General features: G+C 65.1%; 55 protein-coding genes and 2 tRNA genes (2 of these 57 running past the window's edge). 31 read left to right on the forward strand and 26 right to left on the reverse strand.

Features of this window, described 5'->3' with window-relative positions; translation table 11 throughout:
* On the reverse strand, positions 1-1717 hold the 5' portion of the coding sequence (locus HGK27_RS02905) for an ATP-dependent helicase (RefSeq protein ID WP_206242754.1). The gene continues 569 nt to the left of window position 1, outside the view; the window shows 1717 of its 2286 coding nt (coding positions 1-1717); its start codon is at positions 1715-1717; its stop codon lies beyond the left edge, outside the window.
* A 165-nt stretch (positions 1718-1882) separates the two neighbouring features.
* On the opposite strand from HGK27_RS02905, the gene HGK27_RS02910 reads away from it, so the two are divergent.
* Positions 1883-2188, forward strand: a complete 306-nt coding sequence (locus tag HGK27_RS02910) for a hypothetical protein (RefSeq protein WP_206238601.1) — start codon at positions 1883-1885, stop codon at positions 2186-2188.
* 91 nt (positions 2189-2279) lie between these two features.
* Positions 2280-3578 (forward strand): MFS transporter, encoded by a 1299-nt coding sequence (locus tag HGK27_RS02915; protein WP_206238603.1) that lies wholly within the window; start codon positions 2280-2282, stop codon positions 3576-3578.
* On the opposite strand, the gene rsmD is transcribed toward HGK27_RS02915, so the two are convergent.
* Both rsmD and HGK27_RS02925 read right to left on the reverse strand, forming a co-directional pair.
* A complete protein-coding gene (gene rsmD / locus HGK27_RS02920; RefSeq protein WP_206238604.1) occupies positions 3575-4153 on the reverse strand; it encodes a 16S rRNA (guanine(966)-N(2))-methyltransferase RsmD in 579 nt (192 codons plus the stop codon). The genes HGK27_RS02915 and rsmD overlap by 4 nt on opposite strands.
* Positions 4153-5754 (reverse strand): pseudouridine synthase, encoded by a 1602-nt coding sequence (locus tag HGK27_RS02925; protein ID WP_206238606.1) that lies wholly within the window; start codon positions 5752-5754, stop codon positions 4153-4155. Before HGK27_RS02925 ends, rsmD begins: the two co-directional genes overlap by 1 nt.
* Before the next feature lie 129 nt (positions 5755-5883).
* On the opposite strand from HGK27_RS02925, the gene HGK27_RS02930 reads away from it, so the two are divergent.
* A complete protein-coding gene (locus HGK27_RS02930; RefSeq protein ID WP_241126812.1) occupies positions 5884-7569 on the forward strand; it encodes an AmpG family muropeptide MFS transporter in 1686 nt (561 codons plus the stop codon).
* Here HGK27_RS02930 and HGK27_RS02935 read toward each other — a convergent pair.
* Genes HGK27_RS02935 through trpB form a run of 5 tightly spaced genes read right to left on the reverse strand, consistent with a single transcriptional unit; the run spans position 7566 to position 12111 of the window.
* Positions 7566-8885 carry a bifunctional folylpolyglutamate synthase/dihydrofolate synthase gene (locus HGK27_RS02935; protein ID WP_206238608.1) on the reverse strand — a complete coding sequence of 440 codons (1320 nt, stop codon included), beginning with the start codon at positions 8883-8885 and terminating at the stop codon, positions 7566-7568. The two genes, HGK27_RS02930 and HGK27_RS02935, sit on opposite strands and share 4 nt — an antisense overlap.
* 27 nt (positions 8886-8912) lie before the next feature.
* A complete protein-coding gene (accD, locus tag HGK27_RS02940; RefSeq protein WP_206238609.1) occupies positions 8913-9764 on the reverse strand; it encodes an acetyl-CoA carboxylase, carboxyltransferase subunit beta in 852 nt (283 codons plus the stop codon).
* Between the two features lie 27 nt (positions 9765-9791).
* Positions 9792-10598, reverse strand: coding sequence for a tryptophan synthase subunit alpha (trpA, locus tag HGK27_RS02945; protein WP_206238611.1), 807 nt, complete (start codon positions 10596-10598; stop codon positions 9792-9794).
* Entirely contained in the window at positions 10595-10894 is a 300-nt protein-coding gene (locus HGK27_RS02950) for a hypothetical protein (protein ID WP_206238613.1), read from the reverse strand. Before HGK27_RS02950 ends, trpA begins: the two co-directional genes overlap by 4 nt.
* On the reverse strand, positions 10894-12111 hold the full coding sequence (gene trpB / locus HGK27_RS02955; protein WP_206238614.1) for a tryptophan synthase subunit beta: 1218 nt from the start codon (positions 12109-12111) through the stop codon (positions 10894-10896). The genes HGK27_RS02950 and trpB overlap by 1 nt, the downstream gene beginning before the upstream one ends.
* A gap of 269 nt (positions 12112-12380) precedes the next feature.
* Between trpB and HGK27_RS02960 the strand changes: the two genes are divergently transcribed.
* Complete coding sequence (locus HGK27_RS02960) at positions 12381-12854, forward strand: hypothetical protein (RefSeq protein ID WP_206238616.1); 474 nt, start codon at positions 12381-12383, stop codon at positions 12852-12854.
* 84 nt (positions 12855-12938) lie between these two features.
* Here the strand turns inward: HGK27_RS02960 and HGK27_RS02965 are convergent, their stop codons facing one another.
* From HGK27_RS02965 to radC, 6 genes are all read right to left on the reverse strand, one after another.
* Positions 12939-13580, reverse strand: a complete 642-nt coding sequence (locus HGK27_RS02965) for a phosphoribosylanthranilate isomerase (RefSeq protein WP_206238618.1) — start codon at positions 13578-13580, stop codon at positions 12939-12941.
* A 9-nt stretch (positions 13581-13589) separates the two neighbouring features.
* Positions 13590-14111: a GNAT family N-acetyltransferase gene (locus tag HGK27_RS02970; protein WP_206238620.1), complete on the reverse strand. Its 522-nt coding sequence runs from the start codon at positions 14109-14111 to the stop codon at positions 13590-13592.
* The gene (pyrF, locus tag HGK27_RS02975) at positions 14108-14785 is read right to left on the reverse strand and encodes an orotidine-5'-phosphate decarboxylase (protein ID WP_206238622.1); all 678 of its coding nucleotides are present in this window, start codon (positions 14783-14785) and stop codon (positions 14108-14110) included. Before pyrF ends, HGK27_RS02970 begins: the two co-directional genes overlap by 4 nt.
* A gap of 22 nt (positions 14786-14807) precedes the next feature.
* Complete coding sequence (locus tag HGK27_RS02980; RefSeq protein ID WP_206238624.1) at positions 14808-15125, reverse strand: lipopolysaccharide assembly protein LapA domain-containing protein; 318 nt, start codon at positions 15123-15125, stop codon at positions 14808-14810.
* Positions 15126-15261: 136 nt separating this feature from the next.
* A complete protein-coding gene (purB, locus tag HGK27_RS02985) occupies positions 15262-16575 on the reverse strand; it encodes an adenylosuccinate lyase (RefSeq protein WP_068091821.1) in 1314 nt (437 codons plus the stop codon).
* A 765-nt stretch (positions 16576-17340) separates the two neighbouring features.
* Positions 17341-18135: a RadC family protein gene (gene radC / locus HGK27_RS02990; RefSeq protein WP_206238626.1), complete on the reverse strand. Its 795-nt coding sequence runs from the start codon at positions 18133-18135 to the stop codon at positions 17341-17343.
* A 79-nt stretch (positions 18136-18214) separates the two neighbouring features.
* Between radC and HGK27_RS02995 the strand changes: the two genes are divergently transcribed.
* The 8 genes from HGK27_RS02995 to HGK27_RS03030 all read left to right on the forward strand — a co-directional run bounded on the left by HGK27_RS02995 (position 18215) and on the right by HGK27_RS03030 (position 25154).
* Entirely contained in the window at positions 18215-21457 is a 3243-nt protein-coding gene (locus HGK27_RS02995; protein WP_206238628.1) for a YdbH domain-containing protein, read from the forward strand.
* Positions 21454-21702, forward strand: a complete 249-nt coding sequence (locus tag HGK27_RS31000; RefSeq protein WP_241126813.1) for a YnbE family lipoprotein — start codon at positions 21454-21456, stop codon at positions 21700-21702. Before HGK27_RS02995 ends, HGK27_RS31000 begins: the two co-directional genes overlap by 4 nt.
* Complete coding sequence (locus tag HGK27_RS03005; RefSeq protein WP_241126814.1) at positions 21702-22082, forward strand: YdbL family protein; 381 nt, start codon at positions 21702-21704, stop codon at positions 22080-22082. The genes HGK27_RS31000 and HGK27_RS03005 overlap by 1 nt, the downstream gene beginning before the upstream one ends.
* Before the next feature lie 485 nt (positions 22083-22567).
* A complete protein-coding gene (locus HGK27_RS03010) occupies positions 22568-22843 on the forward strand; it encodes an AtpZ/AtpI family protein (protein ID WP_322099012.1) in 276 nt (91 codons plus the stop codon).
* A gap of 102 nt (positions 22844-22945) precedes the next feature.
* Positions 22946-23731 carry a F0F1 ATP synthase subunit A gene (locus HGK27_RS03015; RefSeq protein WP_206238632.1) on the forward strand — a complete coding sequence of 262 codons (786 nt, stop codon included), beginning with the start codon at positions 22946-22948 and terminating at the stop codon, positions 23729-23731.
* Between the two features lie 46 nt (positions 23732-23777).
* Positions 23778-24005 (forward strand): F0F1 ATP synthase subunit C, encoded by a 228-nt coding sequence (locus HGK27_RS03020; RefSeq protein ID WP_068091796.1) that lies wholly within the window; start codon positions 23778-23780, stop codon positions 24003-24005.
* A 131-nt stretch (positions 24006-24136) separates the two neighbouring features.
* Positions 24137-24628 carry a F0F1 ATP synthase subunit B family protein gene (locus tag HGK27_RS03025; protein ID WP_206238633.1) on the forward strand — a complete coding sequence of 164 codons (492 nt, stop codon included), beginning with the start codon at positions 24137-24139 and terminating at the stop codon, positions 24626-24628.
* The gene (locus HGK27_RS03030; RefSeq protein ID WP_206238635.1) at positions 24621-25154 is read left to right on the forward strand and encodes a F0F1 ATP synthase subunit B family protein; all 534 of its coding nucleotides are present in this window, start codon (positions 24621-24623) and stop codon (positions 25152-25154) included. The genes HGK27_RS03025 and HGK27_RS03030 overlap by 8 nt, the downstream gene beginning before the upstream one ends.
* Positions 25155-25488: 334 nt before the next feature.
* On the opposite strand, the gene gloB is transcribed toward HGK27_RS03030, so the two are convergent.
* The 3 genes from gloB to rpsA form a co-directional block, all read right to left on the reverse strand.
* Positions 25489-26256, reverse strand: a complete 768-nt coding sequence (gene gloB, locus HGK27_RS03035) for a hydroxyacylglutathione hydrolase (RefSeq protein ID WP_206238636.1) — start codon at positions 26254-26256, stop codon at positions 25489-25491.
* The gene (locus tag HGK27_RS03040; protein ID WP_206238638.1) at positions 26253-26654 is read right to left on the reverse strand and encodes a GFA family protein; all 402 of its coding nucleotides are present in this window, start codon (positions 26652-26654) and stop codon (positions 26253-26255) included. Before HGK27_RS03040 ends, gloB begins: the two co-directional genes overlap by 4 nt.
* 107 nt (positions 26655-26761) lie before the next feature.
* Positions 26762-28462, reverse strand: coding sequence for a 30S ribosomal protein S1 (rpsA, locus tag HGK27_RS03045; RefSeq protein WP_068091877.1), 1701 nt, complete (start codon positions 28460-28462; stop codon positions 26762-26764).
* Between the two features lie 388 nt (positions 28463-28850).
* Between rpsA and HGK27_RS03050 the strand changes: the two genes are divergently transcribed.
* Positions 28851-29294 carry a hypothetical protein gene (locus tag HGK27_RS03050; protein ID WP_206238640.1) on the forward strand — a complete coding sequence of 148 codons (444 nt, stop codon included), beginning with the start codon at positions 28851-28853 and terminating at the stop codon, positions 29292-29294.
* Between the two features lie 75 nt (positions 29295-29369).
* Here HGK27_RS03050 and HGK27_RS03055 read toward each other — a convergent pair whose 3' ends face one another.
* The gene (locus HGK27_RS03055; protein ID WP_206238642.1) at positions 29370-29990 is read right to left on the reverse strand and encodes a (d)CMP kinase; all 621 of its coding nucleotides are present in this window, start codon (positions 29988-29990) and stop codon (positions 29370-29372) included.
* Between the two features lie 79 nt (positions 29991-30069).
* Positions 30070-31410, reverse strand: a complete 1341-nt coding sequence (aroA, locus tag HGK27_RS03060; protein WP_206238644.1) for a 3-phosphoshikimate 1-carboxyvinyltransferase — start codon at positions 31408-31410, stop codon at positions 30070-30072.
* A 231-nt stretch (positions 31411-31641) separates the two neighbouring features.
* On the opposite strand from aroA, the gene HGK27_RS03065 reads away from it, so the two are divergent.
* The 12 genes from HGK27_RS03065 to HGK27_RS03120 all read left to right on the forward strand — a co-directional run bounded on the left by HGK27_RS03065 (position 31642) and on the right by HGK27_RS03120 (position 40312).
* The gene (locus HGK27_RS03065) at positions 31642-31959 is read left to right on the forward strand and encodes a TIGR02300 family protein (RefSeq protein ID WP_068091772.1); all 318 of its coding nucleotides are present in this window, start codon (positions 31642-31644) and stop codon (positions 31957-31959) included.
* 144 nt (positions 31960-32103) lie between these two features.
* Positions 32104-32179: transfer RNA gene (locus HGK27_RS03070), tRNA-Ala, on the forward strand.
* A 29-nt stretch (positions 32180-32208) separates the two neighbouring features.
* A tRNA-Ala gene (locus HGK27_RS03075) sits at positions 32209-32284 on the forward strand.
* A 175-nt stretch (positions 32285-32459) separates the two neighbouring features.
* Positions 32460-33944 (forward strand): signal recognition particle protein, encoded by a 1485-nt coding sequence (ffh, locus tag HGK27_RS03080; RefSeq protein ID WP_206238646.1) that lies wholly within the window; start codon positions 32460-32462, stop codon positions 33942-33944.
* A 43-nt stretch (positions 33945-33987) separates the two neighbouring features.
* Positions 33988-34404 carry a 30S ribosomal protein S16 gene (rpsP, locus tag HGK27_RS03085; RefSeq protein WP_206238647.1) on the forward strand — a complete coding sequence of 139 codons (417 nt, stop codon included), beginning with the start codon at positions 33988-33990 and terminating at the stop codon, positions 34402-34404.
* A gap of 7 nt (positions 34405-34411) precedes the next feature.
* Positions 34412-34918 carry a ribosome maturation factor RimM gene (gene rimM / locus HGK27_RS03090; protein ID WP_206238649.1) on the forward strand — a complete coding sequence of 169 codons (507 nt, stop codon included), beginning with the start codon at positions 34412-34414 and terminating at the stop codon, positions 34916-34918.
* A 3-nt stretch (positions 34919-34921) separates the two neighbouring features.
* On the forward strand, positions 34922-35245 hold the full coding sequence (locus tag HGK27_RS03095) for a hypothetical protein (protein ID WP_206238651.1): 324 nt from the start codon (positions 34922-34924) through the stop codon (positions 35243-35245).
* A gap of 5 nt (positions 35246-35250) precedes the next feature.
* Positions 35251-35559, forward strand: a complete 309-nt coding sequence (locus tag HGK27_RS03100; RefSeq protein ID WP_206238653.1) for a hypothetical protein — start codon at positions 35251-35253, stop codon at positions 35557-35559.
* Entirely contained in the window at positions 35556-36305 is a 750-nt protein-coding gene (gene trmD / locus HGK27_RS03105) for a tRNA (guanosine(37)-N1)-methyltransferase TrmD (RefSeq protein ID WP_206238655.1), read from the forward strand. Before HGK27_RS03100 ends, trmD begins: the two co-directional genes overlap by 4 nt.
* Entirely contained in the window at positions 36302-36670 is a 369-nt protein-coding gene (gene rplS, locus HGK27_RS03110; protein WP_206238658.1) for a 50S ribosomal protein L19, read from the forward strand. Before trmD ends, rplS begins: the two co-directional genes overlap by 4 nt.
* Positions 36671-36789: 119 nt before the next feature.
* Positions 36790-39066 carry a S9 family peptidase gene (locus tag HGK27_RS03115; protein WP_206238660.1) on the forward strand — a complete coding sequence of 759 codons (2277 nt, stop codon included), beginning with the start codon at positions 36790-36792 and terminating at the stop codon, positions 39064-39066.
* Positions 39067-39286: 220 nt separating this feature from the next.
* Positions 39287-40312 (forward strand): aspartate-semialdehyde dehydrogenase, encoded by a 1026-nt coding sequence (locus HGK27_RS03120; protein ID WP_206238662.1) that lies wholly within the window; start codon positions 39287-39289, stop codon positions 40310-40312.
* A gap of 143 nt (positions 40313-40455) precedes the next feature.
* On the opposite strand, the gene HGK27_RS03125 is transcribed toward HGK27_RS03120, so the two are convergent.
* Entirely contained in the window at positions 40456-41115 is a 660-nt protein-coding gene (locus tag HGK27_RS03125) for a hypothetical protein (protein ID WP_206238664.1), read from the reverse strand.
* A 151-nt stretch (positions 41116-41266) separates the two neighbouring features.
* Between HGK27_RS03125 and HGK27_RS03130 the strand changes: the two genes are divergently transcribed.
* Positions 41267-42028 carry an alpha/beta fold hydrolase gene (locus tag HGK27_RS03130; protein WP_206238666.1) on the forward strand — a complete coding sequence of 254 codons (762 nt, stop codon included), beginning with the start codon at positions 41267-41269 and terminating at the stop codon, positions 42026-42028.
* 243 nt (positions 42029-42271) lie between these two features.
* Here HGK27_RS03130 and HGK27_RS03135 read toward each other — a convergent pair whose 3' ends face one another.
* The 5 genes from HGK27_RS03135 to HGK27_RS03155 all read right to left on the reverse strand — a co-directional run bounded on the left by HGK27_RS03135 (position 42272) and on the right by HGK27_RS03155 (position 47136).
* Positions 42272-43702, reverse strand: a complete 1431-nt coding sequence (locus HGK27_RS03135) for an AMP nucleosidase (protein ID WP_206238668.1) — start codon at positions 43700-43702, stop codon at positions 42272-42274.
* A gap of 362 nt (positions 43703-44064) precedes the next feature.
* On the reverse strand, positions 44065-44664 hold the full coding sequence (rplI, locus tag HGK27_RS03140) for a 50S ribosomal protein L9 (RefSeq protein WP_206238669.1): 600 nt from the start codon (positions 44662-44664) through the stop codon (positions 44065-44067).
* Positions 44665-44676: 12 nt separating this feature from the next.
* Positions 44677-44901 (reverse strand): 30S ribosomal protein S18, encoded by a 225-nt coding sequence (rpsR, locus tag HGK27_RS03145; RefSeq protein ID WP_068094520.1) that lies wholly within the window; start codon positions 44899-44901, stop codon positions 44677-44679.
* Positions 44902-44904: 3 nt separating this feature from the next.
* Positions 44905-45267, reverse strand: coding sequence for a 30S ribosomal protein S6 (gene rpsF / locus HGK27_RS03150; protein ID WP_206238671.1), 363 nt, complete (start codon positions 45265-45267; stop codon positions 44905-44907).
* Between the two features lie 426 nt (positions 45268-45693).
* On the reverse strand, positions 45694-47136 hold the full coding sequence (locus HGK27_RS03155; protein ID WP_206238673.1) for a glutamate ligase domain-containing protein: 1443 nt from the start codon (positions 47134-47136) through the stop codon (positions 45694-45696).
* Between the two features lie 78 nt (positions 47137-47214).
* Between HGK27_RS03155 and HGK27_RS03160 the strand changes: the two genes are divergently transcribed.
* The 4 genes from HGK27_RS03160 to dnaN all read left to right on the forward strand — a co-directional run bounded on the left by HGK27_RS03160 (position 47215) and on the right by dnaN (position 51604).
* Positions 47215-48039: an LD-carboxypeptidase gene (locus HGK27_RS03160; RefSeq protein WP_206238675.1), complete on the forward strand. Its 825-nt coding sequence runs from the start codon at positions 47215-47217 to the stop codon at positions 48037-48039.
* A gap of 288 nt (positions 48040-48327) precedes the next feature.
* Positions 48328-49266: an ACP S-malonyltransferase gene (gene fabD, locus HGK27_RS03165; RefSeq protein WP_068094202.1), complete on the forward strand. Its 939-nt coding sequence runs from the start codon at positions 48328-48330 to the stop codon at positions 49264-49266.
* Positions 49266-50006: a 3-oxoacyl-[acyl-carrier-protein] reductase gene (fabG, locus tag HGK27_RS03170; protein ID WP_206242763.1), complete on the forward strand. Its 741-nt coding sequence runs from the start codon at positions 49266-49268 to the stop codon at positions 50004-50006. Before fabD ends, fabG begins: the two co-directional genes overlap by 1 nt.
* A 479-nt stretch (positions 50007-50485) precedes the next feature.
* Entirely contained in the window at positions 50486-51604 is a 1119-nt protein-coding gene (dnaN, locus tag HGK27_RS03175) for a DNA polymerase III subunit beta (protein ID WP_206238677.1), read from the forward strand.
* 97 nt (positions 51605-51701) lie between these two features.
* Here dnaN and HGK27_RS03180 read toward each other — a convergent pair whose 3' ends face one another.
* A complete protein-coding gene (locus tag HGK27_RS03180) occupies positions 51702-52415 on the reverse strand; it encodes a hypothetical protein (RefSeq protein ID WP_206238680.1) in 714 nt (237 codons plus the stop codon).
* A gap of 288 nt (positions 52416-52703) precedes the next feature.
* Between HGK27_RS03180 and HGK27_RS03185 the strand changes: the two genes are divergently transcribed.
* Positions 52704-54737 carry the 5' portion of a ribonuclease R family protein gene (locus HGK27_RS03185; RefSeq protein WP_206242765.1) on the forward strand. 237 nt of this gene lie beyond the right edge of the window, so only the first 2034 of its 2271 coding nucleotides appear in the window; it begins with the start codon at positions 52704-52706; its stop codon lies off the right edge, out of view.

Genomic DNA, 54737 nt, shown 5'->3' on the forward strand with positions numbered 1-54737 from the left:
AGCCGGGCAGGAAAACGTGGTCGAATTCCAGACCCTTGGCGGCGTGGATGGTCATGATGGTGACCTTTTCCGCATCCTCATTGGCGTCATTGTCCATCACCAGCGAGACGTGTTCGAGGAAGGCGCCAAGGTCCTCGTAATCCTCCATGGCGCGCACCAGTTCGGAGAGGTTTTCCAGACGCCCGGCAGCCTCGGCGCTTTTTTCGGCCTGAAGCGCGCCGGTGTAGCCCGATTCGTCGAGCATCATGCGCGCCAGATTGGCCGGGCTGTTGACCTTCTCCTCATCGCGCCAGCGGGCGAAATTGCGCATCAGTGCCAGAATGGTGCCGCGCGCGCGGGCGGGGATTTCGTCGGTGTCGCAGATCTGGATCGCAGCGAGGGCCAACGGAATGTTGGCGGCGCGGGCGAAGCGGTGCAGCTTCTCCAGCGTCTTGTCGCCAAGGCCGCGCTTGGGGGTGTTGTAGATGCGCTCGAAGGCCAGATCGTCATTGGGCTGGGCGATCAGGCGCAGATAGGCCAGCGCATCGCGGATTTCGGCACGCTCATAGAAGCGGAAGCCGCCGACGATGCGATAGGGCAGGCCGATGGAGATGAAGCGGTCTTCGAACTCGCGCGTCTGGAACTGGGCGCGCACGAGGATGGCCACCTTGGTGAGGGGCAGGCCCTCGCGCTGCAGGCGCTCGATTTCCTCGCCCACACGGCGCGCTTCCTCGGGCGCGTCCCACACGCCGATCACGCGCAGCTTGTCGCCGCCGGTGGCCTCGGTCCACAGCGTCTTGCCCAGACGCTCGCTGTTCTCGCGGATCAGGCCCGAGGCGGCGGCGAGGATATGCGGCGTGGAGCGATAGTTCTGCTCCAGCTTGATGACCTTGGCGCCGGGGAAATCCTGCTCGAACTTCAGAATGTTGGCCACTTCGGCGCCGCGCCACGAATAGATCGACTGGTCGTCGTCACCCACCACGCAGATGTTGTGCCGCGCCATGGCCAGCAGGCGCAGCCAGAGATACTGCACCGAGTTGGTGTCCTGATACTCGTCCACCATGATGTATTTGAAGCGGCGCTGATACTCCTCCAGCACGTCGCGGTGCTGGCGGAAGATGGTCAGCATATGCAGCAGCAGATCGCCGAAATCGCAGGTGTTGAGCGCCAGCAACCGCGCCTGATAGAGCCGGTAGAAATGCTGGCCCTTGCCATTGGCATAGGCCTCGCTCTCGAAGGCATCGACATCGGCGGGGGCCAGCCCCTTGTTCTTCCAGCGGTCGATGCAGCCGGCCAGCAGCTTGGCGGGCCAGCGCTTGTCATCCACGCCCTCGGCCTGAATCAGCTGTTTCAAGAGCCGCAGCTGATCGTCCGTATCCAGAATCGTGAAGTTGCTTTGCAGCCCCACCAGCTCGGCATGGCGGCGCAGCATCTTGGCGGCAATCGCGTGGAAGGTGCCCAGCCATGGCATGCCCTCCACCGCCGGGCCGATCAGATGGCCGACACGCTCGCGCATTTCCCGCGCGGCCTTGTTGGTGAAGGTGACGCAGAGGATTTCGCTCGGCCAGGCCAGCTTCAAGGCCACCAGATTGGCCAGACGTGCCGTCAGCGCCGCCGTCTTGCCGGTGCCCGCGCCCGCCAGCATCAGCACGGGGCCTTCGGTGGTCAGCACCGCCTCACGCTGGGGCGGATTGAGGCGGGCGAGCCAGTCGGGCTCGGTGGCGTAGGGGGAGGGCATGATATCAGTCACAGGGGAACGCCTAGGGAACAGGGGCGAGTCTGGCAACCGATAACGCCCGATGAACGGTGCATTCAGGGCCGGATCATGGCGGCTCTGCGACAAAAGCGCTTCGGGACCGCCGAAGGGAATCGAGTCGCACAGATTTGAGATGGAGAAACCCCGATGCGTATGATGTCTTATGCAGCCCTGCCTTTGCTGCTGATGGGTTCGGCCCTGTCCGGCGCGGCCCACGCCCAGGGCACCGTTCAGGTTCAGGCCAATCCGCGCGGCGACGAGCCTGTGGCGGCCAGCGCAGACCCTGCCGCCGCCAATGACCCTGTGCCCGCCACCCAGCCCAGCGATCCGGGCTATCACGCCGGGCCTTACGCGGGCGCTTTGAGTGCCCCTCCGGCAGATGCCATGAACAAGAGCTATCCGGTCTGCTCGGCGCATGTGCAGGATGCTTGCCGCAATCCTGGCGGTCGATAAGCACTGCAATCGGTAACAAATGAAAAGGGCATCGCGCTTGCGGTGCCCTTTTCGCATTGACAAAGATGCGCCGCCGTTCGAGCGAGGGCGGATGCATACCCCCCTCAGCCATCAGCCGCATCCTTTGCGCCAGAACGCCCGCATTCTGCTTGCCGCCCTTGTCGGCACATCGGTGGAATTTTACGACTATTACGTCTTCGCCACGGCGACGGCGCTGGTCTTCGGGCCGATGTTCTTCCCCAAGGTTGCGCCCTCGGTGCAGCAGATTGCCGCCTTTATGGTGTTCGGCGGGGCCTTTATCGCGCGGCCCGTGGGTGCCATCGCCTTCGGCCATTTTGGCGACAGGATCGGGCGCAAATCCACGCTGGTGGCCTCGCTGATGCTGATGGGCGCCTCGACGGTCGCGGTGGCGTTCCTGCCGTCCTATGAACAGGCCGGGCTGCTGGCGCCGGTGCTGCTGTGCATCTGCCGCTTCGGTCAGGGCTTCGGCCTTGGCGGCGAGTGGGGCGGGGCGGCCTTGCTGGCGGTGGAATATGCCCCGCCGGGCTGGAAGGCGCGCTTTGGCTGCGCACCTCAGTTGGGGGCGCCTGTGGGCTTCCTGTGCGCCAATGGCCTGTTCCTGATCCTTGGCCTCACCATGAGCGATGCCGATTTCAAGGCATGGGGCTGGCGCGTGCCCTTCCTGCTCTCGGCGCTGCTGGTGGCCATCGGCCTCTGGGTGCGCCTGAAGATCGCCGAGACGCCCGAGTTTCAGGAAGCGCTCAAGCATGAAGCCCCGCCCGCCGTGCCGCTGGGCGTGCTGCTGAGCCAGCACTGGCGCGGACTGCTCGCGGGCAGTGCTGGCGTGGTGGCCTGTTTTGCGCTGTTCTATCTCTCCACCGCCTTTGCGCTGGCGCAGGGCGCCGGGCCGCTGGGCTATGGGCGTCAGAATTTCCTCGCGGTGCAGCTGGCTGCCAATCTGTTCCTGACCGCCGGGATCATCGCCGCCGCCATCTGGTCGGACCGTTATTCCGAGGGCAAGGTTCTGGCATGGGGCGCGGGGCTTGGCGCAGTGATCGGGCTGTTCTTCTGGATGGGGCTGTCCTCGGGCAGTCTCGCCATCGCCTTTGCCACCTTGTCGGTGACGCTGTTCGTGATGGGCATGTCCTATGGCCCGCTGACGGGCTGGCTGACCGAGCTGTTCCCGGTTTCGGTGCGCTATTCGGGGATTTCGATGGCGTTCAATGCCGGTGGCATCATCGGCGGCGCCTTCACGCCCGGTCTGGCCCAGAGTCTGGTGGACCGCCATATGGGCAACTTTATCGGCCTGCTGCCCGCCTTGGCCGGTGTGGTCACGCTGATCGGCATCGGCTGGGCGCGCGGTCAGCGCGCCCGCCTTGCGGTGGCTTAAGCCTCCGGAGCCGCTTCGGTCTTCGGCTCACTGGGTTCCGGGCGCATCAGCGTAAGGCAGGCCTTGCCCACCACGCGCTCGGCCATCACCTCGAAGCTGCGCACGCGGGGTGCCTCACGCGCTTCGGTCTCGATGCAGACCCAGGTGCCGTCATGCATCCAGCCCAGACGGCGCAGCTTGTCGATGGCGACGACACCCGCGCTGGTCTTGTAGGGCGGATCGAGCAGGATCAGATCGTAAGGCTGCTTGGCCACGCCCAGCGCCATCACCGAACCGACGCGTACGTCGGTTTCCTTCTGCGCATGCAGATTGGCGATGTTGCCGCGAATCGCGCGGATCGCCTTGGGATCCTGCTCGGCAAACATGGCATGCGCCGCCCCGCGCGACAGAGCCTCCAGCCCCAGCGCGCCGGAACCGGCAAACAGATCCGCCACGCGCAGCCCTTCAAAGCTGCCGAGGCGCGAGGTCAGCATGGAGAACAGCGTCTCGCGCGTGCGGTCGGCGGTGGGGCGGGTGGTATCGCCCTCGGGCGCGAGCAGCTTGCGCCCGCGCCATTGCCCGGCAACGATCCGCATCAGCCCTTGAGCCCCTTGCGGAACTGCTCGACCACATTCTGAGGCAGCGCCACAGCCGCGCCGCGCGGCAGATCGCCCAGCAGGAAGGGGCCGTAAGCGATGCGCAGCAGGCGGCTGACCTGCAGCCCCAGATGCTCCAGCACGCGGCGGACTTCGCGGTTCTTGCCTTCGGTCAGCGTGACTTCGATCCACTGGTTGCGCCCCGTTCGGCGCTCCATATTGGCGTTGATCGGGCCATACTGGAAACCGTCGATCTCGATGCCCTGCATCAGCTCTTCGAGCTGCGGCTGGGTGATGTCACCGAAGGTGCGGGCGCGATAGGTGCGCGGCACGCCGCTCGACGGCAGCTCCATGGCGCGCTTCAGCTCGCCATCGTTGGTGAGCAGCAGCAACCCTTCCGTGTTCATATCGAGTCGGCCCACCGGCATCAGGCGCGGCGTGCCGGGCGGCAGCGCGTTGCGCAGCGCGTTGTAGATGGTCGGGCGACCGGCGGGGTCACGCTCGGCGGTGATCAGCCCATCGGGCTTGTGGAAGGCCCAGAGGCGGCCCACTTCGGGCTCATCGACCGGCTTGCCGTCGACCGTCAGGCCCTTCAGCGAGGTCAGGATGGTGACGGGCGTCAGCACCAGTTCGCCATCGAGCGCCACGCGCCCGTCGACGATCATGCGCTCCACCTCGCGGCGGCTGGCGATGCCGGCGCGGGCCAGCAGCTTGGCGATGCGCTCACCCTCGGGATCGATGGCGAAATCCTGAAGGCTGGCGATGCGCTGATAGGGCGTGGGTTCTTCGCGCGGCGCGGCGCGATCGCCACGGCCACGGTCCGAACGGACACGATCACCGAAGCCGCCACGGGGGCGCTCATCGCGACGCTCAAAACCGCCCGAACGCTCGCCGCCGAAGCCGCCGCGCGGGGTGCTGAAGCTGCGCTCGCCGCGCTCTTCGCGCTGATCGGCGCGGCGGGCGCGTGCCTTGTCTCCGAAGGAGCCCTTGGGCTTGTCGCCAAACGCGCCACGGCGGTCATCGCCTCCGAAGTTGCCACGCGGCTTGTCACCGAAATTGCCACGGGGACGGTCGCCGAAATCGCCCCGGGGCTTGTCCCCGAAACCACCGCGCGGCTTGTCACCGAAATTGCCGCGAGGACGGTCGCCGAAATCGCCCCGGGGCTTGTCCCCGAAGCCACCACGCGACTTGTCGCCAAACCCGCCGCGCGAGCGTTCGCCACTGGCGCGCTCATCGCGACCGCCGAAGCCGCCGCCCGAACGTCCACGGCCCTCGCCGCGCTGGGCATCATGGCGCTCACGGGTGCGGTCGCCCCAGGCGGCCTTCTTCTGGCCACCACGGTCGCCGCCGCGCTCATCGCGTCCGCCGCGACCCCGACGATCGTCGAGGCGGGTTTCGGGCGTGGTGTCCGGGCTCCAGCCTTCGCCCTTGGCGACGGGCTTCAACGTGCCGCGCTGGCGCTTTTCGGGGTCTGCGCCTTCACGCGCGCGGTCATCACGAGGACGGGGGGCGCCATAGCGCTGGGCGCCGCTTTTACCAGCGGGGCGGGCAGGACGAGACGGGCGGCCTGGGCCGCGAGGGGGTTTGGGGTTAAATGCCATGAGGCGCCCCTTACGCCGCTTAAGCCCGAAGGTCAAAACCATGCACACCTTTGCGTGTGCCATGATGGCATCACCTCTGGCCTTGCGGGCGCCGCTTGCCTAGTCTGGCGCTTCAATCAGGGACAATTCATGGCCAGCACTGCCTCCGATACCGTTCAAAAGCCTGCCCGCCCGAAGGGACTGGCGCTGCTGCGCGCGGCGCTTGCCACCCGCAAGTCGGCCTGCATGCTGGGTCTGGGCTTCGCCAGTGGCCTGCCTTTTGCGTTGCTGATCGGCACGCTGAACGCATGGCTGGGCGAGGTGGGGGTGAAGCTGACCACCATTGGCGTGCTGTCATGGATTGGCCTGTGCTATTCCTTCACCTTCCTCTGGGCGCCGGTGGTCGACCGGGTGCGCTTGCCCGGCCTGCACAGGCTGGGGCGGCGCAAGGGCTGGATTCTGCCGTGTCAGGTGGTGCTGGTGGCGGGGATTTTCACCCTGTCGCTGATGAATCCGGCGGCGGCGATCGGGCCTTTTGCTCTGGTGGCCTTTGTCTGCGCCTTTGCCTCGGCCACGCAGGACATCGCCATCAACGGCTGGCGGATTGAGGCGGCGGATGAGGACACCTCGCTTGAACTGCTGACGGCGCTCTATCAGTTTGGCCATCGCACCTCCTCCATCGTGGGCGGCGCCTTTGCGCTGTTTATGGCGGCGCGAATGAGCTGGCCTCAGGTCTTTATGGTGATGGCTGGCGTGCTGGCGGTGGTCTCGGCCCTGTGCAGCGTCGCGCCGGACAGTGCCGAGCGCCCCGAGGGCGCGGTGGCCGCCGATATTGCGGGCGATGGCTGGCTGGCGCCGAAACTGCGCACAGCGCTGCTGGGCGTGGTGCTGCTGTGCTGGGGCTGGGCGGTGGTGACCATCGTCAGCTTTATGGTGAAGATGCTTTCTCCGCTGGCGCCCGGGGCCAAGCCGCTCTCCGTGGGTGATTTCACCCGCACGCAGGGCCCGCTGATCGTGGCGGCGACGGTGGTGATGCCGATGATCGTGGCCGCTCTGGCGCATCGGCTGCGGCGACAAGGAGTCTCGGCGCCGGTCGCGGGCGGCGGGCTGTTGCGCGCGGTGGGTGATCATGCCTTTTCCGCGCTGATTTCTCCGCTGGAGGAACTGGTGTCCCGGCGCGGCTGGTGGGTGCTCAGCCTGCTCGGTTTCATCCTGACCTATGCGCTGTGCTACAACATCTGGGCCAGCTTCGCGTATCCCTTCTATCTGGAGCAGATGCATTACACCAAGGATCAGGTGGCCTTTGCCTCCAAGATCTTCGGCATCATCATGACGATGACGGGCATTTCGCTGGGCGGCTATCTCTTCACCAGGGTTGGCCGCTTCCCGACGGTGTTTCTGGGCGCGATCCTGCCGCCGCTGGGCAATCTGCTCTATGCCGATCTGGCCGATGGCGCGCGCGGGCTCGATGCCTTTGCGCATGCCACGCGTCTGGATGTGTTTGCCGCTTCCATGGGGGCTGACGCGCCTATGCTGCGGCTGCTGATCGCCATCTGCTATGAAAACATCAGCACCGGCATGGCGCTGACGGCTTTCGTGGCCTATCTCTCCTCGCAGGTGGACCGGCGTTATACGGCGATCCAGTATGCGCTGCTGTCATCGATGGTGTCGCTGGTGGGCACGCTGGGGCGCGGCGTGGCGGGCGAGGCCTTCGACCATTACGGTTATGGCCCGGTGTTCCGCATCACCGCGCTGACGGGCGTGATCACCACCGTCTTCGTGCTGACCGAATGGGCCCATGCGGCGCGCAAGGAGCGCGCCGCCAAACAGCTTTAATCAGGAAACTCGCGGTTGAGGCGCAGCACCTCGCCCGCCAGATAGAGCGAGCCCGCGATCAGCACATCGCCCTCGGGCGGCAGAGCGGCAATCGCCTGCGCCACATCGGGAAAGGATGCGACGGGTAGGGCGGTATGGCCCGCGAAGTCCTCGGGCCGATGCGCGTCATGGCCGGGTGCTGGCACCACCGAGACGCTGATCAGGCAGTCTGACAGCGGTTTCAGCAGCGCGGCAGGGTCCTTGTTGGCCAGCATGCCCAGCACCAGATGCACCGGCGCGTGATGCGCGAAATGCCGCGCAATGGCGAGGCCTGCGTCCGGATTGTGCCCGCCATCGAGCCAGATTTCCCGACGACCCGCCAGTTCGGTCAGGGGGCCTTTGCCAAGGCGCTGCAGGCGCGCGGGCCATTTGGCGCGGCGGATGCCCTTGGCCATGGCCTCCGGGCTGACCTCGACCTCGTTCTGATGGCGCAGCATGGCGACGGCCAGAGCGGCATTCTCCGCCTGATGCAGCCCGACCAGCGTGGGCAGGGGCAAGGTTAAATCCCCATGCTCATCGCGGTAGGCGATGGTGTCGCCGATGGCAGCATCCCAGCCCTCGCCGCGCATAAAGAGCGGGGCGCCTGTGGTCTCGGCGATGCGGCGCACTTCCGCGGCGGCGCGATAGGGGTAGGGCTGGGTGACCAGCGGCGCATCCTTGCGCGCGATTCCCGCCTTTTCGAAGGCGATGCGGGTGAGGGGGTCTTCGGGCGCGCCTTCCTCGGGGCGCAGCAGGAAGGCCTCATGATCGATGCCCAGCGTGGCGATGCCGCAGACGGCGGGCTTCGTGAAGACATTGGTGGCATCCAGCCGACCGCCCAGACCCACCTCGATCACGCAGGCATCGGCGGGGTTTTCGGCAAAGGCCAGCAGCAGGGCGGCGGTGGTCACCTCGAAGAAGCTGGGAGAGAGGTCCTCGCCCAGTGTTTCGGTGGCATCCAGCACGCGCTCCAGCAGGCCGGCGAGCGCTTCGTCGGAAATCAGCTCGCCCGCGATACGGATGCGTTCGTTGTAGCGCACCAGATGCGGCTTGGTGGCGCTGTGGACGCGCAGGCCCTGCGCTTCCAGCATGGCGCGCAGATAGGCGCAGGTGCTGCCCTTGCCGTTGGTGCCCGCGACATGGAAGACCGGGGGCAGGCGATGCTGAGGATCGCCCAGAGCGGCCAGCAGGCCGTGAATCACCTCAAGCCCAAGCCGCCCTTGCGGCAGGCTCAAGGCGCCCAGCCGGGCCAGCTGCGCGGCCACGCCGGGATGATCGGAGGTGGCGAAATCGCGCATCTGGTCAGGCTTTCAGCAGGATGCGGATCAAGCCGCCTTGTTGCACATATAGGAGAGCAGCATGGCCAGCGTGGCCTTCAGCTCGGGGCGTCGCACCACCATATCGACCATGCCATGGGCGTGGAGATATTCGGCGCGCTGGAAGCCTTCGGGCAGCTTTTCGCGGATCGTGTCCTGGATCACGCGCTGGCCCGCAAAGCCGATCAGACAGCCCGGCTCGGCGATATGGATGTCGCCCAGCATGGCGTAGCTTGCCGTCACGCCGCCGGTGGTGGGATCGGTCAGCACCACGATATAGGGCAGGCCCGCCGCGCGCAGACGGCGCAGGGCCACCGTGGCCTTCGGCATCTGCATCAGGCTGAGGATGCCTTCCTGCATGCGCGCGCCACCGGCGGCGGTGCAGATGATGTAGGGTGCGCGTTCCTTGATCGCGCGCTCCACGCCCGAGACGAAGGCGGCGCCCACGGCCACGCCCATCGATCCGGCCATGAAGAAGAAGTCCTGCACGCCGACGACAGCGCGATGGCCGTCGATGGTGCCCAGCGCGTTGGTCAGCGCATCATGATGCGGATTGGCGGCGCGGGCGGCCTTGAGGCGATCGGTGTACTTCTTCGAATCGCGGAACTTCAGCGGATCGTCCTTGACGCGCGGGCTGGGCAGCACCTCGAAACCGGCGTCGAGGATCTGCGACAGGCGTGCGTCGGTGCCGATGCGACCGTGATGGTCGCAACGCGGGCAGACGGACAAATTGGCCTCGTAATCCTTGGTGAACAGCATCTCCCCGCAATTGGGGCACTTGATCCAGAGATTATCGGGGATCTGCTCCTTCGCCGCGCCGAGCGAGGAGAGCGAATTGCGAACACGATTGAGCCAGCTCATGGGCGCCCCCTAGAGGATTTTTTTGAGTCAGGCCAGATTGGAAATGGTGCGGGCGCCATGCACCGCCGCGGCGAGGCTGGAGACCAGCTCGCGCACCGGTCCGGCGGCATCGGCGCCATGCTGGGCGATCAGATCGACAATGGCCGAACCGACCACCACGCCATCGCCATGCTGAGCAATATCAGCAGCTTGCGCGGGGGTCCGCACGCCAAAGCCGACCACGACTGGCAGATCGGTGCCTGACTTGAGATGCGCCACGGCCTGCTCGATGCTGGCCAGCTGGGCCTGCTGCTTGCCGGTGATCCCGGCGACCGAGACGTAATAGAGGAACCCGCTCGACCCTTCCAGCACGGCGGGCAGGCGGGCGGCATCGGTGGTCGGAGTCGCCAGGCGGATGAAGGAGACGCCCTTGGCGCGCAGGGCCGGGCCCAGTTCGGCATCTTCCTCAGCGGGAATGTCGACGCAGATGATGCCGTCCACGCCAGCTTCGGCGCAGGCGTTGGCGAACCAGTCCGCACCGCGCGCCACCATGGGGTTGGCATAGCCCATCAGCACCAGCGGGGTTTCGGGATGGCGCTGGCGGAAGCCCCTGGCGATGGCGAAAATGTCTGCCGTGCGCGTGCCCGCGCCCAGTGCGCGCAGATTGGCGGCCTGAATCGCCGGGCCATCAGCCATGGGATCGGTGAAGGGCATGCCCAGCTCGATCACATCGGCGCCGCCTTCGACCAGCGCATCCAGAATGGCGCCGGTGGCGTCCGGCGTGGGATCGCCGCCGGTGATGAAGGTGACGAGCGCGGGGCGCCCCTTGGCAAAGGCAGCAGAGAGGCGGGTCATTTCACATGTTTCCATAATGCGGTCAGGGCAAAGCCCAGCCCCAGAACCAGCGAGGCGATGCTGATCGCATCAAGCATCGCGGTGTTGTGGGACAGGGTGCAGATGGTGGTGCAGATCGTCGGTATGCGATCGGCCACTGCAGCCCTGACCGAAGGCGCGGAAGGGTCCGGTACAGCCGAGATGGCGGCCAGCGCCGCCGCATGCGCGTCGAGCGCGCGCTGGTCGAGCAGACGCGCGACCAGCGAGACAGCCAGGCACAGAGCCGCCAGAACGGCCAGAGTGCGCTGGCTGAGCATCAGATCGCGGTGCCCAGCTTGTCGGCGACGGTGAAGATGTCCTTGTCGCCACGGCCCGAGACATTGACCAGAATGATCTGGTCCTTGCCAAACTGCTTGGCCACTTTGGGCAGCGCCGCCAGCGCATGGGCGCTTTCCAGCGCGGGGATGATGCCTTCGAGGCGGCAGCAGTCCTGAAAGGCCTGCATCGCTTCATCATCGTTGATCGGCAGATACTTCACCCGGCCGATGTCATGCAGCCAGCTGTGCTCCGGCCCGATGCCGGGATAGTCGAGGCCCGCGCTGATCGAATGGGCCTCGGTGATCTGGCCGTCTTCGTCCTGCAGCAGATAGGTCTTGTTGCCATGCAGGATACCGGGGACGCCGCCGGTGAGGGATGCCGCATGCTGGTCGGTGTCCACGCCGTGGCCGCCCGCCTCCACGCCGATCATCTGCACGGAGGCATCATCGAGGAAGGGGTGGAACAGGCCGATGGCGTTCGAACCGCCGCCCACCGCCGCGATCAGCAGATCGGGCAGTCTGCCGGTGCGCTTGAGCATCTGGGCGCGGGCTTCCTTGCCGATCACGCTCTGGAAATCGCGCACCAGCTCGGGGTACGGGTGCGGGCCCGCTGCCGTGCCGATGATGTAGAAGGTGTCGTGAACATTGGCGACCCAGTCGCGCAGCGCCTCATTCATCGCATCCTTCAGGGTGCGGGCGCCCGATTCGACCGGGACCACTTCGGCGCCCAGCAGCTTCATACGGAAGACATTGGGCTTCTGACGTTCCACGTCCAGCGCGCCCATGTAGATCACGCAAGGAATGCCGAAACGCGCGCAGACGGTGGCCGTGGCCACGCCATGCTGGCCCGCACCGGTTTCCGCGATGATGCGCGTCTTGCCCATGCGGATCGCCAGCAGGATCTGGCCGATGCAATTGTTGATCTTGTGAGCGCCGGTGTGGTTCAGCTCTTCACGCTTGAACCAGATCTGGGCGCCACCCAACTCTTCCGTCAGTCGGGGCGCGAAATACAGCGGGCTGGGGCGGCCGACATAATGTTCGAGCAGATCCTCGAACTCGGCCTGGAAAGCCGGATCGGCCTTGGCGCGCTTGTATTCGGCCTCCAGGTCCAGAATCAGCGGCATCAGCGTTTCGGCGACGTATCGGCCACCGAACTGACCGAAATGGCCGCGCTCATCGGGCTGATTGCGAAAGGAGTTGGGCGTGGTGGCGTTCATAGTGGGTCCAGCGCCTGCCATGCGCGCGCGAGTCTGTCCAGCCGCCAAAGACCTGTTGCACCTGCGCAACGGTAAAATCGTGTCGAACCATCTGAACAGATTGCGACATTTAGGGCAGCGCCTGCCTCAATGGCGGAATTGCAGGCCTTTGATGCTGCAATGCGACAATTATGACTGGAATATGAAAATGGCATTCAGCGGTATGACAGTCAGGGTATCGCAAACGGTTGCTCGGCACTAAATGCCTAGATTATCAGGGAGTTACTACTATGCGTCAGGTTCTCATCGCAGCAGCGGCAGCGCTCTCCGTGGGTGCCTTCGTTGCCCCCGCCATGGCTGGCGATAAGGGCGACGTCCGCGCTGAAATCCGTTCCGGCGTTGACTGGCAGGATGGTCAGGCAGCCAAGGGCACCATCGGTGGCGCCATCGGCTATGACTACAATCTGCCGGGCGGCGCGTTCATCGGTGTCGAGCAGGCCATCGACAAGACCCTCGTCAGCCGCGACAATGCCGTGGGCTCGACCAGCGCGCGCTTCGGTATCCATGCCACGCCCAAGGACAAGCTCTATGTCATCAGCGGCTACAGCTATGGCAGCAGCTACCAGGACGGCGCCCATCTGGGCGGCGGCGTGGAGCACAGCTTCGGCCCCTATTACGGCAAGGTGGAATATCGCCACATCTTCAACGGCAATGACAGCAACCAGAACAACCAGGTGCTGATCGGCGCCGGTATCAAGTTCTGATTTAACTTGCCGTTAGCCCCCCGCGCTGGTCGCGGGCGGGTCGCAAGGGAGGCGGTCGGTTTCATCCGGCCGCCTCTTGCCGTTTCAGGCCAGAGCAGCGTGGCAGAAGGCGGCGATTTTCGCGTGATCCTTCACCCCCGGCGCGCTTTCCACGCCCGAGGAAACGTCAACGCCTGTGGCGCCCGTGATGCTCATGGCCTCGGCGACATTGGCCGGATCGAGCCCCCCTGCCAGCAGCCACGGCAGCGGATGGCGCCAGCCCTGCATCAGCCCCCAATCGATGCGCAGCCCCGTGCCACCGGGCAGCAGCGAGCCTTCTGGCGGCTTGGCATCATAAAGAATGCTGTCTGCCGCGCCGACATAGGGCTGGGCCGCTGCCAGATCCTCGGTCTTGCGCACGCCGATGGCTTTCCAGACGTCCAGTCCATGCGCAGCGCGGATCTGTGCAACGCGGGCAGGGGCCTCCTTGCCATGCAGTTGCAGGATATCGAGCGGAACGCTGGCCCGCACGCTGGCAAGCAGCTCATCCTCGGGATCGACGAAAAGCCCCACCACCTTCGCCTGCCCGCGCGCATGCAGGGCCAGAGCGGCGGCCTGCTCGATGGAGACATTGCGCGGGCTCTTGGGGAAGAACACCAGCCCGATATGGGTGGCCTGTGCGGCCAGCGCGGCATCGATGCTTTCGGTGGTGGAAAGGCCGCAGATCTTGATCAGGGGAGCGTTCATGCCGCTCCCTTAACCGAGAGGCTTTTCCAGCACCACCATGGAAAGATGCGTGATGTCGGGGATTGGGAAGGGGGTGGTGCGCCCCGTATCGACATAACCGCGACGGATGTACCAGGCGATCAGCTCGGCGCGTGAGGAGATCACCGTCATCCGCATGGTGTGGGCGGAGAACTCGCGCAGGGCCCAGTCTTCGGCCGCCGCGATCATGCGCCGCCCGATGCCGCCCGCCTGAAGTGCGGGATCGACAGCGAACATGCCGAGATAGGCCACGCCTTCGCCCAGATCGGTGATGCTGATGGTGGCGGGCAGGGTGGTGTCCTCACCGGGCAGCACCAGCACGCGCATCGCCGGATTGGCAAGCTGTGCGGCCAGATCATCAGCGGTGATCCGCTCGCCTTCGAGCAGGTCGGCCTCGTGAGTCCAGCCGCCGCGCGCCGCATCGCCGCGATAGGCGCTTTCCACCAGCGCCTTCAGCGCGGGCAGATCGGCATCAGTGGCGAGGCGGACGTCTTGCACGGCGTCGCTGCTCATAGCGTGCCTTCAATGGCGCGGGCTGCGGCCAGCGGGTCTTCCGCGCGGGAAATGGGGCGGCCCACCACCAGCACGCTGGCCCCGGCATCGCGCGCGGCGCGCGGCGTGACCGAGCGCTTCTGGTCGCCCAGCACGCCATCGGCGGGGCGCAGGCCGGGCACCACCAGGAAGCCGTCCTTCCAGCGCTGCTTCACCGCACCAACCTCATGGCCCGAGCAGACGATGCCGTCGATGCCAGCGCTCTGCGCCAGATCGGCCAGACGCAGCGCCTGATCATGGGCATTGCTGTTGACGCCGATGTTGCTCAGATCGCCATCGTCCAGGCTGGTCAGCACGGTGACGGCGACCACCTTGGTATGCTCGCCAGCGGCGGCCTTGGCGTCTTCCATCATGGCGCGGCCACCGGCGGCATGGATCGTCACGATGCTGGGCTGCAGCACATGGATCGCCTGCATCGCGCCCGCCACCGTGTTGGGAATGTCATGCAGCTTCAGGTCGAGGAAGATCGGCAGGCCGATCTTGGCCAGCTCATGCACGCCGTGATGGCCATGGGCACAGAAGAACTCCAGCCCCAGCTTGATCCCGCCGATATGCGCCTTCACCTTGCGCGCCAAGGCTTCGGCGGCATCGAGGCGGGGCAGATCGAGAGCGAGATAGAGCGGGTTGCTGTGCATGATGGTGATCCGATGTTGAAGCTTATTGGCCGTTGTCGGCAGCAGGGACGGGTTCGGGAGCGGGGGCTGGAACAGAAGGCGTGATCACCGTCTGGCTGGCGGCCAGCACGGCGTTTTCCAGCGTCTGGATGCGGCGCTTCAAACGCCAGCGCCCGGCCTTGGAAATCAGCCACATCGGCACCAGACCCAGCAGGAAGGACACCACCACCACGGCGGGCAGCTTGGTATCCAGCACCAGCGTATCCCAGATCCGCACCTCGACAGGCTTCCAGTTGTTGACCGAAAAGATCAGCAGGACGATCCCGGCGATGACCGCCAGTGCGGTGCGGATGAACTGCATCGGTGATCCCTTCCAAAAACCAGGCAGCCACAGGTGAGACCCATGGCGGTTGGCGCCCCTAGAGCGGATGCTAGGCGCGATTGCCTGTAAAGAAAAGGGCAGGGTGGCACACGGCCAGACCCCGCCCTGTTTCAGCTTACTTGCCGAAGACGCGATCGAAGATCACGTCCACCGCCTTGAAGTGGTAATCGAGGTTGAAGCGCTCTTCCAGCTCCGCGTCGGTCATCTTGGCCGAGACTTCGGGGTCGGCCTTGAGCAGTTCGAGCAGCGAGAGCTGGCCATCGCTCTCCCACACCTTCATCGCATTGCGCTGCACGAGGCGGTAGGAAGCATCGCGCTCCAGACCGGCCTGAGTCAGCGCCAGCAGCACGCGCTGCGAGTGAACCAGACCACCCATGCGGTCGAGGTTCTTCTGCATACGCTCGGGGTACACGACCAGCTTGTCGACCACCGAGGTCAGACGGGCCAGCGCGAAGTCCAGCGTGATCGTGGCATCGGGGCCGATGAAACGCTCGACCGAGGAGTGCGAGATGTCGCGCTCATGCCACAGCGCCACATTCTCCAGCGCCGGGGTGACGGCGCCGCGCACCACGCGGGCCAGACCGGTCAGGTTCTCGGTTAGCACCGGGTTGCGCTTGTGAGGCATGGCGCTCGAACCCTTCTGGCCGGGCGAGAAATATTCCTCGGCTTCCAGAACTTCGGTGCGCTGCAGATGGCGGATTTCCACGGCCAGACGCTCGATGCTGCTGGCGACCACGCCCAGCGTGGCGAAGAACATCGCATGGCGGTCACGCGGGATCACCTGCGTCGAGACGGGCTCGACCGACAGGCCCATCTGCTCGGCCACATAGACTTCCACGCTGGGATCGATGTTGGCGAAGGTGCCCACAGCGCCCGAAATCGCGCAGGTGGCGATGTCCTCACGCGCGGCGACCAGGCGGGCGCGGTTGCGGGTGAATTCGGCATAGGCCTCGGCCAGCTTCTTGCCGAAGGTGGTGGGCTCGGCATGGATGCCGTGGCTGCGGCCGATGGTGGGCGTGTACTTGTGCTCGAAAGCGCGGCGCTTGATCGCCTCCAGCAGCAGATCGACGTCCGCGATCAGAATGTCGGCGGCGCGGGCCAGTTGCACGGCCAGCGTGGTGTCCAGCACGTCCGAGCTGGTCATGCCCTGATGCATGAAGCGCGCCTCGGGGCCGACCTGCTCGGCCACCCAGTCGAGGAAAGCGATCACGTCATGCTTGAGGATGGCTTCCTTCGCGTCGATCGCGGCCACGTCGATGGAGGGGTTGGTCGCCCACCAGTCCCACAGGGCCTTGGGGCCGCTGGCGGGCACCACGCCCAGCTCGCCCAGCTTCTGCGTGGCATGCGCCTCGATCTCGAACCAGATCTTGTAGCGGGCTTCTGCTTCCCAGATGGCGGTCATCTGGGGCCGGGCATAACGAGGGACCATGGGCGCTCTCTTTTCAAGGGATGGAGTTGGGTCGGGCGCTAGGGGGAGTGGGCGCGAAAGGCAAGGTTGGAGTCTGGGTTTGAGGGTTTATGCCTCCGGCGGGCAAAGGGCCATCGCCCTTTGCGATCCCTTTATTGTGGGCGTTTGCGCTTGGGGTTCGGTGCAGGGTGCAGGGCGCTATGTGGCTGTTATTATAAGCCGCTGCGCGGGAGGGGATGTGCGCAAAGTTTGGGTTAGCGGGCAGGCGCTGGCGTGGCATCCGCATACCCTGTCACCTTCGTCTGGCCATCCTGAACCGTAAGTGGGAATTGGCCTATTGATGCCAACGTAGCCGAAACATCAGTTTGAAACGCAAGCCATTCGATAGCGCGAAGCTCCACAGGGCCGAACTCGATCGAGTCCATATAGGCGCGGGGACAAGATAGGGCTGGTGGAAAACGCATGAGGCATGGCTCATCCACATCGATAAATTTGACGACCATTTGGTGGAGTTGAGGATGTCCGTGATGGACAGCCTCAAACAGCTTCCTCCATTTCGTGTCCGACATGAACGCGCTGGCAAAGCGCTGTCGAGCGAGGCGCCCTTCACGGTGAGGATCATGGACTGTCATTAATGCCTCTTGCTCAGTTATAATCGCGCCGCAGGCAGCCACCTTACTCCAACACTGCAACCCCAGCGCCTTGGCCGAACCCGATACACCACGCTGACAACGAAAGGGAGCGCGAGGGCGATGGCCCTCGCATCATCTCTTCCTTCCTAAACCCCTAAATCAAACCCTTCGCCCGCAACGAAACATGCCCCTCACGCCCGATGATGATGTGGTCATGCACCGTGATCGACAGCAGCCGCCCGGCTTCGGCGATACGGTTGGTCATCTGGATATCGGCGCGGCTGGGCTCAGGATTGCCCGAGGGGTGGTTGTGGACGAGGATCAGCGCCGCAGCGCCCAGATCCAAAGCCCGGCGGATCACCTCGCGCGGGTGGATGGCGGCTTCGTCGATGCTGCCGTCGGCGACATGCTCGTCGCGGATCAGGCGGTTTTTCAGATCGAGATACAGCACCCGCACCCGCTCCACCGAGAGATGCGCCATATCGATGGTGAGATACTCGATCAGCTTGCTCCACGTATCGAGCAGCGGCTTTTCGGAGGCCTGAGTGCGGGCGAGGCGCCGCGTGGCCAGCGAGACGATCCGCACCGCTGCGGCGCTGGTCTCGCCCATGCCGGGGTGGCCCATCAGCGCGCCGGGGTCGGCGTTGAACACACCGGCCAGTGAACCAAAGCGCGCGATCAGCGCCTTGGCCAAGGGCTTCGTATCGCGGCGAGGGATGGCGGTGGCGAGCAGATATTCGAGGATCTCGTAATCGGCCAAAGCCTCCGCGCCGCCCTCCAGCAAGCGCTTGCGCAGGCGGCCGCGATGGCCCTCGGCGGTGGAGGGCTCCTTGGGTTTTTCCGCTTTGATTGCGGGGGTTTCGGGCCTTGGCGCCCCTATCGCCGCGAAGGCATCCTCGAACAATTCGGGATGGGGTCTTGCATCGCGCAATCTGTCCGCTTCATCCATCGCCGCTGCCGCCCGCCCCATAGCTATGCCGGAAGGACAAGCATTGCCTTTCGGCGGCCTCTCGCGCAAGAGGGCGAGAATGATCGATCTCGGGGGCAATACCCAGACTGATGAACAGGATAACATGGCGGGCGAGCCCGACGTGCCTGTTCGCGCGCGCTCACGCTGGAGGCGCCGCGCTCTGGTCGGCGCGGGCGGGGTGAGCGCCGTTGTGGTGCTCACGCTGGGCGCGGGCTGGATCTGGCGCGATGCCATCGCCAAAAAACTGATCGATCACCAGCTTGAGGCGTGGAAGCTGCCCGCGCGCTATCGCGTGGCCGAGGTGGGCGCGACTCATATCGATCTGGCCGATGTCAGCGTGGGCGATCCTGCTCATCCCGATTTCACCGCAGGGCGGCTGGCTATCGAGGTCTCGATCGGCAGCGACATCAAGGGCTTTGGCCGCGTCACGCTGGAGCATGTGCGGCTGGCCGGGCGCTGGCAGAACGGCAAGCTGACTTTGGGTGAACTGGACCGGCTGCTGTCCTCCTCTTCGGGGCCTTCGGGCTTGCCCAATGCAGAGCTGGTGCTGCGCGATGCTCAGGCCCGTTTCGAAACGCCTGCGGGTGTCGCCTCGCTGACGGCAGCAGGCGCCGGTCATCTGCGCAATGGCTTTGCCGGAACGCTGGCCCTGCGCGCGCCGCATCTGGCCGGGCAGGGCTGTGAGGGCGGTGCCAGTCTCGACGGGCGGCTGTCCGTGGCGCAGGGCAAGCCCCGGCTGACCGGCCCGCTCGACCTGACCGGGCTGCATTGCAATCTCAAGGGTCTGCATCTGGACCCTGCGCGTGTCGCCATCGACGCCAAGGGCGATGCCGATCTTGCGGGCGGCGAGGTGCTGCTCGATCTGGCGCCGGTCCATCTGGCCACCAGCACGGGCGCGGCCCGGGCGCTGGGCGGCCATGCCCAGCTGACCATGCGCCATGGCCGCATCGCGGCGGGCTGGGAGCTGGCGGGGCAAGGCGTCAATCTGCCGGGCATTGCCGCGCGGCGGATCGGCGTCGACGGGCGGATCAGCGGCGATGCCGATTTCGACCATCTCACTGCCGAGGGCGGCTTCACCGGTGAGGGCGTCACGCCCGATTCGCAGGTGATGGCCACGCTGGCCGGCTGGCGGCAATCGACGCAGGGCACGCTGGTGGCGCCGTTGCTGGCGCGCCTCTCGGCAGGGCTGATGCATGAGGGGCAGAGCAGCAAGCTGAAAGGCAGCTGGACCATGCGCCGCGGCGATCGCGGCTTCAGCCTGGTGATCCCCACGGCGCGCTGGTCAGGCCCGCGCGCGCATCTTGAGGGCTCGCGCCTGATGGTGAACGGTGGAGGCCTGACGGGCAATCTGGCGCTGACCGGCGGCGATCTGCCGACCGTCAATCTCCGCGTCGCGCCGGTGCGCGGTGGTGGGCAAAGCGCTCAGCTGGCGATTGCGCCATGGGCTGCCGATGGCGCGGCGATCACCGTGCCCGCGCTGCATATCGAAGAGCGTGGCGGGCGTGTGGCGATGGCCGGGCAGGTGCTGGTCTCGGGCGCGGTGCCGGGCGGTTCGGTGCGCGAACTGGGCCTGCCGATCGCGGGCGACTGGACGGCGCGCGATGGTCTGGTGCTGGGCCGCACCTGTGCGCCGGTGCATTACGCCGGGGCCACTTTCGATTCACTCGATCTTTCGGCGGGCAGCTTCGATCTGTGCCCGGGCGAGGGCGCGCCGCATGCCGTGCTGGCCGTTGGCCGCAGTGCGCTGCATTGGGGCGCCAGCGTGCCCAACCTGTCGCTGGCGGGCACGCTCTCGGGCGAGGCGCTGCATGTGGCCAGCGGTGCGCTCACACTGGGCGAGCGCCATGCCGAAGTGCAGGATATCGTCCTCACGCTGGGCACCGGCGGGGACACCACCCGCGCGCATATCGACAAGCTGACCGCCGAACTGCGCGATCCGGCAGGCATTCATGGCACGGCGGAGGGCGGCTCGCTGGCTCTGGCCGCGCTGACGATGGACATCGGCGCCTTCAACAGCCCGTGGCGCTGGGCCGATGGCGCGCTGGTGATGGATGGCGCTTCGCTGGCCGTCACCGACCGTTTGCCCCCGGTTCGCCCCGGCGCCACGCCGCCCGATGCGCGCTTCCAGCCGCTGGTGGCGCGCGATGTCGCGGCGAAGCTGGTGAAGGGCGTCTTTTCGGCGCAGGGTGAGGTGCGCGCTGCCGCCAGCGACCGCGTGCTGGCGCAGGTCAGCCTGATGCATGATCTCTCCGCCTCGCGCGGCACGCTGGACGCCAAGGCGCCCGCGCTGCGCTTCGACAAGGGGCTGCAGCCGCAGGACATCAGCAAGCTGAGCACCGGCATGATTGCTGACGCTTCGGGCGTGCTGAGTGCCGACGCGCATATCGCCTGGAGCAATGGGCGCATCCGCTCCAGCGGCCATGTTTCCAGCGAGGGCTTCGATTTCGCCAGCGCGGCAGGCCCGGTGCGCGGCGTGAAGGGCACGGTGACCTTCACCGATCTGCTCAACATGGTGACCGCGCCCAACCAGCATGTCACCGTCGCCGCGATCAACCCCGGCATCGAGGCCGACAATGGCGATGTGATCTTCGCGCTGGAGCCCAACCGGCAGCTGCGCGTCAGCCGCGCCGAATGGCCCTTCCTCAATGGCCGCATGTGGATGGAGCCCTTCGTGCTGCGCTTCGGCGAGGTGGAGGCGCGCAAGTTCTCGCTCGATGTCGAGGGCATCGATGCGGCGGAATTCCTCGCCCATATGGACATGTCGAATCTGAACGCGACGGGCCTGTTCGACGGCCATCTGCCGCTGGTCTTCGACGACAAGGGCGGCCATGTGGTGGCCGGCTATCTCACGGCGCGTCCGCCGGGCGGCACGGTGGCCTATATCGGCGCGCTGACTTACAAGAACCTCTCGCCCACGGCCAATTTCGCCTTCCGCACGCTGCGTGATCTCAAATATCAGCAGATGCGCATCGATATGAACGGCGATCTGGCGGGCGAACTGGTCAGCCGGGTCGAGCTGCGCGGGCTGACGCAGGGCAAGAAGGCCTCGCGCAATTTCCTGACCAGGCAGATCGGCAAGCTGCCGATCCAGTTCAACGTCAATCTGCGCGCGCCCTTCTACAGCCTGATCGGCTCGGTGCGCAGCCTGTATGACGCCAAGGCCGTGGCCGATCCGCGCAGCGTGGGTCTGGTGGGCAGCGATGGCAAGCCTGTCGCGACACCTTCTCAGCCTGCCGCAAATCCGGCACAATCCCCTCAATCCACCGGCATTCAGCCTCCAGTCAGCGAGCATCGTCCATGAAGAGCATCAGCTTCGCCACGCGCGACGCGACCCGTCGGGCCATCAGGAACCCCGCTCTCGGGCGACGCGCTTGCGCACTGGCGGCTGTGATGGCAGGCTCGGTGATGACGGCGGGGTGCATCACGCTCAACGCGCCCGACAAGGCGATCGTCATCGAGCTGAACATCAAGATTGAACAGGATGTGGTCTACAAGCTGGCGCCCGATGTCCAGCAGACGGTGGACAAGAACAAGGATATCTTCTGATGGCCAAGGGTTTCATGATCGCTGCCGCTCTGGCGGCTGTTGCCCTGAGTGCGCCCGCCTATGCGCAGGACCGCGATCCGGCCTATGCCGCCGCGCGCTCGGCGGGGCAGGTGGGTGAGCTGCCCACCGGCTATCTCGGCACGGTGGGCGCGGCGCCCGCGCCGGTGGTCCGCATGGTCGAGGACCTCAACATCAAGCGCAAGTCGGTCTACGCCCAGCACGCCAAGGAGCAGGGCGTGACGATCGAGGCCTATGCCTTCACCACCGGCTGTAACCTGATCGAGAAGACGGCCCCCGGTGAGAAGTATATGGGCACCGATGGCCAGTGGCACACGCGCGGCGGTGACAAGCCTTCGCGGGATGCGCGCTGCCCGGGATAATCGTCAGCCTTTGTAAAGATACGCATCGCCCGGTTGCCCGCATCAACGGCAATCGGGCGATTCGCGTATGGGGCTGTGAGCAAAGCCATCATAGACAGGCGAGGCTGGTGACAGGCTTTTCTGCGGCAGGCCGTGTCATGGCTTTGCCGCGAAATTGTCATCAGCTGTGCAAAGCGTTTACAAGTCGTTGCGCGCGGCTTTCCCTTGCGCAAACCACGCGAAGGGCCGGGAATCAGTCAGTTTCCGGGATTTTTTTCACGCTCGGCCACGCCGTACCCCTTGCATCCGCCGCCCCGCATCCCACTTTCGACCCCTCACCGACCGCCACGGGCGGTTGACTTGGATGCACCCCCCGCTTAAGGGCCACAGCGCCCCGGGCGGGCGAGCGTTGCCCATGTGTTAGACGCCTCAGGGCCTTAGTGGCCGGGACGAAAGACATGGAAGACGATACAAACGCACGGAACCCTGTTGGCCAGGACCAGCGCATGGAAGCGCTCGACGAACGGATCAAAGCCGTCCGCGAGCGCGAGGAAGCGCGGACCAAGCCGACGGCGGGCGCGGAGGCCGATGCGAATTACCGCATGGGAAGCCGTGTTCTGGCCGAGCTGATCGGGGGGATCGGCGGCGGAGCTTTCATTGGCTGGGTCATTGACCAGGCCATTGGGAGAAAGTCGCACTGGGGTCTGCTGGTGGTGATGGCGCTTGGCGCTTTTGTCGCTTTCAGAAACATCTTCCGGATTTCCGGCTCTTCCCAGGGCTGATCCCGCGCAACGCAGCGTGTGATTGGCGGCAGGACAATGTCTCGCAAGCGGCATTTTCAGCCACCCTCGGGCAGGGCCCACATAGGTATGAGGGCGTAAAACGTGGCGGAACACGGTCGTGTCGATCCCATGGCGCAGTTCAAGATCGAGCCGCTTTTCGGCACCGATCATTGGGCCATCGCCGGTCACAACATTGCCTTCACCAATTCCGCGCTGTGGATGGCCATCACCACCATCGCGCTGTGGGTTTTCGTGCAAGGCGGCATGAAGCGTGCGCTGGTGCCCGGTCGCTGGCAGATGGCGGTCGAAACCATGACCGGCTTCATCGATGGCCTGCTGGCCGCCAACATCGGCCCCAACGGCAAGAAGTATGTGCCTTACATCTTCTCGCTGTTCATGTTCATCCTGTTCGCCAACATCTTGGGCCTGCTTCCGCTGAGCCTGGTTGGCGTGCATCCCTTCACCTTCACCAGCCACTTCTCGGTCACGGGCGTGCTGGCGATCCTGTCTTTCTCGATCGTGCTGATCGTCGGCTTCGCCAAGCACAAGCTGCATTTCTTCAGCCTCTTCGTGCCGCATGGCACGCCTGTGTGGCTGCTGTGGCTGATCCCGATCATCGAGCTGATCTCGTTCCTCGTGCGTCCTTTCTCTCTCGCGCTGCGTCTTTTCGTCGCGATGATGGCGGGCCACGTTCTGCTTGAGGTGCTCTCCAGCTTCGTCATCAGCTCGGCCAATTCGGGCCTGCTGTGGGGCGGCGTGGTGGGTCTGCCCAGCTTCCTTCTGATGATTGCCATCTGCGCCCTGGAAATCCTGGTCGCCGGCATTCAGGCCTATGTTTTCGCGCTGTTGACCTCGCTGTATCTCAATGACGCCGAGAATCTTCACTAAGTTACTGTTCAACCTGCAAGAATTTACGAAACAAGGAGTTACTGAAATGGACGCAACTGCCGCCAAGCTCGTCGGTGCCGGTCTGGCCGCCATCGGTGCCGGTATCGCCGCCATCGGCGTGGGTAACGTCTTCGGTTCGTTCCTGGAAAGCGCTCTGCGCAACCCCGGCGCTGCCGACGGCCAGCAGGGCCGCCTGTTCATCGGCTTCGCCGCCGCCGAACTTCTGGGTCTGCTGTCGTTCGTCGTCGCGATGATCCTGATCTTCGTCGCCTAAGCAGGTTCGAAAAGGGCCGGGGCTTGCGGGTTTTCCCTGCACGCCCCGGCTCCTTTCTATCCAGCTTCCCCGGCTTACGCCTGCGCTGACGTCCCCAAAGGATCAGGCGCCTACGACACCGGACACTGACGATGCCCCAGATATCCCAGCTCGCCGAAACCTATGCCAGCCAGATCTTCTGGGTGCTGATTTTCTTCGGCTTCGTGTTTTTCGTCATCGGCAAGGGCATGGTGCCCAAGGTGATGGAAACCATGGCCGCCCGTGACAGCCAGATCGCCGCCGATCTCGCTCACGCCGAGGCTGCCCGCCGCGCCGCCGAAGGTGCCGATGCCGGTTGGCAGGCCACCGCCGCCCAGCAGCGCGCCCAGGCCCATGCCCTGATTGCCGCCGCCAAGCACGATGCCGCTCAGGCCTCCGAAGCCCGCCTGCACGCCGCCGCCAGCGTCATCGACGCCCGTGTTGCGGAAGCAGAAGCGCGCATCGGCAACGCCGTGACCAGCGCCATGGCCGAAATCGAAACCGTGGCCGCTCAGGCCGCTGGCGACATCGCCCAGCGTCTGGCCGGTATCACCGTGGGCGAAGACACCGCCCGCGCCGCTGTGAAGGAAGCTCTCCATGGCTGACCTGAGCCTGATCGTTCTGGCCGAAGCCGCCAGCGAAGCCGCTGAACCCACCGCGCTGGGCCTGACCCCGCCGATGTGGGTGGCGCTCTCGATGGCTGTGCTGATCGTCGTCATGCTGGTGCTCAAGGTGCCCGGCCTGCTGACCAAGGGCCTCGACAATTCGATTGCCGAGATCCGTAAGCAGCTCGACGAAGCCAAGGCGCTGCGCGCCGACGCCGAGGCGCTGAAGGCCGAATACGCCACGCGCATCGCCAACGCCGAGAAGGACGCGGCCGCCATGCTCGCTCACGCCAAGGCCGAGGCGGAAGCCATCGTCGCCAAGGCGGAAAGCGACACCACCGAGGTGATCGCCCGCCGCGAGAAGATGGCCTCCGACAAGATCGAGGCCGCCGAGCGCGGTGCCGTTGCCCAGCTGCGCGTCAAGGCCGCCGAGGCCGCGACCAGCGCCGCACGCGGTCTGATCGCTGGTGGTTATTCCGCTGCCAACGACAAGGCTCAGGTGGATAGCGCGATCGCTTCGATCTGATCTGTCGCCCGGTTTGCGAACGTGAAAAGCCCTCGCCGTTTGGCGGGGGTTTTTTCGTTTCGGGGTTCAGGAAGTTACGAAGAAGGGCACATGCGAGGGTGTTACACCCTCGCGCTCCCGGGTTTGTCTACGTCGCGCATCGGGTTCGGCCTTGCGCAAAGCTTGCTGCGCCGCAGGCAGGAAACGATGGGGCTGCGCTATGGGCTTTCATGCCTGCGGCGCCCTAGGTAGCGCCGGTGGAGAGACGGGGCGCTCGGATCGGGAACCGCCGCCGCTTCGTCGGAAGACGTCATGGGAGCGCGAGGGGGTAACCCCCTCGCATCTTCCTTCCTTCTTAAAACGAGTTCTTAGCCTCTCTGAGCGCAGCGAACACCGCCACCGCATCACCGCCGCCCCAACGCTCTGCCAGAGCGCCGTCGTCGGCTCTGAGGAACGGATTGGTCTCCAGCTCGCGCTCCAGCACGAAGGGCACCGTGGGCCGGCCTGCCGCGCGTGCCGCATCCACCGCCGCAGCATAATCCGCCAGAGCGCCATTCTCCGGATCGGCATGAACCGCGAAACGTGCGTTCGACTGCGTGTATTCATGCGCGCAATAGAGCTGCGTCTCTGCGGGCAGAGCCTTCAAGCGCGAGAGGCTGTCCCAGAACTGCTGAGGCGTGCCCTCAAACATCCGCCCGCAGCCTAGCGCGAACAGCGAATCGCCCACGAAGGCGATTCCCGCCTCGGGCAGGTGGTAAGCGATATGGCCCAGCGTATGGCCGCCTACATTGATAACCTGCGCCTGATAAGCCCCCAGCGACACCGTATCGCCCTGATCGACAGTGCGATCCACGCCCTCGATCTTGGCGGCGTCTCCAGCGGGGGCGGTGATGGCGGCACCGGTGGCCTGCTTGATGGTCAGGTTCCCGCCGGCGTGGTCCTTGTGCCAGTGGGTGTTCCAGATCTGGGTGATGCGCCAGCCCTTGGCCTCGGCCTGGCGCAGATATTCATCGCCATCGGGGGTGTCGATGGCGACGGTTTCGCCGCTGGCCTCATCGTGGATCAGGAAGCCGTAATTGTCGGAGAGGCAGGGGAACTGGTGGACTGTCAGGGGTGGGGTCATGACGCGCGTCCTTTGAGGTAATGGGGGATGTCGGCGGGCATGGCGACCCATGGGTGCATGCTCTGCTCCCAGACCGAGCGGACGGGGGCGAAGGCGGTCTTGTCCCCGATGGCGCCCACGGGAATGCCGATCATGCCCGGCTTGAGATCGATGGTGCACCACAGGGTCGTGCCGCAGGTTGGGCAGAAGTAGGTGGCGAAGCTGCCCCCGCTGTCCGCAATCCTCACATAGGAGGAGGGCTCTCCGCTCAGCGTGATCTGATCCGCCGGATAATAGGCCACCACGCCGAAGGGCGATCCGCTGCGCCTCTGGCAGGCGTGGCAGTGGCAGGCGACGATCTGGTCACTGGAACCGGGGATTGTGGCGCTCAGGGCGCCGCATTGGCAGCTGGCTTGCATGGCCGCCAATATAAGCATGCGTTGGTCAAAGAAAAACCCGCCCGGATCGCTCCGGGCGGGTCTTCTTTCTCAGGCTGCTGCCTGAAGGTGCCGGTAAGCCTTTAAGCTTACTTGGCGCCCTTCAGAGCGGCGCCCAGGATGTCGCCCAGCGAGGCGCCGGCATCCGAGGAACCGTACTGTTCCACGGCTTCCTTTTCCTCGTGCAGCTGGCGAGCCTTGATCGAGAAGCTGGGCTTCTTCGAACGGTCGAAACCGGTGACCATGGCGTCGATCTTCTGACCAGCCTGGAAACGGTCGGGGCGCTGCTCGTCGCGGTCGCGACCCAGGTCCGAACGCTTGATGAAGCCGGTGGCACCATCTTCGCCAGCCTGAACTTCCAGACCGCCGTCGCGCACTTCCAGAACCGTCACGGTGACGACTTCGTTGCGCTTCAGGTTCGAGCCCGAAGCAGCCACGCCGCCGGCAGCCGGAGCGCCCTTTTCGAGCTGCTTCATGCCGAGCGAGATGCGCTCCTTCTCGACGTCGACGTCCAGAACCACGGCCGAAACCTGCTCACCCTTGCGGTGCAGGGCCAGCGCGTCTTCACCCGAGATGCCCCAGGCGATGTCCGACATGTGGACCATGCCGTCCACGTCGCCATCCAGGCCGATGAACAGACCGAATTCGGTCGCGTTCTTGACTTCGCCCTCGACGGTCGAACCAACGGGGTGACGCTCGGCGAAAGCTTCCCAGGGGTTCTGCTGGGCCTGCTTGAGGCCGAGCGAGATGCGGCGCTTGTCCGAATCGACTTCCAGCACCAGCACGTCGACTTCCTGCGAGGTCGAGACGATCTTGCCGGGGTGGACGTTCTTCTTGGTCCAGGACATTTCCGAAACGTGAACCAGGCCTTCGATGCCGGGCTCCAGCTCCACGAAGGCGCCGTATTCGGTGATGTTGGTGACAGTGCCGCGCAGCTTGGCGCCGACGGGGTACTTGGCGGCCACGCCATCCCACGGATCCGACTCAAGCTGCTTCATGCCGAGGCTGATGCGCTGCGTGTCGTGGTTGATGCGGACGATCTGCACGCGCACGGTGTCGCCGATGGCGATCACTTCGCTCGGGTGGTTGACGCGCTTGTAGCTCATGTCGGTGACATGCAGCAGGCCGTCGATGCCGCCCAGATCCACGAACGCACCGTAATCGGTGATGTTCTTGACGACGCCATCGATGATCTGGCCTTCGGCCAGGTTCTGGATCAGGCCCGAACGCTGCTCGGCGCGGGTCTCTTCCAGCACGGCGCGACGCGACACGACGATGTTGCCGCGGCGACGGTCCATCTTCAGGATCTGGAAGGGCTGCGGCACGTCCATCAGCGGGGTGACGTCGCGCACGGGGCGGATGTCGACCTGCGAGCCGGGCAGGAAGGCCACGGCGCCGTCGAGATCGACGGTGAAGCCACCCTTCACGCGGCCGAAGATCACGCCTTCAACGCGCTTGCCTTCGCCGAACTCGTTCTCGAGCTTGTCCCAGGCGGCTTCGCGGCGCGCACGGTCGCGCGACAGCATGGCTTCGCCTTCGGCGTTCTCGACGCGGTCAACGTAAACTTCGACTTCGTCGCCGACCTTCAGGCCATGCGGCTGGCCGGGGGCGGCGAATTCGCGCAGGGCAACGCGGCCCTCGCTCTTCAGGCCCACGTCGATGACGGCCTTGTCGTTTTCGATGGCGGTGATGGTGCCCTTGACCACGCGGCCTTCAAAGCCGCCGGCGGCGGCGCCGCCCAGGGTTTCATCAAGAAGCGCGGCAAAATCGTCGCGCGAGGGGGTGCTCATAAAAGAGTCCTTGGTGTCGATGTTTCCGGCCAGGCGGTTTTTTCCGCCGGTCTTTCCTCCAGCTGCCACACCATGCGGCAGATGGGCCAAAAAGGGCCGAACCACCCATGGGGCCGTATGCCGTCATGGGTATTCGCACAGGCCTCTTTGAAAGGGGCCGGTACGAACGGGCGGCGCACTAAGCCAATCCTGCAGGAAATGCAAGGAAATTGGCGGGTTTTGGGGGCTGTCTGGCGATTCTCGATGATTCGCACCCCGAAAATCTCGGTTCATCTGTGTAACGGGGCATCTGATCCCGCGTTTTGGCATCTGTTCATCTTTGGCACAGGCTGGCGGGTGCCATCCTTGCGACGGTTCGCGACATTCTGTCACAAGAGGATACGACCTTATGAAGGCACATTTTGGCAAGTTCGCGTTGATCGTGGTGACCAGTTCGCTGGCTCTGGCCGGTTGCGCGACCACGGGTTCGGTGAAGCGGGCGCAGGCACGCGCCGATCAGGCTTTCGTTGAAGGCCAGAAGGGCCAGGCCGATGCGGCCCGCGCCCAGGGCAGCGCCGATGCGGCGGGCGCCGCGGCGCAGCGCGCGCAGGGCACGGCCGATGCGGCGGGCAGCGCGGCGCAGGGCGCTGGTGCTGCGGCTCAGGCGGCCCAGACCACGGCCAATGCCGCTCAGGCCAATGGCGAGCAGATCACGGCGCTCAGCGCACGTCTGCACAAGCTGGAAGCGGCCGAGTGGCGCCGTCACCATCCCAAGAAGGCCAAGCATCGCCATCACCCCAAGAAGCCCCCGGTGCAGACCGCTGGCGAGGGGCAGGCTCGCTTCCATCAGTAAGATGGCTGTCCCCGAGATGGTTCGGGGTTGAGAGATCGACGCAGGAATGGCGGGGTGAAAGCCCCGCCATTTCTTTCAGGCGAAGGCTTTTTCCACCAGAGCGATGGCCGCCGCGATGGCGGCGTCCTTGCCCAGATCGGAGGTGTCCAGCGTGACGGCATCCTCCGCCGCGCGCAGCGGGGCCTCAGTGCGTTCCCGGTCGCGGCGATCGCGGGCTTCCAGATCGGCGGCGATCTCTTCCAGCGTGATGGCGCGGCCCTGAGCCTGCATTTCGAGGAACCGGCGCTGGGCGCGGGCCTCCACGCTGGCGATGATGAACAGCTTGGCCGGGGCCTCCGGCGCGATCACTGTGCCGATGTCGCGCCCGTCCAGCACCGCGCCGCCCGTCTGCGTGGCAAAGGCGCGCTGGCGATCATAAAGCGCCTGACGCACGGCCGGATGCACCGAGACGCGACTCGCCAGACCGCCGCTGGCCTCGCTGCGCAATTCGGGGTCTTCCAGCAGCGAATCGGGGAAGGCGCAGGCGGCCAGCGCATCGCTTGCATCGTCCGGATTGCCGCCAGCCAGCGCCACCTGCCGCCCGACCGCGCGATACAGCAGGCCCGTATCGAGATGCGGCAGGTTGAAATGCGCGGCCAGAGCCTTGGCAATCGTGCCCTTGCCCGAGGCCGTGGGGCCATCGACGGCGATGATCATCACTCAATCCTTATTTTTGGGGCGAGACTCGCCCATATGCTTGTCCGCACCGGCGCCCCATGCGGGGCGCCGCGCATTCTCAAGCCGCGACCAACCCGGCCATCAGCGGCATGAAATTGGGGAAGCTGGTGGCGATGGGGCTGACGTCGTCGATCGCCACGCCGCCCGTGCTGGCCAGACCTGCCACGGCCATGCTCATGGCGATGCGGTGGTCGAGATGAGTGGCGACAGGGGCATTGTTGCCGCCGCGCAAGGGCGTGCCGGCGGTGCCGTCGATCACCATGCCGTCCTCGGTTTCATGCAACGTGGCGCCGGCCAGTTGCAGGGCCTCGCGCATCACGGTGATGCGGTCCGATTCCTTGACGCGCAGCTCTTCGAGCCCGGTGCAGACCGTGCGGCCTTCGGCCAGAGCGGCAGCCACGAACAGCACGGGGAACTCATCGACCATGCTGGGGACCACCGCCGGATCGACTTCGATGCCCTCCAGCGCGGAATGGCGCACGCGCAGATCGGCGACGGGCTCGCCACCGACGATGCGGGGGTTCACCTCCTCGATGCTGCCGCCCATCTGGCGCAGCACGGTGACGATTCCCGCGCGGGTGGGGTTGAGGCCGACGTTCTCGATCAGCACATCGCTGCCCGGCACGATCAGCGCGGCCACAATGAAGAAAGCGGCGGAGGAGGGGTCACCGGGGACTTCTATGGTCTGGCCCTTCAACTCGGCCTCGCCGCGCAGGCGAATCACGCGGGCGCCATCCGCATCCACCTCGACCGTCAGATTGGCGCCGAAGCCTTTCAACATGCGCTCGGAATGGTCCCGGGTGGGCACGGGCTCGATCACCGTGGTGATGCCCGGCGTGTTCAGCCCGGCCAGCAGAATCGCGCTCTTAACCTGAGCGCTGGCCACCGGCAGGCGATAGGTGATCGGCACGGCGGGCTGGGCGCCCTCCATGGTCAGCGGCAGGCGGCCTCCCGGCGAGGACATGAACTGCGCGCCCATGGTGGAGAGCGGATCGATCACCCGACCCATCGGGCGCTTGGAGAGGCTGGCGTCGCCCACAAAGGTGGCCGTGATGGCATGGCTGGAAACCAGACCCATCAGCAGGCGGGTCGAGGTGCCCGAATTGCCCATGTCCAGCGCGGTGTCGGGCTGCAGCAAGCCGCCCACGCCCACGCCGTTGATCACCCATTCGCCGTCGGGCTGCTTTTCGATGGTCGCGCCCATGGCGCGCATCGCGGCGGCGGTGGACATCACATCCTCGCCCTCCAGCAGGCCCGTCACGCGGGTTTCGCCGATGGCCAGCGCGCCCAGCATGATCGAGCGGTGGCTGATCGACTTGTCGCCGGGCACGCGGATCGTGCCTTTCAGCGCCCCGCCGGAGGTGAAGGTGTGCGGGCGGGGCTGGCTGGAATGGCTCACGGGCGATCTTTCTTGTCTGTGTTGACAGGGTGGGGCCCCATCACCAGATAACTGCTGCGCATATCTGCTCGGGGCCGCCAATCGCGCGGCTTTTGACAGCGCGAACCAGCTATGGCAAGGCGCGTCGCGCTTCGGGGGGCTTTGCGCCTTCTTCGTAATGCATCATGACGTTATTTTTCCGCGCCGGAAGGCGCGGGCCCGCCACATCCGGCGGCATCAGTGAGGAACAGCATGGTCAAGCCAGAATGGGGCGCCAAGCACGGTTGCCCGAAATGCGGCACCCGCTTTTATGACCTGGGCAACAGCGACCCGGTTACCTGCATCGAATGCGGCTATGCCTGGACGCCCGAGCCGGTGCTCAAGAGCAAGCAGCCCATCCCCTATGAGGAAATCCAGAAGAAGGAATCCGCAACGCCCGATGGCGATCTGGCGGATGAGGACGATCTGGACATCGACGATGACGGCGATTCGCCGGACAATGACGTCGATCTGGGCGGCGACGACGATCTGGGCGTGGCCGGTCACGACGACGAGCCGGACGAGGTCTAAGGGTTTTTCGCGGAGTTTTCATTTTTCTGACAGCTTCGCGAAAAAACTTCTTGCCAAGGTTGGGCTCGCCTCCTAGTGGGGCGGCCCGGCCGGAAGGCAGGGACGGAACGAACCACCCAGGGACGTTTCGGTTCAAATGGTTACGGGGCCTTAGCTCAGCTGGGAGAGCGCCTGCATGGCATGCAGGAGGTCAGCGGTTCGATCCCGCTAGGCTCCACCATTTGATAACATATTGATCCCGATGGATATGGGGCCTTAGCTCAGCTGGGAGAGCGCCTGCATGGCATGCAGGAGGTCAGCGGTTCGATCCCGCTAGGCTCCACCATCGAGACATTGAGTTTAGTATCGCTTGCATCCGGGCGTTACGCTGGCCGACGAGGTTTCGTCCGCCGGCGTTTTTCCGTATGATGCGGCGAACGCTGGTCGGCGAGGTTTCGCCCACCGGCGTTTTTGGCGTGTTATGGGCTCGGTTCATCCGTCCCGGCAGGAGTGGCAAGGACATGTTCGACAATCTGTCCGATCGCCTTGGCGGTGTGTTCGACAAGCTGCGTGGGCGCGGTGCGCTCACCGAGGCTGACGTGCGCGAGGCCATGCGCGAAGTGCGCATTGCCCTGCTGGAGGCCGACGTTGCCCTGCCGGTGGTGCGCCGCTTTATCGATGGCGTGACGGAAGCCGCGATTGGCTCCAACGTGCTGCGTTCGGTGACGCCGGGCCAGCAGGTCATCAAGATCGTCAATGATGCGCTGGTCGAGATGCTGGGTGGGCAGGATGTCCCCGGTCTCGATCTGAATGCCGCGCCGCCGGTCGTCATCATGATGGTCGGTCTGCAGGGCTCGGGCAAGACCACCAGCACGGCCAAGCTCGCCAAGCTGCTGAAGGAAAAGCAGGGCAAGAAGGTGCTGATGGCGTCGCTCGACGTCAACCGCCCCGCCGCGCAGGAACAGCTCAAGGTGCTGGGCGAGCAGGTGGGCGTTGCCACCCTGCCGATCATCGCCGGCCAGACCCCCACCGCCATTGCCGAGCGCGCGCTCCACAGCGCCAGGCTGCAGGCCATCGACGTGCTGATGCTCGACACCGCGGGCCGCCTGCATGTCGACGATCAGCTGATGGACGAGATGAAGGCGGTTGCCGCCATCTCGACCCCCAAGGAAACCCTGCTGGTCGTCGATTCGCTGACCGGTCAGGATGCGGTGAACGTGGCGCAGGCCTTCTCGGGCCAGGTCGATCTGACGGGTGTGATCCTCACCCGTATGGATGGCGATGCGCGCGGCGGTGCGGCGCTCTCGATGCGTGCTGTCACCGGCAAGCCGATCAAGTTTGCGGGCACCGGCGAAAAGCTGGATGCCATCGAGGTGTTCCAGCCGGGCCGCGTCGCGGGCCGCATTCTGGGCATGGGCGACGTTGTGTCGCTGGTCGAAAAGGCGGCGCAGGCGGTTGAGGCCGAGGACGCCGAGAAGCTGGCCCAGCGCATGGCCAAGGGTCAGTTCGACATGAACGACCTGCGCACCCAGCTGCGCCAGATGCAGAAGATGGGCGGCCTCGGCATGCTCGCGGGCATGCTGCCCGGCATGAAGAAGGCCAAGGCGGCGATGCAGCAGAGCGGCATGGACGACAAGGTGCTGCTGCGCATGGATGCTGTCATCGGTTCGATGACGCCGAAGGAGCGCGCCAAGCCCGACCTGCTGAACGCCAAGCGCAAGATCCGCATTGCCAAGGGCAGCGGCGTGCAGGTTCAGGATGTGAACAAGCTCATCAAGATGCACCAGGAAATGGAGCGCGCGATGAAGCAGATCAAGAAGATGGGCGGCCTGTCCGGCCTCGCGGCGCTGTTCGGCAAGGGTGGCCTTGGCGGCATGGGCGGCGGCGGAATGGGCGGTCTTGGCGGCGGCGGTGCAGGGGGGCTTGGTGGTCTCGGCGGCGCTGGCGGGCTGCCGGGTCTGGGTGCCGGTGGTGCTCCCGATCTCTCCAAGCTCTTCAAGAAATAAACTTTAACGCAATTCAACAGTTTAAAATCGAAAGGTAACAGCAATGTCGGTTTCCATGCGTCTGTCGCGCGGCGGTTCCAAGAAGCGCCCCTACTACAAGGTCGTCGTCTCCAACAGCCGTTCGCCCCGCGACGGCAAGTTCCTGGAGCAGGTCGGCACCTACAACCCGATCCTCGCCAAGGATGACGAGAACCGCGTGCGCCTGATCGAGGACCGCGTGCGTTACTGGCTCGGCGTTGGCGCCCAGCCGACCGACCGCGTTGCCCGCATCCTCGACAAGGCCGGCATCAAGGAACGCGCTGCCACCAACAACCCCAACAAGGCCGTCCCCGGCAAGAAGGCCACCGAGCGCGCCGAGGACAAGGCTGAGAAGGCTGCTGCCGCTGCTGCTGCTGCCGCCGAGGCCGCTGCTGCTCCGGCCGAAGCTCCGGCTGCCGAAGCCGAAGCTGCTTCCGAGTAATCGGTACATGCGTGCCAAGCCCGTGACCATGGCGGCCATAACCGCCGCCCATGGCATCACGGGCGAGGTGCGTCTCAAGCTGTTCGGGGAAGGCGTGGCGGGGCTCAAGCGCTACCGCGCCTTCAACGAAGGGGCCTTCACGGTGAAGGCGTTGCGCGATGACGGCAAGGGCGGCGCGATTGCCCGCTTCGCCGAGATCGCGGACCGCACCGCCGCCGAACGCCTGCGCGGAACGGTGTTGACCGTGCCCCGCGATGCCCTGCCGCCTTTGGGCGAGGGCGAATATTACCACGCCGATCTGCTCGGCCTGTCCGCCGTCTCCAGTGAGGGCGAGCCTCTGGGCATCGTGATCGCCATCGAGAATTACGGCGCGGGTGACGTGCTGGAAATCGAAAAGCCCAAGGGCGAGGATGGCGCCAAGCCTGTCCGCTTTATGGTGCCGATGCGCGTGGAAGCCGTGCCTGAGTGGGATGAAGAACGCCTGATCGTGACCGCCGCTTACGCGGAGGGCTGACGGATGAGCTTGGGCAATTCCATCGTTCTGATTGCGATCGCGCTGTTTTTTGCGGGCGCGCCCTATGCCTTTGCCGGGATGGTGCGCCGCGAGAAGCCTGACTGGCCCCGGTGGCGCAAGATTACGGTGAGTGGCCTGATTCTGCCCTTGCTGGTGGCCGTGCTGCCAATGCTGGCGCTGATCCGTATTTTTGTGTGGCCCCCGACCTCATGCAGCGTCGATGCCTGCGGTTTTGACCCCATGCTCGTCGCGGCGGGCTTGCTGCTGAGCGCGGCGAGTGCGATTCTCGGCCTTGCGGTCTCCGCTGTGGCCTTGCGCAAGGAGTAAGCCCCATGCCTGCTCTGGTGATGACATTCCTGTGGTCCCTGCTGCTGCAAGGCGGCATGCTGCTGGGCGTGCGCGTGTTCTACAAGCGCTGGTCGCCGTTGAAACAGCGCGTTGTGGCGTCTTTTACCCTGCCGGTGGCTGTTGCGCTGATGGCGGCATGGATGTGGTTTTCACCGTCTTCCTGCCCCGGCGCGAATACTACGCCTTGCCCGGCGGTGGCCATTTCGGTCGCCTTCTCGCTGCGCATGATCGGCATGCTGCTGGTGGCGGCTTTCCTGCTTTCCTTTGTCGGCATTGTGCGGAAGCGCTCATGACTTTTTCTGCCACCGTCCTCACCCTCTACCCCGAGATGTTCCCCGGACCGCTGGGCGTCAGCCTGGCTGGCCGCGCGCGTGAAGAGGGCAAATGGGCCATCGACGCCGTGCAGATCCGCGATTTCGCGCAGGACAAGCACCGCACCGTTGACGACACGCCTGCTGGCGGCGGGGCGGGCATGGTGCTCAAGGTGGATGTGCTGGCCCGCGCCGTCGATCATGCCCGCGAGAACGGCCCGGCGAATCGCCCCGTCATCGCGATGACCCCGCGCGGCAAACCGCTCACGCAAGCCCGCGTGCGCGAACTGGCGGCAGGCCCCGGCGTGATCGTGCTGTGCGGCCGTTTCGAGGGCTTTGACGAAAGAATTTTCGCCGGTCGTGAGGTGGAAGAGGTCTCGGTAGGAGACATCATCCTTTCCGGCGGCGAACCGGCGGCGCTTATGCTGCTTGACGCTTGCATTCGGCTGCTTCCCGGCGTAATGGGCGCGGCCTTGAGTGGGGAAGAAGAATCGTTTGAAAGCGGCCTTCTTGAATACCCCCACTACACCCGACCCCCTGAGTGGGAAGGGCGATTGATCCCTGAAGTGCTGCGATCGGGGGATCATGGAAAAATCGCTGCCTGGCGGAAACAACAGGCAGAGGATGATACTCGGTCACGCAGGCCCGATCTATGGGAGCGCCACGGTGGCGTTCCGGGTCAGTCTGCCTCTGGCGCGCGGCGCGAAAAGAAGGACACAGGTCGATGAACCTGATTCAGCAGATCGAGGCCGAGGAAATTGCCAAGGCCGGCAAGACCATTCCCGAATTCCGTCCCGGTGACACCGTGCGCGTCGGCGTGCGCGTCGTCGAAGGCGAGCGTACCCGCGTCCAGGCCTATGAAGGCGTTGTGATCGCCCGCTCGAACCGCGGCATCAACTCGAACTTCACCGTGCGCAAGATGTCGTTCGGTGAAGGCGTGGAGCGTGTGTTCCCGCTCTACTCGCCCAACCTCGATTCGATCACCGTCGTCCGTCGCGGCGTGGTGCGTCGTGCGAAGCTGTACTATCTGCGCGGCCGCACCGGCAAGCGCGCTCGTATCGCCGAGCGTCGCGACACCCGCCAGGAAGGCTGATCGCCTTACCGCTAGCGGTAGTGAACAGATCGTTCTAGGAAAGGCGCCCCGGCTACACCAGCCAGGGCGCCTTTTTGCTTTTCTTCCCGCCATTTCTCTGCCGAGGACGCCTCCTTGCCATGCATTTTGCCCGCTTTTCCGCTGCCCTGCTTGCAGCGACCTGTCTTGTTGCCTCGGTTCCCGTTGCCGCGCGAGATGCGGGCGTGAGCAAGGCGCAGACACAGGAAAGCGGCGTGCTGACGCTGGATCGCGTGTTCGCCAGCCCCAGCCTCTCGGGTGCGACGCCGCGCGGTGTGAAGCTGTCGCCCGATGGCCATTGGCTCACCATGCTGCGCCCGCGCGCCGATGAGCGCGAGCGCTATGACCTCTGGGGCTTCGACCGCAAGAGCGGCCAGTGGAAGATGCTGATCGACAGCAAGACGCTGTCCTCCGGCGCTGCTTTGTCCGAAGCGGAGAAGATGCAGCGTGAGCGTCTGCGCGTCGGCGATCTCAAGGGCATCATCAGCTACAGCTGGGCGGCGGACAGCAAGGCCGTTCTGGTGCCGCTGGATGGCGCGCTCTATCTCGCCAGCCTCGATGGCCATGTGCAGAAGCTGGAGACCGGCGCCGATCCGCTGAACCCGGCACTCAGCACCACGGGCAAATATGTCTCCTTTGTGCGTGACCGCCGTTTCTGGGTGGTGCCCGTGTCGGGTGGCACGCCGCTGGCGATCACACCTGCCGAAGCCTCCGAAACCGTCCATTGGGGCGAGGCGGAGTTTGTGGCGCAGGAGGAAATGGCGCGCTTCAAGGGTGCATGGTGGTCGCCCGGCGACAAGCTGGTCGCCATCGAGCGTTTCGATGAGGCCCATGTCGGCATCGTGACGCGCACGTCCATCGGCGCCACTGGCACCAAGACCTTCGATCAGCGCTATCCGGCGGCGGGCACGCCCAATGCCGAGGTCAGCATCTGGATCGTCAAGGCGGATGGCTCCGGCAAGGTGCAGGTCGATCTGGGCGCCGAGAAGGACATCTATGTCACGCGCGTCGATTGGGCGCCGGATGGCAAGGCGCTCTATGTGCAGCGCCAGAACCGCGACCAGACGAAGCTGGATGTGCTGAAGGCTGACCCGGAGACGGGCCAGACCACCGTGCTGTTCAGCGAAACGGCGCGCCCCAAGATGTGGCTGAACGTCACCGACGATTACCGCTTCCTCAAGGATGGCACGCTGATCTGGCGGTCGGAGCGCGATGGGTTCGGCCATCTCTATCGTTTCGAGCCCCCAAAGGCAGGAACGCCGGGGACGTGGACCCAACTGACCAAGGGCCAGTGGGTGGTCACCTCGCTCGATGGCGTGGATGAGAAGGGCGGCAAGCTCACCTTCACCGGCACCAGGGACGATGTGCTGGCCCCGCAGGTCTATGCGCTGGATTACAACCACGCTGGCGCTCAGCCGCAGCGCCTGACCGAGCTGGGCTATGCCAACAGCGCCACGGTGGACCGCAGCGCGCAGATGCTGCTGGTCAGCCGCAGCGGCCCCAGCCAGCCGCCGCAGGTCTATCTGGCCGACAACACCGGCAAGCGCCTGACCTGGGTGGAAGAGAACCGCATCGCGGGCGATCACCCTTACGCGCCCTATCTGGCGGCGCACCGCGCGCCCACCTTCGGCACCATCAAGGCCGCCGACGGCACCGAGCTGCATTACAAGATGATCACCCCCGTGCTGCAGCCGGGCAAGGTCTATCCGGTGTTCTTCGAGCATTACGGCGGCCCGCATTCACAGGTGGTCAGCAAGGGCTGGACCAGCCCGCTGGCCGAAGCCATCGTGGCCAAGGGCTACATCTATTTCGAGCTGGACAATCGCGGTTCGCCCAATCGCGGTGTCGATTTTGAAAGCGCGATCTGGCACGCCATGGGCACGATTGAGGTTTCGGATCAGCGCGATGGCGCCAATTTCCTGAAAACGCTGCCCTATGTCGATGGCAAGAAGATCGCCACCTATGGCTGGTCTTACGGCGGCTATATGACGCTCAAGATGCTGTCGGCTGATCAGGGGCTCTATGCGGCGGGCATCGCGGGCGCGCCGGTCACCGACTGGAAGCTCTACGACACCTATTACACCGAGCGTTATATGGGCGATCCGAAGACGGATGCTGCGGCCTATGAGGCGGCGGGCGTATTGGGCAAGGCCAGCAACATCAGCGACCCGTTGCTGCTGATCCACGGCCTGTCGGACGACAATGTGGTGTTCGAGAACTCCTCGGCCCTGATCGCCAAGTTCCAGGCCGAGGCCAAGCCTTTCGAGATGATGCTGTATCCCGGCTACACCCACCGCGTGAGCGGGCCCAAGATCAGCGTCCATGTGTGGAATACGATTTTCGCCTTCCTGGCACGGCACGGAGTGACGCCGCCGTAATCTGGCGGGTGATGGGTATCACGCGACCGCCCGGAGCGTGATAGCAAAAAGTGGGAACCGGTTTTTGCGACCATCACGCGACCGCAAAGATTCCGGATCATGATGCCTGTTCGCATCGTGATTCGGCCAGTGTACAGCCAAGCGATCATGCGTCTCTGATCGCGATGGAACGGGCCGCAAGGGGCTGGCCAGCCCCTCCACCGGCCAAGGAGTGAGTGAAATGGGTTATCGTGTTGTTGTCGTCGGTGCCACGGGCAATGTGGGCCGCGAAATGCTCAACATCCTGTCCGAGCGGGAATTCCCGATCGATGAGGTCGCCGCCGTTGCCTCCTCGCGCTCGACCGGCACCGAGGTCGAGTTCGGCGAGACCGGCAAGATGCTCAAGGTCAAGAACATCGAGCATTTCGACTTCACCGGCTGGGACATCGCCCTCTTCGCGGCGGGCAGCGAGCCCACGAAGATCTACGCTCCCAAGGCCGCCAGCCAGGGCTGCGTGGTGATCGACAATTCGTCGCTCTACCGCATGGACCCCGATGTGCCGCTGATCGTGCCCGAGGTGAACCCGGACGCCATCGACGGCTATGCCAAGAAGAACATCATCGCCAACCCCAACTGCTCGACCGCGCAGCTGGTGGTGACGCTCAAGCCTCTGCATGATGCCGCCAAGATCAAGCGCGTCGTCGTCGCCACCTATCAGTCGGTGTCGGGTGCGGGCAAGGAAGGCATGGACGAGCTGTTCGAGCAGAGCCGCGGCATTTTCGTGGGCGATCAGGCCGATGCGAAGAAGTTCACCAAGCAGATCGCCTTCAACGTGATCCCGCATATCGACGTTTTCCTGGATGACGGCTTCACCAAGGAAGAGTGGAAGATGGTGGTCGAGACCAAGAAGATCCTCGATCCCAAGATCAAGCTGACCGCGACCTGCGTGCGCGTGCCGGTCTTCGTCGGCCACTCCGAAGCGGTGAACATCGAGTTCGAGAACGAGATCAGCGCCGAGGAAGCCCAGAACATCCTGCGCGAAGCCCCCGGCATCATGCTGGTCGACAAGCGCGAGGACGGTGGATACGTCACCCCCGTCGAGGCGGCGGGCGACAGCGCGACCTATGTCAGCCGCGTGCGCGAAGACCCGACCGTGGAGAACGGTCTGGCTCTGTGGTGCGTTTCGGACAATCTGCGCAAGGGTGCTGCCCTGAACGCCGTGCAGATCGCCGAGCTGCTGGGCCGCCGCCATCTGAAGAAGGGCTGAGCCAGAGCCCGTCTTGTGAAGGCGTGAAAAAGCCCCTGTCGGTTCGCACCGGCAGGGGCTTTTTGTTGGAGCATCGCGCGAAAAGCGGGACCGGCCTTTCGCAAAAACGATGCGGCCACGAAAACGTGAAGGCAGTCTAGGGGTTACTGCGTGCGAACGGTCGTGGTCGTGGTGCTGGTGGCCACATTGGCGCTGTTATGGGCCGGGGCCTTGCGCACCACCTTGGTGTGAACCACCTTGCGGCGCGGCGAGGTGGTGGTCGTGGTCACAGCCACCTCCTGCTGCTTGGCCTGCTGGTCCGCAGCGGCGGCTGCCGTGGCGGCTGCGGCCTGACGGGCAGCATTGGCATCAGCTGAGGCGCTGGCCGCCGCATTGTTGGCCTGCTCGGCACGGGCATTGGCGTCCGCCACCTGAGCCTGGGCATCCTGAGCCTGGGCATTGGCGGCAGCGGCCTGCTCATGCGCGGCCTGCACGCGGGCGTTGTTCATCGCCTGCTTGCGATGTTGCACCTCGCCCAGATTGGCCTCTGCCATGGCCGAGGCATGATTGGCCGAGGCAATGGCGTCATCCTTGTGGCCGCTGGCCAGAGCTTCCTTGGCGTGATTCAATTCCTCACGCGCGCTGGCCTGCTCTGCCGTCAGCATCTGGGCGGCGCCCGCCTGATCGGCGGATTGCAGCTTGGCCTCGGCGGCGGAAATGGCTTCACGGGCGCGGTCGGCCTTGCCCGCCATGGCCGGAGTGGCCAGACCCAGAGCAAGGGCGGTCGCGCTCAGAGCGATGATCTTCGACTTAACGGTCAACATGTCCTGTCCTTTCGGAGCTACCAGTTGAAACTAGTAGGCAGAACAGATCGCAGCCCGCCCTGTTCCATGAACATTTTACCGTGCTTGTTGTTTTCTTAGGTTCATGTATCGGGAGATTTCGGGGCCACGGCACAGCAGAGAGACTGGACAAATGGACGTAACGACTGGCTTTTTTGCAGGCTTCAACGGCGATCAACTGGCCCTTCACATGGCCGGGCCCGAGGATGGCCGACCCGTTGTGCTGGTTCACGGGCTGTTTTCTTCCGCCCAGATCAACTGGGTGAAGTACGGCCACGCCGCCCTGCTGGTCGATGCGGGCTTCCGCGTGATCATGCCCGACCTGCGCGCCCATGGGCAGTCCAGCGCGCCGCATGACCCCGCCAGCTACCCCGAGGACGTGCTGGTGAAGGACCTGCTGATCCTGATCGAGCATCTCGGCCTGACGGATTACGATCTCGGCGGTTTCTCGCTGGGCGCCCGTACCGTGACGCGCGGCGTGCTCTCCGGCCTGTCGCCGCGCCGCCTTGTGCTGGGCGGCATGGGGCTGGAAGGGCTGGCGGGCTGGATCGGGCGGAGCGCCTTCTTCATCGATGTGATCGACCGTTTCGGCACCATCAAGCATGGCGACCCTGCCTATATCGCCCAGCAGTTCATGAAGGCGCAGAAGGTGGATCACGTTGCCGCCCGCCTGCTGCTGGGCAGCGTGGACGATACCCCGCCCGAGGCTCTGGCGAAGATCACGCAGCCGGTGCTGGTGGTGTGCGGCGATGTCGATCAGGACAATGGCTCGGCGCCGAAACTGGCCGAGGTGCTGGCCGATGCGCGCTATGTCGAGGTGCCCGGCACGCATATGGGCTCGGTGACGCAGAAGGCCATGGGGGCGGCTATTCTGGCGTTTTTGACTGAAGGTTGAAGAAGGAAGTGAGAATGCGAGGGTGTTACACCCTCGCGCTCCCGGGTTTTGTCAGCGTAGCGCTTCGGGTTCGGCGATAGAGCAACGTCGCAGCGCCGCAGGCAGGAAGATGGATTGATGCCTGCGGCGCCTTGGATAGCGCAGAGGGAGAGTTAGGGCGCAAGGACCGGGCGCCACTGCTCTTGCGTCGGAAGACGTTATGGGAGCGCGAGGGGGTAACCCCCTCGCATCTATCTTTCCTTCTTACCGGAACGGCGGCTCATTGAAAGCCCGCAGCTTGCGCGAATGGAGCTTCTGCCCCTCGGCGCGCAGCAATTCGCAGGCCATGGTGCCGATCTTCAGGTGCGAGGCGATGGCCTCCTCATAAAAGCGGTTCGCTTGCCCCGGCATCTTGATCTCGCCATGCAGCGGCTTGTCGGAGACGCAGAGCAGCGTCCCATAGGGCACGCGGAAACGATAGCCCTGCGCCGCGATCGTGGCGCTCTCCATATCGATGGCGATCGCGCGCGACAGGCTGAAACGCTGAGCCGACAAAGCATAGCGCAGTTCCCAGTTCCGGTCGTCGGTGGTGACGACAGTGCCGGTGCGCATGCGCTTTTTCAGATTCGCGCCGGTTTCGCCGCTGATGATCTCCGCAGCCTGAGCCAGGGCAAGCTGCACCTCGGCGATGGCGGGGATGGGGATCTCGGGCGGGAGAACGGGGTCGAGCACGTGATCGTCGCGCAGATAGGCGTGGGCCAGCACATAGTCACCGATGCGCTGCGTGTCGCGCAGGCCCCCGCAGTGGCCGATCATCAGCCATGCCTCGGGGCGCAGCACGGCGAGGTGGTCGCAGATCGTCTTGGCGTTGGAGGGCCCCACGCCAATGTTGACCAGCGTGATGCCGCTGCGGTTCGGGCCGATCAGGTGGTACGCGGGCATCTGGTGGCGGCGCCAGGCGGTGTCGGAGAGACGCGCGCGGGCGTTGTCCACAGGCTGATCCACATACAATCCACCGGCTCCCGACAGGGCTGTATACCCGTTTTTCCCCAGCTGGGTGCCGGCCCAATCCACGAACTCATCGACGTAGCGGTGATAGTTGGTGAACAGGATGAAGCGCTGGAAGTGGTCGGTATCCGTGCCGGTGTAATGCGCCAGACGCGCCAGCGAGAAATCCGTGCGCAGCCCGTCGAACAGGGCAAGCGGGATCGAATCGTCCACCCGGCCCAGATCGATGCCATCGGCGATCTCGTCGCCGATCAGCGCCAGTTCGGTGGCGGGGAAGTGCAGCGCCAGTTCCGAAGGCTTGGTGCTGACGGGCGCTGAGGCATCCAGCACGTAAGGGAAGGGGATCTGCTGCGTGGAGCGGCCCACCTCGATCTCGATGGCGTAATCGGCGGCCAGCAGGTCCAGCTGCTCGGTCAGATACTGCGCGTAGAGCTGAGGGCGCGTCACCGTGGTCGAATAGGTGCCGGTGTAGGGCAGGCGACCGAAAGCGCGGCTGGCGTCCGGATGGGTCTCTCGCCCGGCGTAATGGATGCGCAGCTCGGGATAGCACCAGGCGCGCTCGATCACGCGCTCGGCCGGGGGCGGGGTGCCCTTTTCGGCATAGGCCAGAATGTCGGCGCGCAGGGTGGCAACGGCCGCGTCGTAAATGCGGCTCAGATCGGAAATGACGTTTTCAATGTTTTGCATGCGCGTGAGTGTAACGCAGCCGTGTGACGGCGCAAGGACCGGATAAGGGGTGTTTTTCAGGGGATGAAAGGAAGGGAAGATGCGAGGGTCATCACCCTCGCGCTCCCTTTAATGTCTACGTCGCGCGACGGGTTCGGCGATGGAGCAACGTCGCAGCGCCGCAGGCAAGCAATACGATGCCTGCGGCGCGGCGAGGTCGGGCGCAAGGATCGGGTGCCGCTATCGTTTCGTCGGGAGACGTTCTGGGAGCGCGAGGGGGTAACCCCCTCGCATCTTCCTTCTTAAACCCCTTAACAACCCCACAAACGAAAAGGGGCGCCCCTAAAGGCGCCCCTTCCGAAATCACGCGAGGTGTTAGAAGCTTACGCCTCTTCGCCCTCGGCCGACTCGTCCAGCAGGTCGGTCGGGATCTCGCCGGGTTCGGCGTTGGGGTCATAGGCTTCGGTGAAGCCGCCGACCTCATTGTCGAACAGGGCGTCGATCACGTTCACGCCCTGGGTCTGCAGCTCGGCCTCGTCGGGCGAGCGAGCAACGTTGACCTTGACGGCAACCGACACTTCGGGGTGTAGCGCAACGCGCACGTCGACGATGCCGATGGACTTGATCGGCTTTTCCAGCACGATCATGGCCTTGGTCACCTTGGCGCCCTGCTCGTTCAGAGCTTCGGCGATGTCGCGCACCGAAACCGAACCATACAGCTGGCCGGCGTTCGAGGCCTGACGGATCAGGACCACGGTCTTGCCTTCCACGTCACCCGACTGGGCAACAGCGTCATCGCGGCGAGCGGCGTTTTCCGACTCGATGCGGGCGCGGTTGGCTTCGAAGACCTTGCGGTTGGCTTCGTTGGCGCGCAGCGCCTTCTTGTTGGGCAGCAGGAAGTTACGGGCGTAACCGTCCTTGACGTTCACGACGTCGCCGATGGTGCCCAGCTTCTCGATGCGTTCGAGGAGAATGATCTGCATGGGTCTTCTCCCTTACTTGACGAGGTAGGGCAGCAGGCCCACGTGGCGGGCGCGCTTGATGGCCTGGCTCAGCTCACGCTGCTTCTTGGCAGAAACGGCGGTGATGCGGCTGGGCACGATCTTGCCACGCTCGGACATGAAGCCCTGAAGCAGGCGCACGTCCTTGAAGTCGATCTTGGGAGCATTCTTGCCCGAGAACGGGCAGGACTTGCGGCGACGGAAAAATGCACGAGCCATGGATCAAGCCTCCTCGCGGTCGCGGCGACGGCTGCGCTCGCGGTCGTTCTTGCGCATCTGCACGCTGGGACCAGCTTCATGCTCGTCAACGCGGACGGTGATGAAGCGGATGACGTCTTCGTTGATGCTGGTCTGACGCTCCAGCTCGGCGACGACGCCGGCGGGGGCTTCAATGTTCAGCAGCACGAAGTGCGCCTTGCGGTTGCGCTTGATCTTGTAAGCCAGACCCTTGAGGCCCCAGGTCTCGGTCTTGGTGACCTTGCCGTTGTTGCTCTCGACGATCTCGGTGGCGGTGGCGGCCAGCGCATCAACCTGCGCTTGGCTCAGGTCCTGGCGAGCCAGGAACACGTGCTCATAAAGAGCCACGGCAACTTCCTTCACTTGTGTAACCGATCGTTGGCTGATCCGCGGGATTGCGGGGCCCCTCCGGCTTTCTTCGCATGTCCATACGCGCGGCCTGCGAATCCGCGCTTTCAGAAGGGTGGGCGCATAGAGGATTGCAGCGCGAAAGCAAGGGAAATCGGGGGTTGAGGGAGATTCAGAAGGTTAAGGGCGAGGGGGTTACCCCCTCGCGCTCCCATGACGTCTTCCGGCTCATGGGCAGGGGTTCCCGACCGTCGCGCCCGGACGATCCACCTGCGTTACCTGTGGCGCCGCAGGCTTTAAAGCCCATGCTTCCAAAGCTGTGCCCGGAGTTGCTGCCTGCGGCGCAGCGACGTTGCTCTGCCGAAGAACCCTTGGCGCAGCGTAGACATTAAAGGGAGCGCGAGGGTGATGACCCTCGCATGTCTCTTACTTCAACCCCTTTAACAGATCGGTGGCGAACAGGCTGAGCGTATCGTCCCGGGCGCCCATCACCACGATTCGATCTCCGGGCTGCGCGAGGGCGATCATGGCCTCACCGCAAGCTTCGCGAGTCGGGATATGCCGGGCGTGAGGCGCGGAAGCGCTGCCCTGCGCAATCAGGCTGATGATGCGTTCGGAGCCTTCCGAGCGATCCACCGTGCCGCCGAAATAGACCGGATCGCAGAGGATGACGTGATCTTCGGGATCGAGCAGGTCGGCGAAGACCTGTGCCAGTTCCGAGCCCATCTGGCGAAGCGGGCCATAGCCGTGAGGCTGGAAGAAGGCGATGATGCGCCCGGGGTGGCTCTTGAGCGTCTTGAGCGTGGCCGAGACCTTGTCCGGATTATGGCCGAAATCGTCGATCACGGTGATGCCCGAGGGCGAGGTGCCGACGATATCGAAACGACGGGCAAGGCCCTCGAAACCAGCCAGCGCCTGAACGGCATCGCTGACGGGTATGCCTGCAGCCTTCGCGGCGGCGATGGCAGCAAGGGCATTGGCGAGGTTGTGGCGACCGGGCACTTTCAGCGAGAGGTTGAATGTGGTGGACAGGGTGGGATTCGAACCCACGGTGTCGATCACCTGCGCAGAAATGCTGGTCGGCCCTTCAACGATGCTGCCGGGCACCACGCTGATCTCGGCCTCGGCGCTGTCGATCCCGAAGGTGACCAGCTTTTTCGCACGCCCCGCCAACGCCGCCGTCTCGACATCGTCCAGATTGATCACGCCCACATCGGCTCGCGCCAGAAAATCGCCGAACAGAGCGCGCAGTTCCTCCAGACTCTTGTGGTCGAGGCTGACATTGTTCAGTACCGCCACACTCGGGCGATAGAGCGCGATGGAGCCGTCACTCTCATCCACCTCGGACACGAACAGCCCGCCGCTGCCCACCCGCGCGCTGGCGAAAGGCGCATCGGGCGCGCGGAAATTCTTCATCACCGCGCCATTCATGATCGTGGGGTCACGGCCCAGAGCGGTCATGATCCAGCCGATCATACCAGTGACCGTGCTCTTGCCGCTGGTGCCCCCCACCGCGAGCCGATAGGCCGAGGCGTTGAACAGTTCGGAGAGCAACTGCGCCCGGCTCATGCGCGGGCAGCCCAGTTCCTTGGCGCGCACCATTTCCGGCACGGTGTCCTCCACGGCGGCGGAGGCGACCAGCACCTGCTGGGCGCCGGTGATGCCGCTGCCATCCTGCGGGAATAGCGTGAAGCCAAGGTTTTCCAGCCAGCTGAATTTTTCCGGCGTGCGCCCCTGATCGCGGCCCCGGTCCGAACCGGCCACCTCAGCGCCCAACCCTCGCAGGATCAGCGCCAGAGGCAGCATGCCCGATCCGCCGATGCCGCAGAAGAACCATGGGTGAGAGGTGAGCGTGCTGTTCTCGGTCATGCGGGCGGGCCTATGCGGCGCCGCGCCAAAGGGCAAGAGCGTTGCCTTTGCCTGCCGCCAGAGGCTATCCCTCCTCCCATGCCCACACGCATCGCCATCTGCGCCCCCGCAACGCCGATCACGCCCGAGGATGTGGCGCGCACTCAGGCCATCGCCGCCGAATTTCCCGATGCCGAATTGCATTTCCACCCGCAATGCTTCGCGGCGAGCGGCCATTTCGCCGGGCCGGATGCGGTGCGCCTCGCGGCTTTTCTCGATTGCGCCAACGATCCCGCTTTCGATGCGGTGTGGTTCGCACGCGGCGGTTATGGCTCGAACCGCATTGCGGGGGAGGCGTTGGGGCAGCTTTCGCTGGCGGCGCGGCACAAGGCCTACCTTGGCTATTCAGATCTGGGCTATCTGCTGGCCGGGCTCTATCGCGAGAAGATCGGCCGCCCCGTGCACGGACCGATGGTTGGCGATGGCCGCCGCTCGGGAGGTGATGAGGCCCTGCGCCGCGCCTTGGGTTGGCTGACTGGCGCCTCGGATGGTCTGGAACCCAGCCTTGGCGAGGAAAAACATCCCGTTGTTGCGCTGAACCTCACCACGCTGGCGATGTTGGCGGGCACGCCGCTGATGCCGGGCCTCGCGAACCATGTGGTGATGGTGGAAGAGGTCAGCGAGCATCTCTACGCCGTTGACCGCCTATTTTTCCATGCCACGGCACATCTGGGCGGGATCGCGGGGCTGCGGTTGGGGCGAGTCTCCGCCGTACCGGAAAACGACCGGGAGTTCGGGGCGACGCCTTTGCAGATCGCTCAGGACTGGTGTCACCGGCACTCCATCCCGTTTCTGGGGGAGGCGCAGATCGGGCATGACGCTGCGAACCGGATCGTGCCGTTTGGGAAGCAGGTAAGACGTTGAAAGCAGGGGGCGTTACGCCCCCTGCACCCCCGTTACGTCTCCCGGCGATAGGGCGTGCAAACCGTAACCTTGCGTAGTAACTCCCCGCCGCGCAGCGGCCTTAAAGCCTGCGGCGCGGCGTCCGAAGCGCCAAGGCCGAACCCAAAGCGCCACGTAGACATTCATGGGAGCGCGAGGGGGTAACCCCCTCGCATTTCCTTCCTTTCACCCCTTGTCAAACCTCCACCCCCTTGCACCCAAGCTCTAACCGCAATAACTCGCGGCCCCAGATTTCAAGGGATAGCCAAGATGCGTGCATTTGTTTTTCCGGGGCAGGGCAGCCAGAAGGTCGGCATGGGTGTCGATCTGGCGGCGGCCAGCCCCATCGCCCGCGAGGTGTTCGAGGAGGTTGACGAGGCGCTGGGCCAGAAGCTGTGGGAGATCATGGCGCAGGGCCCAGAGGACCAGCTGACCCTGACCGAGAACGCCCAGCCCGCGATCATGGCCAATGCCATTGCCACGCTGCGCGTGCTGGAGAAGGAGGGCGGTTTCCGCCTGTCCGACAAGGCCGATTTCGTGGCCGGTCACTCGCTGGGTGAGTACACCGCGCTGTGCGCTGCTGGCGCCTTCAGCCTTGCCGATACGGCGCGTCTGCTCAAGCTGCGCGGGCAGTCGATGCAGGCGGCGGTGCCGGTGGGTGTTGGCGCGATGGCGGCTCTGCTGGGCGCCGATATCGACAAGGCGACCGCTCTGGCTGCTGCGGCTGCCGAGGGTGAGGTCTGCACCGTCGCGAATGACAACGATCCGGGGCAGGTCGTGCTGTCGGGCCACAAGGGCGCGATCGAGAGGGCTATCGCTCTGGTCAAGGAGCATGGGATCAAGCGCGGCGTCGCGCTGCCGGTCTCCGCGCCCTTCCACTGCCCGCTGATGCAGCCTGCCGCCGACGCCATGGCCGAGGCGCTGGCCAAGGTTTCGCCGGGCGCGCTTTCGGTGCCGCTCTTCGCCAATGTCACCGCCGATGTCGTGACCGATCCCGCCACCGTGCAGGCCCTGCTGGTTGAGCAGGTGACGGGCCGCGTGCGCTGGCGCGAGAGCATCATCGCCATGAAGGCGGCGGGCGTCGAGGAATTCGTCGAACTGGGCGGCAAGGTGCTTGGCCCCATGATTTCGCGCAGCGTGACGGATGTGAAGGTGACCAGCGTCATCTCCATGGCCGATATCGAGGCGCTGCTGAAGGAGATCGCATGATGTTTTCGCTTGAAGGAATGACCGCGCTGGTAACCGGCGCGAGCGGTGGCATCGGCAGCGCGGTGGCCAAGGCTCTGGCCTTGCAGGGCGCGCGTCTGGTGCTTTCGGGCAGCAATGCCGACAAGCTGGAGGCCTTCAAGGCCGAGCTGGGCGGCGACCACGTTGCCATCACCTGCAACCTCTCGGACCCGGAATCGGTCGAGAAGCTGGTGCCGGAGGCGCTGGCTGCTCTGGGCAAGCTGGACATCCTCGTGAACAACGCGGGCATCACGCGCGACAACCTCGCCATGCGGATGAAGGATGAGGAATGGGATGCGGTGATCCGCATCAACCTCGAGGCCGCCTTCCGCCTGATGCGCGCCGCGACCAAGCCGATGATGAAGGCCCGCTTTGGCCGCATCGTCTCGGTGACCAGCGTGGTGGGCGCCACCGGCAATCCCGGTCAGGTGAACTATGCCGCCGCCAAGGCTGGCCTTGTGGGCATGAGCAAGTCGCTGGCGCAGGAACTGGCGAGCCGCAACGTGACGGTCAATTGTGTGGCGCCGGGCTTTATCCGCACCGCCATGACGGACGTGCTGCCCGACGCCCAGAAGGAAGCGCTGAACGGCCGCATCCCGATGGGCCGCATGGGCGAGGGCGAGGATATCGGCGCTGCGGTGGCGTTCCTGGCCTCGAAGGAAGCGGGCTATGTCACCGGCCAGACCATTCATGTGAATGGCGGCATGGCGATGTTTGCCTGATTGAAGAAAAAGATAGGTGCGAGGGTGTTACACCCTCGCGCTCCCATGACTGTCTGCGTGGGCGCTATGGGTTCGGCCTTGGATTAAGGTCGCGGCGCCGCAGGCAGGGCATTTGATGCCTGCGGCGCCATAGGCCGCGCAGGTGGAGAGGTGGGGCGCAACGCTCGTGCGCCACTGCCCAAGCGTCGGAAGACGTCATGGGAGCGCGAGGGGATAACCCCCTCGCATTTCTCTTTTCCTCCCCCGAATCCGCCCCTCCAAAGCCTTCGCAGGAGCATTAACCTCCTGTTAGGCATGTTCTCCTAATCGAAACCCATCGAATTATCCCCAGAATCGCGTTCAGGCGCTTGCTTCGCACTTGCCGAAGGCCAAGGGCGCGCTAAGGAAGATAGTCCGAAATGGCCGCGCAGGGGTGCCTTGGGGTTCCTGTGCGGGTTGAAGCTGCACCCAGGGATATCAGGCACGGGATCGGATCGAGCATGAAAGCCACCATCGAACGCGCGACGCTGCTGCGCTGCCTCAGCCATGTGCAGTCGGTGGTCGAGCGGCGCAACACGATCCCCATTCTCTCCAACGTGCTGATCGAGGCCGGGCAGGACGGCACCTTGCGCGTCATGGCGACCGACCTTGACCTGCAGGTGGTCGAGCATATGCAGGCTGTCAGCGTGGAGGCGCCGGGCGCCATCACCGTTTCGGCGCATCTTCTTTTCGACATCGCCCGCAAGCTGCCCGATGGCAGCCAGGTGAGCCTGCAGACCGCCGACAACCGCATGGTTGTGAAGGCCGGTCGCAGCCGCTTCCAGCTGCCGACGCTGCCGCGCGATGACTTCCCCGTGATCGTCGAGGGCGATCTGCCCACCAGCTTCGAGCTGCCTGCGGCGACGCTGGCTCAGCTGATCGACCGCACGCGTTTCGCGATCTCCACCGAGGAGACGCGCTATTACCTCAACGGCATCTTCCTGCATGTGACGGAAGAGGAGCTGAAGGCGGCGGCAACGGACGGCCACCGTCTGGCGCGCTTCACCATCGTGAAGCCCGAGGGCGCCGATGGCATGCCCGACGTCATCGTGCCGCGTAAGTGCGTGGCCGAGCTGCGCAAGCTGCTGGAAGAGGCGCTGGATGCGGTGGTTCTGGTGGACCTGTCGGCCAGCAAGATCCGCTTCACGCTGGGCGGCGAGAATGGCGTGGTGCTGACCAGCAAGCTGATCGACGGCACCTTCCCCGATTACAGCCGCGTGATCCCGACCGGCAACGACAAGCTGCTGCGTCTGGACCCCAAGAGCTTCTGGCAGGGCGTGGACCGCGTGGCCACCATCGCCACCGAGAAGACCCGCGCCGTGAAGATGGCGCTGGACAAGGACCGCGTGACGCTGTCCGTGACTTCGCCCGACAACGGCACGGCTGCCGAAGAGCTGCCCGCCGATTACGGCTCGGACGGTTTCGAGATCGGCTTCAACGCCAATTATCTGAAAGACATCCTCGGCCAGATCGAGGGCGATACGGTGGAGCTGCATCTGGCCGATGCCGGTGCCCCCACCCTGATCCGTCAGGATGAAAAGAGCCCCGCGCTCTATGTGTTGATGCCGATGCGCGTGTGATCCGCTCAGGATTGAAGGCTTAAAAAGGCGCGGGAGGGGCAACCTTCCCGCGCCTTTTTGTTGCAGCTGGCCCTGTTAGGGCAGGGCCAGGGGCGCCTTAGCCCACACGGTTGGCGCGCCAGGCATCGACGGTGCGGATCAGCCCGGCGGCCTCGGCGGGGGCCAGAACGCTGTCAAGATCGCTGCCCTGCGCGTCCTTGTAGCGGAAGGCCCAGCCCTGGCGCGAACCCTGCTGATGGCCCTCGGCGATTTCGCGGACCACATGCTCCGGAAGGTCGAAGGCGACGCGGATGCGCTGGTCGCACTGGCCGCCGGTTTCCTTGGGCACGCAATTGCTGTCCCAATGGTTGGCGACCGACAGATTGGCCTGTGTCACCTTGCCGCCGGCGCGGTAATGCACGCGGGTCAGCTCGCGCGGGGCGTCGGTGTTGGTGATGTCCTGCCACACGCGATAGGATGCCGTGTTGGTGTTGCGGTCGAGATGGGCCGTCAGATGCAGGTTGCCCTCGGTTCCGGTGCCCAGCGCGTGGCGGCTTTTGTGGGCCTTGCGCGAGGAAAAGCTGACATAGGGTTCGAGCTGGTCGTCCTTGATCTCGATGCCTTGAGCGAAATGATCCGCAGGCAGTGCGGCGACGCGGATGGGCAGTTGCGCCGTGGCGGTTGAAGCGGTGGCCGTCGGGACGGCGGTTGCCTGAGCCGCGGAGATGCCGCCAAACAGGCCCAGGGCCAGAGCGGCCATGGTCAGCCGGGCGGCGCGCGAGCGGGGCAGCGCCATCAGGGCAGGGGCTTTGGTGGCGGTCTTGCTGGTCATGTCATGCCTTTCATCTTTTCTGATTGCTGATGACGATCTAGGCGGATGACATTGCGCGCCAGATGCTCGATCGTGAGAAATGATTGCCCGTGGATGACACGGCTGACCGGGGGCAGGGGGATGATCGGGCGGGGGTGTTCGCCGCTTGCGCTGTGCGTTGGCCCACTCCACCCCAACCAACTGGCCTTTCCCCGCCGCCCCGGCTAAAGACGGGGCATGAACACGCCTCGACCGCCCAAACGCCCCTTCAAGTCCTCCGCCAAATTCACCCCGCGCCCGGCGCCGGGCATGCCCAACGCCCAGCAGGTGCTGGACTTTATCGCCTCGGCCACCGGAGAGGTCGGCAAGCGTGAGATCGCCAAGCATTTCGGCCTGCAGGGTCAGGAAAAGATCCAGCTCAAGGCGCTTCTGAAAGATATGGCCGAGGAAGGGCTGATCGACGGCAAGCGCACCGCCTATCACCGCATGGGCGGCGTGCCGAAAGTCACCGTCCTGCGTGTGATCGAGGTCGAGGATGGCGAACCCGTCGCCGTGCCCGACAATTGGGAGCCTGAGGACAACACCCCCGCGCCGCGCCTGCGCATCATCGAGCCGCGCGGCGGCGGCAAGCGCGGCGCGATGGCAGGGGGGGCAGCCAAGGGCGTTGGCCCCTTGCGCCAAGGCGACCGCGTGCTGGCCCGCACCGAGGAGACCGAGCGCGGCTGGCAGGCCCATCCCATGAAGAAGCTGCCCGCTCAGGCCGACCAGACCATGGGCGTTGTCGAGATTGACGGCGCGGGCAAGGGCTGGCTGGCCCCCATCGACAAGCGCGAGCGCCACTCTACACCCATCGCCGATCTGGGCGGGGCGGAAGAGGGTCAGCTGGTGCTGGCCGAACCCGTCAGCAAATCGCCGCGCGCGGGCATGCGGGTGACGGTGGTGCTGGGTGATCCGCTGGCGCCGCGCGCCTTCAGCCTGATCGCCATCCACAAGCATGGCATCCCGCATATCTTCCCGCAGGATGTGCTTCAGGAGGCCGAGGTTTCCGCCCGCGAGCCTCTCAGCGCCGACAAGCGCGAGGACCTCACTCATCTGCCCATCGTCGCCATCGACCCCAGCGACGCGCGCGACCATGACGACGCCATCTGGGCCGAGCCCGACGGGCAGGGCGGCTGGCGCACGGTGGTGGCCATTGCCGACGTGTCGTTCTACGTCCGCCCCGGCAGCGCCGTGGACAAGGAAGCCCGCAAGCGCGGCAATTCGGTCTATTTCCCGGATCGCGTGGTGCCGATGCTGCCTGAGGTGCTGTCGGCGGATGTGTGCTCACTGAAAGCCGGGGCGCCGCGCGCAGCCATGGCCTGCCACATGAACTTCGATGCCGAAGGCAAGATGACCGCCTTCCGCTTCACCCGCGCCATCGTCCGCATCGCCGAGGTGATCGCTTACGAGGAAGCGCAGGCCCGCATCGATGAAGGCCGCGCCGAAAAGCATCTCACCGATCTGTGGGGCGCGTGGAAGGTGCTGGAAGAAGCACGCAACAAGCGCGACCCGCTCAACCTCGAACTGCCCGAACGCCGGGTGCAGCTTGATGAAAAGGGCCGCATCGCGGGCATCGCCTTGCGCGAAAGACTCGATGCCCACCGCGTGGTTGAGGATTTCATGATCGCGGCCAATGTCGCGGCGGCCAAGGCGCTGGAAAGCAAGGTCGCCCCGGTGGTCTATCGCATCCATGAGCCGCCCAACCGCGAAAAGCTTGTGGCGCTCAAGGATTACCTCGCCACCTTCGAGCGCAAGCTGGCGCTGGGGCAGGTCATCACCCCGTCGCTGTTCAACCGCATGCTCAAGGGCATCGAGGATGAGACGGAAAAGGCGCTGATCATGGAGGCCGTGCTGCGCAGCCAGACGCAGGCCTATTATGGCCCCAAGAACGCCGGGCACTTCGGTCTGGCGCTGGGCAGCTATGCGCATTTCACCTCGCCGATCCGCCGCTATTCGGATCTGCTGGTGCATCGCTCGCTGGTCGATGCCTTCGGGCTTGAACAGCCCGCGCCTCAGGGCGACATCCCTGAGCATTCCGGCCTTGCCCCGCGTGACCGTCAGGACATGGCCCGCATCACCGACGCCATCTCCCGCACCGAGCGCCGCGGCATGGAGGCCGAGCGCGAAACAATCGACCGCTATGTGGCGGCATGGCTCTCGACCCGCGTGGGCGAAATCTTCGAATGCCGCATCACCGGTGTGCAGCGTTTCGGTCTCTTTGCGACCATCGTCGGACTAGGCGGCGATGGATTGGTCCCCGTATCGGTGCTGGGTGACGAGAGATTCTTCCACGATGAAAAGGCT

Source organism: Novosphingobium terrae (assembly GCF_017163935.1).
GTDB lineage: Bacteria > Pseudomonadota > Alphaproteobacteria > Sphingomonadales > Sphingomonadaceae > Novosphingobium > Novosphingobium terrae.

Coding starts and splice junctions, on each gene's coding strand:
- HGK27_RS03020 (WP_068091796.1), top strand. CDS start 23,778: ATGGACGCAACTGCCGCCAAGCTCGTCGGTGCCGGTCTGGCCGCCATC.
- rplS (WP_206238658.1), top strand. CDS start 36,302: ATGAACCTGATTCAGCAGATCGAGGCCGAGGAAATTGCCAAGGCCGGC.
- HGK27_RS03055 (WP_206238642.1), bottom strand. CDS start 29,990: ATGATCATCGCCGTCGATGGCCCCACGGCCTCGGGCAAGGGCACGATT.
- trpB (WP_206238614.1), bottom strand. CDS start 12,111: ATGAACGCCACCACGCCCAACTCCTTTCGCAATCAGCCCGATGAGCGC.
- HGK27_RS03005 (WP_241126814.1), top strand. CDS start 21,702: ATGGCCAAGGGTTTCATGATCGCTGCCGCTCTGGCGGCTGTTGCCCTG.
- HGK27_RS02935 (WP_206238608.1), bottom strand. CDS start 8,885: ATGCGCGATTTCGCCACCTCCGATCATCCCGGCGTGGCCGCGCAGCTG.
- HGK27_RS02960 (WP_206238616.1), top strand. CDS start 12,381: ATGCGTCAGGTTCTCATCGCAGCAGCGGCAGCGCTCTCCGTGGGTGCC.
- accD (WP_206238609.1), bottom strand. CDS start 9,764: ATGAGCTGGCTCAATCGTGTTCGCAATTCGCTCTCCTCGCTCGGCGCG.
- trpA (WP_206238611.1), bottom strand. CDS start 10,598: ATGACCCGCCTCTCTGCTGCCTTTGCCAAGGGGCGCCCCGCGCTCGTC.
- HGK27_RS02925 (WP_206238606.1), bottom strand. CDS start 5,754: ATGGCATTTAACCCCAAACCCCCTCGCGGCCCAGGCCGCCCGTCTCGT.
- rplI (WP_206238669.1), bottom strand. CDS start 44,664: ATGCAGATCATTCTCCTCGAACGCATCGAGAAGCTGGGCACCATCGGC.
- HGK27_RS03010 (WP_322099012.1), top strand. CDS start 22,568: ATGGAAGCGCTCGACGAACGGATCAAAGCCGTCCGCGAGCGCGAGGAA.
- rpsA (WP_068091877.1), bottom strand. CDS start 28,462: ATGAGCACCCCCTCGCGCGACGATTTTGCCGCGCTTCTTGATGAAACC.
- HGK27_RS03050 (WP_206238640.1), top strand. CDS start 28,851: ATGAAGGCACATTTTGGCAAGTTCGCGTTGATCGTGGTGACCAGTTCG.
- rsmD (WP_206238604.1), bottom strand. CDS start 4,153: ATGCGGATCGTTGCCGGGCAATGGCGCGGGCGCAAGCTGCTCGCGCCC.
- dnaN (WP_206238677.1), top strand. CDS start 50,486: ATGAAAGCCACCATCGAACGCGCGACGCTGCTGCGCTGCCTCAGCCAT.
- HGK27_RS03065 (WP_068091772.1), top strand. CDS start 31,642: ATGGTCAAGCCAGAATGGGGCGCCAAGCACGGTTGCCCGAAATGCGGC.
- rpsP (WP_206238647.1), top strand. CDS start 33,988: ATGTCGGTTTCCATGCGTCTGTCGCGCGGCGGTTCCAAGAAGCGCCCC.
- purB (WP_068091821.1), bottom strand. CDS start 16,575: ATGGTCCCTCGTTATGCCCGGCCCCAGATGACCGCCATCTGGGAAGCA.
- HGK27_RS03180 (WP_206238680.1), bottom strand. CDS start 52,415: ATGACCAGCAAGACCGCCACCAAAGCCCCTGCCCTGATGGCGCTGCCC.
- rimM (WP_206238649.1), top strand. CDS start 34,412: ATGCGTGCCAAGCCCGTGACCATGGCGGCCATAACCGCCGCCCATGGC.
- gloB (WP_206238636.1), bottom strand. CDS start 26,256: ATGACCCCACCCCTGACAGTCCACCAGTTCCCCTGCCTCTCCGACAAT.
- HGK27_RS03160 (WP_206238675.1), top strand. CDS start 47,215: ATGCCCACACGCATCGCCATCTGCGCCCCCGCAACGCCGATCACGCCC.
- fabD (WP_068094202.1), top strand. CDS start 48,328: ATGCGTGCATTTGTTTTTCCGGGGCAGGGCAGCCAGAAGGTCGGCATG.
- HGK27_RS02910 (WP_206238601.1), top strand. CDS start 1,883: ATGCGTATGATGTCTTATGCAGCCCTGCCTTTGCTGCTGATGGGTTCG.
- HGK27_RS03155 (WP_206238673.1), bottom strand. CDS start 47,136: ATGACCGAGAACAGCACGCTCACCTCTCACCCATGGTTCTTCTGCGGC.
- radC (WP_206238626.1), bottom strand. CDS start 18,135: ATGGATGAAGCGGACAGATTGCGCGATGCAAGACCCCATCCCGAATTG.
- rpsR (WP_068094520.1), bottom strand. CDS start 44,901: ATGGCTCGTGCATTTTTCCGTCGCCGCAAGTCCTGCCCGTTCTCGGGC.
- HGK27_RS03130 (WP_206238666.1), top strand. CDS start 41,267: ATGGACGTAACGACTGGCTTTTTTGCAGGCTTCAACGGCGATCAACTG.
- HGK27_RS03115 (WP_206238660.1), top strand. CDS start 36,790: ATGCATTTTGCCCGCTTTTCCGCTGCCCTGCTTGCAGCGACCTGTCTT.
- HGK27_RS03100 (WP_206238653.1), top strand. CDS start 35,251: ATGCCTGCTCTGGTGATGACATTCCTGTGGTCCCTGCTGCTGCAAGGC.
- HGK27_RS03040 (WP_206238638.1), bottom strand. CDS start 26,654: ATGCAAGCCAGCTGCCAATGCGGCGCCCTGAGCGCCACAATCCCCGGT.
- fabG (WP_206242763.1), top strand. CDS start 49,266: ATGTTTTCGCTTGAAGGAATGACCGCGCTGGTAACCGGCGCGAGCGGT.
- HGK27_RS31000 (WP_241126813.1), top strand. CDS start 21,454: ATGAAGAGCATCAGCTTCGCCACGCGCGACGCGACCCGTCGGGCCATC.
- ffh (WP_206238646.1), top strand. CDS start 32,460: ATGTTCGACAATCTGTCCGATCGCCTTGGCGGTGTGTTCGACAAGCTG.
- trmD (WP_206238655.1), top strand. CDS start 35,556: ATGACTTTTTCTGCCACCGTCCTCACCCTCTACCCCGAGATGTTCCCC.
- HGK27_RS02995 (WP_206238628.1), top strand. CDS start 18,215: ATGATCGATCTCGGGGGCAATACCCAGACTGATGAACAGGATAACATG.
- HGK27_RS02965 (WP_206238618.1), bottom strand. CDS start 13,580: ATGAACGCTCCCCTGATCAAGATCTGCGGCCTTTCCACCACCGAAAGC.
- HGK27_RS03125 (WP_206238664.1), bottom strand. CDS start 41,115: ATGTTGACCGTTAAGTCGAAGATCATCGCTCTGAGCGCGACCGCCCTT.
- HGK27_RS02970 (WP_206238620.1), bottom strand. CDS start 14,111: ATGAGCAGCGACGCCGTGCAAGACGTCCGCCTCGCCACTGATGCCGAT.
- HGK27_RS02950 (WP_206238613.1), bottom strand. CDS start 10,894: ATGCTCAGCCAGCGCACTCTGGCCGTTCTGGCGGCTCTGTGCCTGGCT.
- pyrF (WP_206238622.1), bottom strand. CDS start 14,785: ATGCACAGCAACCCGCTCTATCTCGCTCTCGATCTGCCCCGCCTCGAT.
- HGK27_RS03025 (WP_206238633.1), top strand. CDS start 24,137: ATGCCCCAGATATCCCAGCTCGCCGAAACCTATGCCAGCCAGATCTTC.
- HGK27_RS02915 (WP_206238603.1), top strand. CDS start 2,280: ATGCATACCCCCCTCAGCCATCAGCCGCATCCTTTGCGCCAGAACGCC.
- HGK27_RS03135 (WP_206238668.1), bottom strand. CDS start 43,702: ATGCAAAACATTGAAAACGTCATTTCCGATCTGAGCCGCATTTACGAC.
- HGK27_RS02930 (WP_241126812.1), top strand. CDS start 5,884: ATGGCCAGCACTGCCTCCGATACCGTTCAAAAGCCTGCCCGCCCGAAG.
- HGK27_RS03095 (WP_206238651.1), top strand. CDS start 34,922: ATGAGCTTGGGCAATTCCATCGTTCTGATTGCGATCGCGCTGTTTTTT.
- HGK27_RS02980 (WP_206238624.1), bottom strand. CDS start 15,125: ATGCAGTTCATCCGCACCGCACTGGCGGTCATCGCCGGGATCGTCCTG.
- HGK27_RS03030 (WP_206238635.1), top strand. CDS start 24,621: ATGGCTGACCTGAGCCTGATCGTTCTGGCCGAAGCCGCCAGCGAAGCC.
- HGK27_RS03120 (WP_206238662.1), top strand. CDS start 39,287: ATGGGTTATCGTGTTGTTGTCGTCGGTGCCACGGGCAATGTGGGCCGC.